Below are 57,671 nucleotides of genomic sequence, written 5' to 3'. Positions count from 1 at the left end.
GCTGCCAAGGTACGTTGCCGCGCGTCAACGTCGCCACGGCCATGCCGGCAATGATCGCCGGTTCCGAGAGCAACTCCCGGCTGGCCGGCTTTGCCCTGCCACGCGAACCATGGAAATGCGCAACGGAACTTTCCATGGAGACGGCCTGGGGGCCTGTCGCCTGTTCATCGATTTCGATGCGTCCGAGACAGGGAAGCAGAAAGGCGATCTCGCCGTGAATGACGTGGCTGCGATTGAGTTTCGTTGCGATCTGGACCGTCAGCCGCAGCTTGCGCCACGCGGCTTCCATCGCCTCGGTTTCCGGCGCTGCCCGCAAAAAATTGCCGCCGAGGCTGATGAAAGCCTTTGTTTCCCCACCGAGAATGGATTTGCAGCTGTCAACCGTCGAGTGGCCTTCCCACGCGGGCGGCTGGAACTGGTATAGGTCGGCGAGCTTGTCCAGCGGCACGAGGCCGGGTTTTTCCGTAATGCCGACTGTACGCTGGCCCTGCACATTCGAATGGCCCCTGACGGCACAGATATTTGCACCCGGCTTGCCGATATTGCCGCGCAGCAGCGCGAGGTTGGCAACCATGTGAACGTTCTCCACGCCCATCACATGCTGGGTGAGGCCCATGCCATAGACCATCATCACCGCGTCGGAATCCGCATATATGGCGGCGGCTTCCATCATCTCCTCGCGGGTCAGGCCTGAAACGCGCTCCAGCTCCTCCCATTCATGGCGGCGGGCTGCAGCGGCGAAATCGTCAAAACCCGCCGTGTGCTCGGCAAGAAAATCATGATCGAGCACATGCTTCTTGTCAGCCGAGGCAATGGCGGCGGCAAATGCGACCGCCGCCGCATTGGCCGGATCGCGCGGCTGCCCATCCGAGCCGGAAACCTTGCTTGCGCCACTCGCATGCAGCACGTCGTCTGCCTCGACAAGCGCCTTGCAGATACCGAAAAGGGCGGCGATATCGCCGCCATTCTTCACCTGGTAATACTTCGTCGAGATCGGCGTCGCGGGGGTCGCCAGCATCTGGCCGGGCGACTGCGGGTTGACGAAGCGCTCCAGCCCCGGCTCCCGCAGCATGTTGAATGTCAGTATCTTCACGCCGCGGTCGACCGCATCCTGCAGATCGTGCAGCAGTCGCGGCGAGGATGTTCCGACATTCTGCGCCATATAGAAAATGCAGTCGCAATTCTGGAAATCCGAAAGGATCGCCGTTCCCACGGAAGCGCCGATGCTTTCGGGCAGGCCGACGGACGAGCTTTCATGGCACATGTTGGACGAGTCCGGCAGATTGTTACTGCCATAGATGCGGGCAAAGAGCTGGTACATGTAAGATGCTTCCAGCGAGGCGCGGCCTGAGGTGTAAAACTCCGCCTGCTGCGGCGCGATAGCGCGCAGCTCCCGGCCGATCTCCTCGAATGCGGCCTGCCAGCTGACCGGCAGATATCTATCCGTGGCCGCGTCCCAACGCATCGGCTGGGTCAGCCTGCCCTGCTCTTCCAGATCGTGGTCACGCCAGCCCTCCAGTTCGGCAAGGGTGTGTCTGGCGAAAAACGCACTGTCGGCGCGTCGGTTCGTTATTTCCCACGCGGTGGCTTTCGCGCCATTTTCGCAAAATTCCAGGGGATGGGTCTTGGCCGGTTTCGCCCAAGCGCAGCTGACGCACATGTATCCCTGCGGCTTGTTCTGGTGTTTCAGCAATGTCGGACCGGACAGCGGAACATGTTCCCTTAACAGCACCTCTCCCACCGACTTGGCCGATCCCCAGCCGCCGGCCGGACCGGGCTTAAAACCGATATCGGGAGCTGCCTTGCGTCGTGATGTCATGATCGATGAACTCCCGAATTGCTGAGTAACCGAACCTCTGAAAGCGCGGCGGGTTTCCATTCTCTAAAAAAAATTCCGCCCTGCCTTGCCGCCGGGAGCGAGAAGGTCCCGGTGCCGCGGGGAACTTTCGCGCGGACGCCCGGTTAGGCACCCGCTCGACAAAGGGCGCTTCTGACAACCCAGCAGATAATGAAGGTGAGCGACATGAAGGCACTGACCTGGCACGGCAAACACGACATTCGCTGCGAAAGCGTTCCCGATCCGAAAATCGAGCATGGGCGCGATGCGATCATCAAGGTCACGGCCTGCGCGATCTGCGGCTCAGACCTCCACCTCTATAATGGCATCATGCCGGACATGCACAGCGGCGACATCATGGGCCACGAAACCATGGGCGAGGTGGTTGAGGTCGGTAAGGACAATACCGCGCTCAAGGTCGGAGACCGCGTTGTCGTCCCCTTCACCATCGCCTGCGGCGAGTGCTTCTTCTGCAAGCGTGGCTATTATTCCGGCTGCGAACGCAGCAATCCCGATCCGCACAAGGTGCGGAAGATGTGGGGCAATTCGCCCGCCGGCCTGTTCGGTTACACCCATCTTCTCGGTGGCTTCAGCGGCGGCCAGGCGGAATATATGCGAGTGCCTTACGCCGATGTCGGGCCGATAAAGGTTCCGGACGGTCTCACCGACGAGCAGGTCCTCTTCCTGTCCGATATCTTTCCGACCGGCTATATGGCCGCGGACTTCTGCAACATCCAGCCGGGCGATACGATTGCCATCTGGGGCTGCGGTCCGGTGGGTCAGATGGCGATCCGTTCCGCCTTTCTCCTCGGTGCGGAACGGGTCATCGCCATCGACGCCGTGCAGGAGAGGCTCGATCTCGCGGCGAAAGCCGGCGCGATGACGCTCAATTACCTCGACGAGGACATTTACGACCGCATCATGGAACTGACCCATGGTCGCGGCGCGGATGCCTGTATCGATGCGGTAGGAACGGAGCCCGATCCCGCGGCAGGATGGGATTCGAGGATCGACCGCATCAAGGTCGCCACCTTCATGGGGACCGACCGGCCGCATGTACTTCGTCAGGCAATCTATTGCTGCCGCAATTTCGGTACGGTGTCGCTGGTCGGCGTCTATGGCGGTCTTCTTGACAAAATTCCCATGGGTTCCGCCATCAATCGCGGCCTGACGTTCAAGATGGCGCAGACGCCCGTTCAGGCCTACCTACCCAACCTCATGGGCCGCATCGAAAGACGCGAAATCGACCCGTCCTTCGTCATTACCCATCGCGCCACCCTCGATGAAGGACCCGACCTCTACAACACCTTCAGCCACCGCGACGATGGCTGCATCAAAGTCGTCCTGAAGCCGTAGGAGGTGATCATGAGCAGGGAAGAATCCACCAAGGGCCTTGCAGTCGTCACCGGCGCTTCGTCCGGCATCGGTTATGAGCTCGCCCGGTGCGCCGCGCAGGATGGTTACGACCTCATCATCGTGGCCGATGAAAATGACATCGATGCCGCGGCCACCCGGCTGCGCGCGGCCGGCACGCAGGTAGAGGCGGTGCGGGCCGATCTTTCGACACAGGCGGGCGTGGAGGAGCTTCTCACCCGCATCACCGCCTCGTCGCGGCCAGTCGATCTTCTGTTCGCCAACGCAGGACAGGGCCTGGGCGATGGCTTTCTCGATCAGAGAATGGAGGACATCCAGCGGGTCATCGCTACCAATATCAGCGGCACGATTGCGCTGGTTCATGCCCTTGCAGGCGGAATGCGCGAGCGTGGCAATGGACGTATCCTGTTTACGGGTTCCATCGCCGGTTTCATGCCGGGCACGTTTCAGGCGGTCTATAACGCCACCAAAGCGTTCATCAATTCCTTTTCCTTCGCGCTGCGCGAAGAGCTTGATGGCACGGGTGTCACGGTAACCTGCCTGATGCCGGGCGCGACGGACACGGAGTTCTTCGAGCGTGCGGACATGCTCGACACCCCCGTTGGCAAACAGAAGAAGGACGATCCCGGTTTCGTGGCCAAGACCGGCTATGAGGCGATGAAGAATGGTGAGGGCGATGTCGTGTCCGGCTGGAAAAACAAGCTGATGTCGGCGATGGCCAATGTAACGCCGGCGGAAACGCTCGCCAGACAACACCGCAAGATGGCAGAGCCGGATGGGAAATAGCCTCGCAGCACTTCCGGCGCCACTAAGCCACATCCGGCCCGACCGGACGTCACCTCAATCATCCGCGCCGCGCTTGTGGTGCGGGCTTTCCTGATTTTCACCGCGCAGCATGTGGCGATCATCCTTATCCGTTAATTCCGCATTGCCACCGCGAAGTTTCTCCGCCCCTCGGCGGGCCTCCCGTTCTTCCTTCGACCGCTTGAGCTCCGCCTCGGCGTTGAAATCATCATCGGCATTAGCGGTGTTCTCGCGTTTTTCGATGATGCGGAGCTGTTGTTCATGCGTTTTTGGACCGGCCATCGTTGCGCCTCCTGTTATCTGTTCGTGCGTCCGCGCCGTCGTTCAAGACAAAGCCCCCTTCCCGTGCGATCACGAACCACGGAGGGCGACAGAAGTTCCGGAACGAAAAGGCATGGGGGAAGTTCGGGAGCGACGGGTGGCGGCCTCGACTGCCGCAGCAGCCCGTCCGACGCCAAGAGGAGGCGATAATGGCACATGCAGACAGGAAACACTTCGGAAAAGGCACGCAGGGGAAAGGTACCGGCGCAGGCGCAATGACCGAGCTGGACAAGGGAAGCATTGAGGAAAACCAGATCCTTTCCAACCGCGACAAGAAGCAGCATTCGAAAGAGCGCGGCCAGGACGGTGCCGCCATCAAGACCGATCAGGAACAGGACCACGCCGCCAACAGGCGTCCCTGGGATAAACGCTGACGGGGGCGGTCAGACTTTGGGATCCACCCCCTCTGCCTTTCACCCGCCGGTCTCGCTATGGGGTGCTGCCACAGGCTTGGATTCGGGCGACCGCCTGAACCGCAGGAAGATGGACAGGACGATCAGGACAGCGGTGGAAAGGAATTCCGACTGCCAGTTCTGGAAGGACTCGAACCAGAATTCAACGCTTCCCAGATGTGCCATCAATGTCGTCGCCGGTTCGCCATGCAGGCGTGCCTCCACTGCCGCGGCATCGGCGCTGTATCTCAGATGCAGCAGGAAGCTCGCTACAAAAAGAACAAACAGCGCCAAGCCGAGCGAATAGGAATAGACGACGCGAATGATGCCGCCGGCCCTGACCGCCCATGGTGCATCAGGGTCGTTTTTCTTGCGTGAAGGGTCCTCGTCTTGCGCTGTCGGCTCATCGGGATCCTTGGATTCTGCGGACCCGCGCTGGAACAGGAATGCCGTCAACACCACATAGGCCGACATCTGCAAAAATTCGCTTTCCCAGTTTTCGAACAGCGCCGAAAGGAAATGCCCGCTCGTGGCGTAGGACAAAAGCGTGAGCGGTTTATCATGATGTTGCACGAGTTCATCATTGTGAACGACCCAGCCTGTGGCGAACATGCCGCCGATCGTCAGCAGTGATGCAAGGACAAGGACGATGGTCAATCCGTTGTCGCGGACAAGCTTCATAATCAGACCTCGCTCTGGACAAGACCTCCGGGTGAGAAGTGCCGCCAAATATGGCGGCACTTTCGTCTGCCGGTGCTGCGGCGCACTGGCCGCGGGCGCGGCGCTCCCTCAAACGATGAGGGCACGCCGCCGGTTGCGTTATCCGTTAGCGACAGGGACTGATGCCTTCCCAAGCTTGACCGACGGTTCGCGCGCCCAAACGCGCAACTTGCCGAGTTCGGAAACAAAGGCTGCCAACCCGTCTTCTCCCGGCAGAGGCAAGACGCCTTCATCCATGGCATCGGCAATTCCGGCCTTTTCCAGCAATGGCAGGGCCGACTGGTCATAACCGATAAACTTGCAGTGCTGGAACGCATCCGCGACAAAATCCCGGGCCGTTGCTTCCTTGACGAGATCGTCGATGGCCTCTGCCGATGTCAACAAGGCCACCGCATCAAAGAGAACCGAAGGACCGCCATCGATCATGTAATGCGCTTTAATGAGAGTGCCGTCCGAAGCCACGGCGCCCCCGACTTTAGGCGCGATCAACTCGAAGACGGCCTTCTCGGCCGTAACAGCCTCGGTCAGCCCCTGCAGCAATTTTGCGTCGACGCCATCCGTAATGAGAATGCCGAGCTTGCGCCCTTCGAAACGTTGCGGCCCTCGATTGACGATGCTGAGGGCGGGTGAAGGCTCCAGGTCCTGTCGGGTCGGCACTGCCGCCTCCGCCGGTTTAGGCATCGACTGGAAACCAAGCTTCTGGGCAACTGTCGACGCAAGCGTTTCATCGATGTTGAGGAGGTGTGACACCATCCGTTCACGTATGGCGACCGTCTCCACCCTGCTCAGCTCGAAAGTGAGGGCGGAGGCGATATGGCGCTGTTCGGGAGGAGTCTGGCTGAGATAGAATTGCCTCGCCTGACTATAGTGATCTGCGAAGCTCTCCGGCCGCAATCTCGCCTTGGCGCCCTGCTCTTCGCCTGCAAAATGTGTAAAGCCGCGCGCTGGCGATTCTCGCGGGCCTTCGCCAAAGGAGTTGGGCTGATAATTGGCGCGCCCCGTTGGATTGCGCATCGCCATGTGGCCGTCCTGCTGGAAATGCGCGAAGGGACATTTGGGCGCATTGATGGGCAGGTGCGTGAAGTTCGGCCCGCCGAGACGCTTCAATTGTGTATCGAGATAGGAGAAATTTCTTCCCTGCAGCAGCGGGTCGTTACTGAAATCGATCCCCGGCGGCACGTTCTGCGTCATGAACGCCACCTGTTCGGTTTCGGCAAAGAAGTTGTCCGGCATGCGGTCGAGAACCAGCCTGCCGACCGGCTGCGGCGGCAATATCTCCTCGGGAATGATTTTGGTGGGATCGAGGACATCGAAATCGAAGCTGTCGGCAAAATCCTGGTCGAAAAGCTGGACCTGCAACTCCCATTCCGGAAAATTGCCGGACTGGATGGCCGCCCAGAGATCGCGACGGTGGAAATCGGGATCGGCACCATTGATCTTCACCGCCTCGTTCCACGCCACGGATTGGAGACCCAGCTTCGGCTTCCAGTGAAACTTCACGAAAGTCGACTGGTTTTTCGCGTTGATGAAACGGAAGGTGTGCACGCCGAACCCTTCCATGAACCGGAACGACCGCGGAATGGTGCGGTCGGACATGATCCACATGACCATGTTCATGCTTTCGGGCGTGAGGCTGATGAAATCCCAGAACGTATCATGAGCCGTTTGCGCCTGCGGAAAGTCGCGGTCTGGCTCCTGTTTTGCGGCATGGATGAGGTCGGGAAATTTGATGGCGTCCTGGATGAAGAATACCGGGATATTGTTGCCGACGAGATCCCAGTTGCCTTCCTGCGTATAAAGCTTGACGGCGAAGCCGCGCACGTCGCGCGCAAGATCGAAAGAGCCTTTATTGCCGGCCACGGTCGAAAAACGCACGAAAGCCGGGGTTTTTTCGCCCGCACGCTGGAAAAGATCCGCTTTCGTGTAGGCGGCTAGGGAATCGTAGGTCTCGAAATAGCCATGGGCCCCATAACCGCGGGCATGAACGACACGTTCTGGAATTCGCTCGTGATCGAAATGAAAGAGCTTTTCCCTGAAATGGAAATCGTCCATGACAAGCGGGCCACGAGGACCGACACGAAGCGTATTCTGGTCATCCGCGACGGGCCCGCCCTGCGCGGTCGTCAAGACGGGTGCGTCGCCTTCGGCGGTCTGGTGCAACTCGCCGCCCTCGCCGCGGGAAAGTTTCTGGTCGTGGATCGTAACAACGTCGCTTTTTCCCGCCGATGCGGTGGTGTCCGGTTTTTTGGCCATGGTAACTCCTGAAAGCTTTTCGCAAGGGCGTGGCAGGACGCCACGCCCGGTGGGCGGTGAGGAATGCTCCTGTCAAAGCGCCGAGCGGCGATATCGGTTCCGCTCCTGCTCAACATCTTCAGCGGCGTAGGGCCTCGACGTTTCGTCAAAACGCGTCCAGCCCTCCTGACCATAGGCCGAACGCCGTTCGAAGGGATCGACCCAGTTCGAGCGTCGGAGGATAGCCTCCGCCTCAGGCACAAAATCGTCTTCAACCCGCGCAGTGACGAGAGTTCCGCCTCTGCGCACGCCCTCCGCATAGACATTGGCGTCCTCTTCCGAAACGCCTGAGCGGGTCATGGCTCCGATCAATCCGCCAGTGGCTCCTCCGGCAACAGCACCGCCTGCCGCACCGACGGCGGTGGCGGCCAGCCAGCCAGCGGCGACGACGGGCCCGACACCGGGTATAGCCATCATGCCGAGGCCCGTCAGCAGGCCGCCGGCGCCGCCGACAATGGCCCCGATGCCGGCACCGGTGCCGGCACCTTCAGCGGCTTTGCTGTCCTCGCCGTGGCGTCTGTCGGCGTTACTGGCCACAATGCTGATGTCGCTTGAGGGGATGCCCGCGCGCTCGAGTTCGCTGACGGCGTTACTTGCATCATCATAATCATCAAAAAGTGCAGTTACGGTTCTCATCATGTTTCTCCCAAAAGTCCGTGCGCTTAGTCCTGCCCTCACCTGGCGACAACGTTGCCCTGGTAATCGAGTGCTATGGCCACGGTTTTTCCGTCTTTCATTCCCGATGCCATCCACACGCCCTTGTCATTCTTGGTGAGGCCTGTGATCCCGGTGTAACCGGACTCCTCCATCCGCTTCTTCGCCTGCGCCTCCGTGAAGCTGTTGGCGCCTTCCACCGGAGCCGTCGGATTTTTCGTACCCGGCGTCACAACCGCCGGCGTATCACCACCGGGATTGGCTGTCGGAGCCTGCTGGGCAAAGGCCGAAACAGCCCCGGCTCCAACAAACAACGCCATGAAAAAAGTCTTCTTCATTTAAGTCTTCCTCCCTTTTCACCATCAGCCATACTTCCCGTCGGAAACGGTGCCTTTCCCGCCCGGGAAAGGCGCCTTCCGAACAAAGCGGGAGGCGGAGAGTTCCAAAAAATAATGAGGGGGGGGTGCCGCTTGAACCGTCGCCTCCGCGCGGCGACCGAGGCGGTGCCTGTTCACCAGCCGGAACAAGACCCGCACTACTGATCGCTGCCGGGATACGGGGAATTCCTGAGAAGAGCCGCCAGGTGCGCGGTATTGCGCACCAGCATGCTGACCATGGTTTTGACGGCATCGGGCGTCTTCTCCAGATCGACGAAATTCGTCGACCCCATCGCTTCCCCGACCCAATAGGCAACCGCATTGGCAGGGATGGTGAAACCGACGTCATTCAGCGCCTGAAAGAGCTCCGCCGAGACATGATGGGCGCCGTCTTCATTTCCGACAACCGCGACAGCCGCAATCCGGCCATAAGAAACCATCCGACCCTCATCATCGGTTTCCTCCAGGAATGCATCCATGCGCTCAAGCGCTCTCTTGCAAACGCTCGAAGGTTGGCCAAGCCAGATCGGTGTTCCCATGAGCAGGATATCGGCCTTCAGTATTTTTTCCCGAATGGCCGGCCAGGCATCGCCGTCGCCCTCATCTGAACTGACGCCCGGCTTGATATCGTGATCGGCGAGCCTGATCGTCTCGGCCTTGATATCCTGGCGGGCGAATTCCCGTAATATGAGGTCCAGCAGTTTCTCGGTGGAGGATGGTTCGGACGTGGCCGACGGTTTGAGCGTCGCGTTCAGAGCAAGAACGGTGAGTGGCATGGTAACTCCTTCTGCCATACGGTCTTTCCAGGATTTGGAAACTGTTGTGAACAATGATCGGCCATCGATCAGGGCCGGTGACTAACGCCGGGAAAGCAGACGATCCATGGCGTGATGGGGCGGCGGCTTGTTGCTTTCCCGCCCGTTTTCTTTTTCGAGACGGGTCCGGATCTCCTCGATCTCGTCCTCCGTCAGATGCTCGATGCCGATGAAGTCGGCGCGCGCCTGCTCTACAGCCCGCAGCAACTCGTCCAGTTTCGCCTCCATCGCGGCGGAATCCCTGTTCTGGGAATTCTGTACGAGAAAAATCATCAGGAAGGTGACGATCGTCGTGCCGGTGTTGATGACGAGTTGCCAGACCTCCGAAAAGTCAAACAGGGGTCCGCTGATGCCCCAGATGAGGACGGTGGCGAGCGCCACGACAAAGGCGCTGGGCGAACCTGAGAAAGATGCGATACGGCTCGCAAAGCGAGTGAAGAACTTGTTCATGACACGCTGAACCCTGCGGCTCGACACGAAAGCAAAGCCCGGTGAGGACCGTGGCTTTCCAGTGAAGCTAACAATCGAGGGCAGCGATTGTTCCGTCATGCAGAAACGCACACGGAAAGGAATTCCGTGCCGCGCTTTATCTTCGCCCAATGTTTCAAGCCCGGGTGCGATGTTCGCGTTTTGCCGGAACCCGATCTGCCTTCGCACATTTACAGGTGCAGACCAAAAACAGTGGGAGGATCCAATGGATTGGAATCGTGTTGAAGGCAACTGGAAGCAGATGAAGGGCAAGGTCAAGGAGCAGTGGGGCAAACTCACCGACGACGACCTTGACGTCATCAACGGCAAGCGCGAACAGCTGGAAGGCAAGATTCAGGAGCGCTACGGTTACGAGAAGGACCGCACCCGAAAAGACATTGACGACTGGTATGGTCGCCAGACCTGGTAACGGCAACCCCGCTTCGGCGGGGTTTTTCTTTATGCTCCGTCGCGAATAGGCGCGATATGAGCGCGCGGCTCCGAGGCGTCGCGGGCGGACTGTCACGAAAGCGTTATGGAAAGACATTAGAACCGCCGCCGGCTGGTCCAAAAATGCACGGCTGTGCAACGACTGGCCTGCGCCTACCAGCCCCTCGGGCAGCGCTCGACAGTTCCACTCGCGCCGACAATATCGGAGACATAGATGAAACGCCGCACCTTTATGATGTCCGCCGCAGGCGCCGCCGCCGGTCTCGCCCTTGCACCGCGCATGAGCTTCGCCGCTGCAGGCACGATCGACTGGTACACCAGTTCGGATACAAACATCCTCGATTTCTGGTCCAACACGATCAAGCCCGCCTTTGAAGCCGCCAATCCTGGCCTGAAGCTCAATCTGGTCGACGCCGGCGACGGCGCCGGCATTATCGCCATCGGCGAGCGCGCCGTTGCCGCGAAGCAGACCGGTACCGATCCGCAGGCCGATTATTTCGAAACGGCCGATCCACTGCTGCCTGCCGGCGCCATCGAAGCCGGTATCTATGTGAACATGGCGAAGGCCGGCCTTTCCAACTATTCGCGTGTCAACCCGCTCGCTATCCAGAGCGAGTACAGCCTGCCCTATCGCGGCAGCCAGGTCCTACTCGCCTATGACACGAGCAAGCTGAAGCCGGCGGATGCGCCGAAGACATGGGATCAGCTCGTCAGCTGGATCAAGGCCAATCCGGGTCAATTCGTTTACAACCGCCCCGACAAAGGAGGTTCGGGCGGCAATTTCGTTCGTCGCGCCATCCATCAGGCGAACGGCCTTGATCCCAAGGCATTCACTGTCGACAATTACACGCCGGAAGCAGGCGACAAGGCGCTCGGCAAGGCATGGGAACTGCTCAAGGACATCGCACCGTCGCTTTACGACAAGGGCGCCTACTCGTCCGGCAACACCCAGTCGTTGCAGCTTCTTTCCCAGGGCGTCGTCACCATGACCCCGGTCTGGTCCGACCAGGTGCTTCAGGCCATCGACCAGGGCGTTCTGCCGAAGGAAACCGGTCTGGTGCAGCTTCAGGATCTCGCGCTGTGCGGCAATTTTTCGCGTGCCGTCGTACTGGCGAACGGCGCCAATCGCGATGCGGCCCTGAAGCTCGCGAATTTCGTGCTGTCGGAAGAAATCCAAGGGGCAATCCTCACCGAACTTGGCGGCTTCCCCGGCGTTTCCTGGGACTTTGTGCCGGCAGAACTGCGCAAGCGTTTCGCCGACATCATCCCCCAGACCATTCCAACCTTCCCGGCCGGTAAATGGGAAACCGCCATCAATGATGGCTGGTATCGCAACGTCGCTCCCAACGTTGACCGCAAGTCGTGACCGAAGTCGCAGAAGGAGTGGCTCGCCCGCTCATGGACAATACGTCAGGCAGGAGGCCAAGCGGCCTCCTGCTCGTTGCCATACCCGTATTCCTGATGATCTGGCTCGTTATATGGCCAGCGATCAACGCCATCGGCCGCACTGTCTGGCGCATCGACGCCAATGGTGAAACGCGTTTCGACCTTTCCAGCTACGACTTTTTCTTCTCGGACCGCTACAGTCTCGACAATCTTGCCGTGACGTTGTGGACGACGATGGTCTGCGCGATCCTCCTGCTGGTCATCTGCCTGCCGATCGCGCTTTACCTGCGCTTTTCGCAGGGCCGCCTCTCGGCCTACGTGCAGGCGCTGGCCATATTCCCGATGTTCGTGCCCTCCATCATCCTCGCCTTCGCCTTCATCCGCGTTCTCGGTCCGAACGGCATGGTTGACATATTGCTCAACGCCGTCGACCTGCCGAAAATCCGCACGCCCTATCTCACGCCCTGGGGACCCGTCATCGGTCTTGTCTGGGACAATATTCCGCTGACCGTGCTTATCCTGCTCGCGGGGCTTGGAAGCGTTGCCAACCAGTCGGTAGAGGCGGCGCGGGATGTCGGCGCAAACGCGCTGCAGGTTTTCTGTCACATCATCCTGCCACGCATTACCAATTCCATTCTCGTGGCGCTTTCCTTTTCGGTGCTCGGCATTTTTTCCTCCTTCACCCTTCCATATCTTCTCGGACCGGCCTCTCCCGAAATGCTTGGCCCTTTCATGCAGCGCACGCTGCGCGAAGTGCAGGATCCCATCGGCGCCATGACACAGGCCGTCATCGCTTTCGGTTTCTGCATTGCTTTCGGCCTGTTTTATGTGCGTTCGGTCGCGCGCAACCAGGGGAAATGACATGACGACGATGACGCGGGCTCGGGCCCGCATGGACTGGCCCGGCATTTTTTTTGCTACGCTTCTCACCATCGCCATCGTCGGGCCGCTGCTTGTTGTGGGCACATGGGCATTCACCGAGGTCTGGCGTTTCCCCAATGTCATCCCACAACAGTTCGGTTTCCGGTTCTGGGGCCAGACACTGGGCCGCGCTGACGTGTGGAACGCTTTGATGCTGAGCCTGCGGCTGACGACGGTTGTGACGCTGCTTTCGGCGGTGATCTGCCTTCCTGCCGCATACGCCTTCGCGCGTATGAGCTTTCCCGGCCGTAACCTCCTGTTCTTCTCCTTCCTCGCCGGCCACGCCTTCCCGAAATTCGGGCTTCTGGTGGCAATTGCCGCCATTTTCCTGCAGCTCAACCTCATCGGTACCTTCTGGGGCGTCGTTCTCATCCAGCTGGTCGGCACGCTGATGTTCATGATCTGGATTCCCGTGGCGGCATTCCAGGCCGTCGATCGGCGCATGGAAGAAGCCGCCCGGGATGTCGGCGCCAGCCCGCTCAGGGTCTTCTGGTCAATTACCCTGCCACAGGCGGGACCGACTATTGCCGCCGCCGTTATGCTGAGCTTCGTTGGTACTTTTTATGAGACCGAAGGTGCATGGCTGATCGGGGCGCCCGGCATTCGCACGATGCCGGTTTTGATGATCAGCTACATCAACAACCAGATGGTCATCCAGTATGGTGCAGTTCTGTCCGTCCTGCTCTGGGTGCCGTCCTTCATTGCCCTCATGTTCGCCCGCCGCGTCATCGGAGGCGGCGCATTTGCCCGCGGTTTCGGCGGTTAGGAAATCTACATGTCCGTACTCCACATTCGCCAGGTCACGAAAAGCTTTTCCGGTGGTACCAAGGCAGTCGACAGTTTCTCGCTCGATGTCGCTGATGGCGAACTCGTCTGCCTTCTCGGCCCCTCCGGTTCGGGAAAATCGACGCTGCTGCGCATGGTTGGCGGGTTCGAGCAACCGACAGGCGGGCAAATCACCATAGATGGCGAAGACGTCACCCGCCTGCCTCCGGAGCGGCGGCCGACCGGCATGGTATTCCAGAGCCACGCGCTCTGGAGCCACATGAATGTGTTCAAAAACCTTGCTTTCGGCCTCAAACTGCGCCGCATGCCGGCTGCCGTGATCAGGGAGAAAGTGGAGGCCGTGCTCGAACTCGTCGGTCTCTCCGGTTATGGCGAGCGAGCCACGAGCCAGCTTTCGGGCGGCCAGCAGCAGCGTGTGGCGCTTGCCCGCTCGCTGGTTCTGGAGCCGAAAATCCTGCTTCTCGACGAGCCCTTCGCTAGTCTCGACCAGCATCTGCGCGAAAGGCTGCGGGAAGAGGTTCGGGATATCCAGCAGCGTCTCGGCATCACCACGCTGTTTGTCACCCACGGCCAGGACGAAGCGCTTTCCATGGCAGACCGCATCGTCGTGATGGCGAATGGCAAGACCGAACAGATCGACCGGCCGAATGTGATCTACCGGGAGCCGCAGACCCCTTTCGTCGCCGGCTTCATCGGCACCATGAACCTGATTGAGGGCACGGTTTCAAATGGGAACTTCATGCGCGCTGGTTTCACCTTTCCGCTTCCCATCTCTGATGGCCCGGCCATTCTCGCCGTTCGCCCGGAAGCCATCGATCTGGCGACCTCCGAAACACCGGAGGGGAGTGTGCACCGGGTGACGGATTATGGCACCCATGGCCTTGTCGACCTTGATCTGACCGATGGTACCAGGATCAAATCCATGGTCTCCCATCCGGATATGTTCCGGGCGGGACAGGGGGTACGGATTTCGCCCCGTTCCATCACGGCCTATCGCGACAACCGCCCGATCTACCGGAGCTGACATGACCCATCCGATACTCATCGACCGCAACGGCCACAAAACCTGGCTCAAATGGCACCGCGGCCGCCGCCGTGCTTCCGATCCGGTCTTTACGGGGGAGCGCATCATCGAAGCGATGCGGCTCGGTGCAAGCATCGAAGTCGATCTCGTCATTCATGCCGATCACGGTTGCGCCGTTTTGCATGACCGGACGCTGGAGCGGGAAACCACTGGCACCGGCCGGGTACGCGATACATCCGCCGCAACCCTGCGACAGCTTCACCTGCGCGATAATGACGGCCAGCCAATCGCTTCGAAAGTGATGCTGCTCGAAGACCTTTGCGCCCTGCTTGCGGACGACACCGTTCATCCCGACGCCCTGCTACAGCTCGATTTCAAGGAAAACCGGCAGGCGCTTGCCCCACAGGTGGTCGCCGGCTTCGGGATAAGCGTTTCACCCATAGCAAAGTCGGTGATCCTGTCAGGCGGCGATTTCGACGCTATTACCGCGCTGGCTGGCTCGGCCCCCGGCCTTCGCACTGGCTATGACCCCTGCCATCGCGGCACCCTTGCAGAGTTGCAGGCAAGCGGAAACTATCTGGACTTCATCGAAGACGCCCTTGCCACAGCACCCGATGCGGACATGATCTACCTCGCGTACGAGATCGTGCTTGCAGCTGCGGATGCTGGTGTCGATATCATCGCCCCGATTCATGCCGCGGGCCGCCGTGTGGATGCCTGGACGATCAACAGCGTCACGCCGCAATCCACTGATGCAGTCGAGCGGCTCTTGAGGCTGAAGGTGGACCAGATCACCACCGATGACCCGGAAGGGCTCGTAGAGGTTTTCAGCAAATGACAGTCAATTACAGCGCCATCCTCGAGCACATGGTCGCCACCGCCCGCGAAGCCGGCGCATTGACGCTCGACCATTTCCGGCGCTTTCGCGACATCGAGATCGGCGTCAAGGGGCCGGGAGACTTTGTTTCCGACGCCGATAGGGATTCCGAGACGCTGATCCGAAAGCGTCTGCTCGGCAAATTTCCGTGGGGACTGACCGGCGAGGAATTTGCGCCTGTGGAAGGAGCCGATCAGGATCATCGCTGGCTGGTCGATCCAATCGACGGCACCACCAATTTCCTCTTCGGCCAACATTACACGATCACCATCGCGCTAAGGCGGGGGAACGAGACAGTATGCGGTCTGGTCTACAATCCCGTCTCCGGCGAGATGTTTAAGACGATCAAGGGGGAAGGCGCTTACCTCAACGGCGAGCGCCTGCAGGTCAATGCCAGCACCGATGTTACCTTGATGTGCGTCGGCACCGGCCTGCCGACGCCCAATCTCCAGCTTTATCCAGGCGCCTATCAGCGCCTCGACACGATCCGCGCCCCCATCGGCGCGGTCCGTGTGGTCGGTAGCGCCGCCAATTCATGCGCTTACGTGGCCTGCGGCCGGCTGACCGGTTATTATGAGGAAACCGGTTTCGTCGACACCGCAGCCGGCATCCTGCTGGTGCAGGAGGCGGGCGGAATCGTGACTGACTGGTGGGGTCGCGGTCCGGAATTCTACGAAAAGACGGGCACGCTGATCGTCGCCAATCCCGCGACCCATGCTTACCTGATGGAGCACCTGCGAGGCGTTCCGCTCAAGAACCCGGCATAAAAGCTTCTTCTTCGAAGCACTGACACCGCAGCACCCGCCTCAGGCCACCTGCACCAGATGGCCGGGCGATACCGTCCTGTAGTTTCGCGCAGGTGTTTCATATCCCATAGCCCGTATCGGGCTCTTCAGCTCGTCATTGGATATGCCACGCCATATCCCCCGCCTTGACGGATCGGGCACGGGCACAGCCGCCATCAGCTTTTTTGTGTAGGGATGCTGCGGATTGTCGAAAACAGCCGCCCGCGGGCCTATCTCGACGATCTCCCCCAAATACATCACCGCGACACGATGGCTGACACGCTCCACCACTGCCATGTCATGCGAGATGAACAGAAAGGCGAGGTTGAGGCTCTGTTGCAGGTCGAGCAGCAGATTGCACACCTGCGCCTTGATCGAGACATCGAGCGCCGACACACTCTCATCGGCGACGATAACCTTCGGATCGAGGGCGAGCGCACGGGCAATGGCGATGCGCTGGCGCTGGCCGCCCGAAAATTCATGGGGGTAGCGATTGGCCATGTCGGCTGAAAGCCCGACCTTTTCGAGAAGATCGGCGGTCTTTTCCTTCGCCTGTTTCGTGGTGCCCAATTTATGCTTGATGAAGGGTTCGGAAATTGCCGTACCCACCGTCATGCGCGGATTGAGCGAGGAGAACGGGTCCTGAAAGATCATCTGCACGGATTTGCGCATGTTGCGGAGCCCGACCGTATCGAGACGCATCACATCATAACCATCGAGTGACACATCGCCGGACGACGGCTCAACAAGCCGCATGATCGAGCGGCCGGTGGTGGATTTGCCGCAGCCGGATTCGCCCACAAGCGACAGCGTTTCACCCTGAAAGAGATCAAAAGAGACGTTTTCAACGGCGTGAACCGCACCCGTCTGGCGCGCCAGCAGGCCGGACCGGATGGGAAAACGCGTCACGAGGTTCTTCACCGACAGGACCGGCGTCTGACCGCTCGCAACGGTCTCGGCCACCTCCTGAGGCTCAGTCGAAAGACCGGTCTTCATGTCGAGCACGGGAAAACGCGTCGGCCATTGCCGGTCACGCATCGAGCCGAGCTTCGGCACCGCCGAAAGCAGCGCCCGTGTATAGGGATGCTTGCCGCGTTTGAATATCTCCTCGGTCGGCCCGGTCTCGACCTCGTCGCCGCGATACATCACGATCGTCCGATCGGCGATTTCGGCCACGACGCCCATGTCATGCGTGATGAAGAGCACAGACATGCCCTCCTCTTCCTGCAGCAGTTTTATCAGGTCGAGGATCTGGCCCTGAATGGTCACGTCGAGCGCCGTCGTCGGCTCGTCAGCGATCAGCAGTTTCGGTCGTGAGGCGAGCGCCATGGCGATCATCACGCGCTGGCGCATGCCGCCGGAAAACTGGTGCGGATACGCGTCGAAACGGCCCGCTGCGTTGGGAATTCGGACCTTTTCCAGAAGCCGCACCGTCTCGGCCCGCGCCTCGTGTTTCGAAAGCCCCTTATGGCGAATGAGAACTTCCGAAATCTGACGGCCGATGGTGAAGATCGGATTGAGCGACGTCATCGGCTCCTGAAAGATCATCGAGATATCGTTGCCGCGTACACCGCGCATTTCCTTTTCGGAAAGCGAAAGCAGATCGCGGCCGTTAAGCAGCACCTCGCCTTCGATCCGGCTGGAGGCCGGGGCAAGCAGGCGCATCAGCGACAGCGACGTCACGGATTTGCCGGAACCGGATTCCCCGACAATGGCGACGGTTTCACCGGGCGCGACATCAAAGGAGACATCACGCACGACACTCCTCCATGCGCCATCGACAAGGAAGGAGGTGGTGAGGTTGCGGACGGAGAGGACTGGTTTTGTCTCCATGGTTTCACCGTCCTACCGCATAGGCCTGCATCAACCGCGGTGTTGCGGCGGCGCGCAGCAGGCCGTCCGCATCGCGGCGCGCCGCGGTGAGCCGCCCCACCGACCAGGCATCGGCAACGGTAACCCGGTGGCCACGACGGCGAAGCTCGGCAAGCGTCGCCTCACCCACCGTGCCCTCCACCATGATTTCACCCGGTGAACTGGTGCGCGGATAAAACGAACCCGGAAAATGCGAGGTATGGAACAAGGGCATGTCGATCGACGCCTGCAGGTTCTTGCCGTGGTGGGCATAACGCAGGAAGAAGGGCAGCTGCCACTGGTCCTGCTGGTCGCCACCCGGCGTACCGAAGACCATGGAAGGCCGGCCCTGATGCAGCGCAAGCGAGGGCGTCAATGTGGTGCGCGGGCGTTTACCCGGCGCAAGCGAGGTCGGCAGGCCTTCCTTCAGCCAGAACATCTGGGCGCGGGAATTGAGCGCGAAACCGAGGCCGGGCACTATGGGGGATGACTGCAGCCAGCCGCCCGATGGCGTGGTGGAAACCATGTTGCCCCAGCGGTCGATGACATCGATATGCACGGTGTCACCGCGCTTTTCGGTCAGATGCGACATGGTCGGCTCGTAGACGGTGCCCTTGCCGCTCATCTCCGCCAGCATCGCCAAGGTGGCGTCCACCTGCTTTTCGTAACCCGGCACGATGCCTGGGCGCAGCTCCAGCGAGGCCTCGCTGCCAATCAGCGCGCGACGTCCGGCATTATAGCCTTCCGACAGGAGATATTCCGTCGGAATCTGCCCGAATTCCGGATCGCCGTAATAGACTTCGCGGTCAGCAAAGGCGAGCTTCATGGCTTCGACGATGGTGTGGATGAAATCAGGACCGGACGGGTCCATGGCTGCAATATCGAAGCCCTTCAGAAGTGCAAGCGATTGCAGCAGAACCGGACCCTGCCCCCAGGCGGGCGTCTTGGCAATCGTCCAGTCGTGGTAATCGAGCGTCTGCGGCGCTTCAACGGTAGCACTCCACCCGGCCATATCCTGCGCCGTCAGCACACCCTTGTGCCTTGTGCCGCTGGCATCCATTACCTCTTCGGTGCTGACGTAACTGTCGATGGCTTCCGCAACGAAACCCCGGTAGAAGGCATTGCGCGCGGCCTCGATCTGGTTTTCGCGGCCAGAACGTGCTTCGGCTTCAGTGATGATCCGCTGATAGGTCGCCGCCAAAACAGGATTACGAAAATTGGCGTGAGGCTCCGGTGCGGCCCCGCCCGGCAGCCATGTTTCGTAGGAAGTCGGCCATTCCTTCTCGAAGAAATGGGCTAGCCCCTTGATGGTGGCAGAGACACGCGGCAGCGTCGGATGCCCATGTTCGGCATAATAGATGGCCGGTTCCAGCACCTCACGAACGGTCATCGTGCCATAGTCGCGCAGCATCAGCATCCAGCCATCGAAGGCGCCGGGAATCACGGTGGCGAGCAGCCCATCGCCCGGGATGAGTTTCAGACCTTCCGAAGTATAATGTTCAATCGTCGCACCGCTCGGAGCCGGGCCCTGGGCACAGATGACCTCCACCTTGTCCTTCTGCTTCGAATAAAACACGGCGGGCATATCACCGCCCGGACCGCACAGATGCGGCTCGACGATCTGCAGCACGAAGCCGGTGGCGACGGCGGCGTCGAAAGCATTGCCGCCCTTCTCGAGGATCGCCATGCCAACCGCCGAGGCGATCCAGTGGGTTGAGGTGACGACGCCGAAGGTGCCGAGGATTTCAGGGCGTGTGGTGAAATCAGTCATTCCGATATTCCTTGTAAAAAATCATGCTTCGCGCGGATCGAGCGCATCGCGCAGGCCATCGCCCAGAAGATTGAAACCGATGACGACGAGGAAGATGGCAATGCCGGGCCACATCGTCATCCATGGCGCCTGGCTCAAGAAGTTCTTCGCGGTGTTCAGCATCGAACCCCAGGAAGGTGCGGGCGCCTGCTGGCCAAGGCCGAGGAAGGAAAGGCTCGCCTCCGCGATGATGGCGGTCGCCACCGTCAGCGTCGCCTGCACGATGATGGGGGCAAAGACATTCGGCAGGATGTAGCGGGTCATGATGTCGATGTGGTTGAGGCCGATAGACCTTGCACCCTCGACATAGTCCTCCATCTTGACGGCCAGCACCTGCCCGCGCGTCAGCCGCACGAAGATCGGCATGGCGGAAAGGCCGATGGCGATCATCGCATTGGTAAGGCTCGGGCCGAGGAAGGCGGCAAGCGCAATCGCCATGATCAGGAACGGCATGGCCAGCAGCGCTTCGGTAATGCGGGAGATAACCATATCCACCCAGCCGCCAAAATAACCGGAGATCAATCCGAAGGGGACGCCGATCATCACGGCGATCATGACGGAGACGACGCCGGCCATCAGCGAAGCGCGAGCGCCATAAATCATGCGCGAGAGAATATCGCGGCCGAGATCATCCGTGCCGAGCCAGTGGGCAGCCGACGGCGCCTTGCGGATGGCCGACCAGCTGGTCGCGACGGGGTCGGCAATCGGCAATATCGGCGCGGCAATCGCCAGCACGGCGAAAAACACGACGATGATCAAGCCGGCGAGCGCCGACTTGTTGCGCTTCATCTTTTTCCAGGCGCGGCTTTCCTGCCGTGTCGCCGGTATCGAAAGGCTTTGATCCAAAACGGTCATGATATCAGGGCCTTAGATTGTCGCCCTGAGGCGGGGGTTGAGCAGGACATAGGCAATGTCGGCCAGGAGGTTCATGAGGATGAAGCCGACGGCGGTACAGAGCACGATGCCCTGCACGACGGCATAGTCACGCGTGAAGACCGCATCGACCGTCATCTTGCCGAAACCGGGAATGGTGAAAATCTGCTCCGTCAGAACCGCACCGGCCAGCAGTTCGCCGAAGAGCAGCGCCAAGAGCGTGATAACGGGCAGAAGCGCGTTGCGGAAACTGTGAGACAGGATGATTTCGCGCGGGGAAAGCCCCTTGGCGCGGGCGGTGCGGATGTAATCGGAGCTCAACACCGCCACCATCGCCGAACGTGTATGGCGCATCAGCGTCGCCGCCAGTGCATTGCCCAGCACGAAGGCGGGCATGATCATGGTTTCGATGGAGCGGACAGGGTCTACGAAGATCGATTCGTAACCCGATGCCGGCAGCCAGCCGAGTTTCACCGACACCAGCAGAATGAGCATGATGCCGAGCCAGAAATTCGGGATGGACAGGCCGGAAAGCGCCACGATATTGGCCGTGTAGTCAATCCACGTATTCTTCTTGACGGCTGCCAGAATGCCGATGGGAATGCCGATGATCATGGCGAAGAACATCGCCATGACAGCCAGCTGAATGGTCACCGGCAGCTTCTGGCCAATCAGTTCCAGAACCGGCTGGTTCGTGCGTAGCGAAATGCCGAAATCGCCGGTTACCACGCCGCCCAGCCAGTTGACGTACTGGAGTGGAACCGGGTCGTTAAGACGGTATTTCTCGCGCAGAAACTCAATTGTCGCGGGATCGCGCTCCTCGCCAGCCATCGCCAGGATGGGATCGCCCGGCAAGAGTTTCTGCAGGGAGAAAACGAAGATGGAAATGATCAGAAGCGTCGGGATCGCGACCAGCAGTCGCTTGCCGATATAAACAGGCATGGCATTGCCCCCGTTTTGGTCCGGTCTTGGCGGCCGCACGGCAAGCCGCGCGGCCTATACGAAGTGGTCAGTCCTTGGAAACGCCGAGAAGGCGGATCATGCCGTCAGGCGACGGCGCCCAGCCCTTCACCTTTTTGGAGATGGCATAGGCATAAGGCTGGTGGCCGAGATAGATGATCGGCATGTCATCGTTGAGGATGACGCTTGCGGCATCGTATTTTTCCTTGCGGACTGCGTCGTCGGTCGAAGCGCGGGCCTCGTTCAGCAGCTTGTCCACTTCAGGATTGCAATATTTCACATCGTTGATGCCGCCCTTGCAGGTGACGAACTGGTGCAGGTTGCCATCGGGATCGATACGTCCCGACCAGTCGGAGCGGCTGAGCTGATAATTGCCGGCGGTCTGTTCGGAAAGAAGCGTCGCGAATTCCGTGGCCTTCAGGGTGACGTTGAAGCCGGCCTCCGCCACCATGGACTGGATGACCTGCATCATCTGCGTCTGCGTTGTGTTGTTGGCGTGCTGAAGCTCGACGTCCAGCGTCTCGTAACCCGCCTCCTTCATCAACTGCTTGGCCTTGTCGATATCACGCGGCGGAACCGGCAGGTTCTGGTTGAACCAGGGGCTTGTGGGCGGATATGCCTGATTGCCGGCCTTGGAGGTGCCTTCAAAAACAATCTGGCCGATCGCTTCGCGATCGATCGCGTAGGAAAAGGCCTGACGCAGACGCTTGTCCTTGCCGAGCGGATTGTCAGCGCGTGCCCCATTGTTGATGTTGACATACATGGCCATGTAGCCCGGTCCGATGACATCGGCATAGTTCAATTTGGGATCATTCTTGACGGATTCCGCATCGGAAGCCGAAATGCGCTCGGCGATATCGAGATCGCCGGCACGAAGGTTCGCAAGCTTCACGGTCGTATCGGGGATCGGCAGATACACGACCTTGTCGACGAGGATTTTGTCCTTGTCCCAATAGTCAGCAAATTTTTCGAGTACGATGCGATCCTGCTGGATGCGCTCGACAAATTTGAACGGTCCGGCGCAGACTGGCTTGGAACCGAAATTAGCGCCCAATTCCTTCGCCGCTTTCGGTGCGACGATCATGCCGGCGCGGTCGGAAAGCTGTGCCAGCAGGGTAACGTCGGGCGTCTTCAGGGTGAATTTGACTTCCAGCGGCCCGGTCGCCTCGACTTTCTCGACAGACGACAACTCGCTCTTGCGGCGAGATTCCGGCAGCGTCATGTTGCGCTCGATGGTGGCGACAACCGCCGCCGCATCAAGTGTTTCGCCATCGTGGAACTTGACGCCATCGCGGATTTTCATGGTCAGAACCTTGCCGCCTTCGGACCAGGCCCATTCGGTGGCAAGCTGCGGCACGATCTTCATGTCCTGCGAGATATCCACCAGCTTGTCGCACATGGCGGTGTAAACGATGCGGCCGACGAAGGTGCGCGATTGCGCGGGGTCGAGCACATCGGCATCGTCATTGAGGCCGATGCGCAATTCGGACGATAGCGCCGGCGAGGCCAAAAATACGCTTGCCAAAAGCGCCGCAGTCAATGTCTGGATTTTCTTCATGTTCGTTCCTCTGGTCAGGTTATTTTGACTTTTTGTCATTGGCCGCCCCGTGAGGGGCGACAGTTTTCATCCGTGGCCTCAAGAGGCCTCAGTCATAGAACTAACAGCTTCGGCCGCATCGCCCTTCCCGACGCCTTCCTCCAGAAAGCCGAGAGACGTGGCGCGGATCAGCCTTTCCTGATGCATGAGAAGATGCTGACGCATGGCTTCACCGGCTCTGGCGGGATCACGGTCGGCGATGGCGTCGACAATGGCCATATGCTGTTCGAAAGACGCCCTGCCGTTTGCGCCGCTGCGCCGGGCAAGCTCCCGTATCGACTGCCAGGCATCATCCTGACGCACGCGGTTGATGACATCGAAGATGGACAGGAAAAGCTTGTTGCCAGCGCTCTGGGCAATCTGGCGATGAAGCGAGCCATCCCATAATTCCTTGGCGTCGGCATCCGTGCTCTGACCGGTCTTTTCGACAAGGGCGCGCATACGCTCCACCTCGTCCGGCTTGGCGCGCATGGCCGCGAGCTGCGCCAGCTGCGGCTCGATGCGCAGGCGCACTTCCATGATTTCCATGAAATCCGTCCCGGCGACCAGTTCCGTGACCTGAGCGGACCAATCATCCGGTTTTTCACCCACAAAGGTTCCGGCCCCCTGCCGCCGCCATACGAGGCCTTCGGCTTCCAGAACCTCAAGGGCGCGACGAACCGCACGACGGCCGACATTGAAGGTTTCCGCGAAGGCCCGCTCCGTGGGCAGGCGACGGTCTTTCGCAAGATCCTGCGTCTGAACGTACTCCCGCAACTTCGCAAGCGCGTAGTTGGAGTTGTCGTTGGGGTTCACCGTCACGTCGCACCATTTACCGAACCAATCTTACATTGGTTCATTTGGTGAGAAATTTTCGCCGTCGTCAAGCTTATTTTTAAGCGGCAATAACTGACGCTCAAAATATGGGCATGTGGCGTTTTTGAAGGTGAACGGCGGGCGCTGGGCGATTGGGCGCTATAGACGCACCCGCCCCTCCTGAAGATCGATGGAGAGCCTGATGCGCCCCGACAGGCGCTCGCCGGGGCCAACCGTCATCAGACCCTGCCCTTCTCGCTGCGCCTGGGGCAGGCCAAGCGCTCCGGCGGCCATGGAAACGGGTTCAAGACAGAGATAACGTTCCATGCGGTGTACGGCGAGATGGCCGAAAACCGCATCGGCTTCGAGCCGTAGTGAAAACCTGTCGAAGTCGACCTGCGCGCTCGACCAATCGGTGAAATGCAATGTGTATCCCGTTGCAGCGGGAATGGCGGGTTTCGGGCGAGGTGCCGGCGGCTGGCCGGTTGGCACGTTCTGCGCGTCCAGCGGATATTGCAGTTTGGCGTCCGTCCGCGCATCGCAACCAAGCCCGGCCGCCAGATAGGGATGCCAGCCCAGCGACACCGGCGCAGGCACATTAGCGCGATTTGTTATCGACAATTCCACAGTGATGCTGTCGTCTTGCAGCAGGAAAGACTGCTCGGCGCGGAAGGAAAACGGCCACTCTTCGTCAGCCTCGTAGTCCAGTGCCAATGCGACCCGATCCGAAGACAGGTCCGAAATCACCCACGGCCGGCGGTGAGCCGGGCCATGCATGGCGTCAGGCGCAAGCGCCGGATGCGGCAGCAGGTCATGGCGGATAGCTGTATGGACGAAGGACCCGCGATAGAGCCGGTTGTGATAGGGAAACAGCGGGTATGCGCCAGCCCTCGGCCAATTGAACGGCTCGAAATCCTGCTCCGTTATCGGCACCAGAATATCACCGTAGTCCGCGTGCCACAGATGGGTCATCCTGCCACCCCAGGCGGGGCGCAGGCGGGCATAGAGCCGCCCGCAGGCAATCGTAACCGTTTCAGGCGAAGGCATAGGAGCCGTCAGGCCGTTTCGGCACCCGTCTTTGCCAATGAACATAGCCATCTTCCTGCATGGCTTTTTCATCCATCTCGACACCCCAGCCCGGGCGGTCGGGCCTCAGCTCCAGATATCCGTCCTTCGGCAGATAGGGGTCGACGACATAGCGGGTTTCGTCCTCGCGTTTTTCGAGATCGGTGCCGCCATAGACGTAGCATTGCCCTTTCGGCAGCCGGTATTCGAGAATCCGGAAATTCTGCTGGGCAGCGGAAAAATGCACGTTGACGGCGGTGGCGAGCGGTCCCATCGGATTGTGCGGCGCGATGCTGACGAAATGGGCTTCCGCGAGCGTGGCGATGCGGCGCATCTCCGAAATGCCGCCGACGACGCAGATATCGGGCTGGATGATATCCGCACCCTTTACCTGAAGAAGACGCAGGAACTCATTGCGATTATAAAGGCTTTCACCCGTCGCCAGCGTGCAGTTCAGCCCGTGTTTCAGCTCTCCCCACATCTCGATGTTTTCCGGGCGCAAAGGCTCTTCGAAGAACAGCGGATCGTAAGGGGCAAGCGCATTGCCAAGCTGGCGGGCGGCCGCTGGCTCGAAAATTTTGGCATGGGCGTCAAAGGCGATGTCGTAGTCGGGCCGCACCGTTTCGCGAAGCGAACGGAAATACTCGGCGGAACTGCGCACCACCTCGCCCCAGCGATGGGCGTGGATATCGAGGCGCCACGGGCTGAGCTTGAAGGCCGTGAAGCCCCAATCCTCGTTGAGACGGTCGAATTCCTCCTTAGCCGCCGGCGCATCCGGAGCGGTGTAGACACCGGCATAGACCTTGATACGGTCGCGCACTTCGCCGCCCAGCAGCTTGTAGACCGGCACGCCCGCCGCCTTGGCCGCGAGGTCCCAGAGGCAATGATCGAGCGCCGATATCGCCGACAGACCGAGCGCTCCAGGCGGAAAGCGGTTCTGCTGGAGCAGGAGATTATAGAGATACTCCACCCGTGTCGGATCCTGACCGGCGAGGAATCCGTAGAGGTAATCCAGCACCGGCGGCAGGGCGAGATCGGGACCGTGATTGTAACATTCACCCCAGCCGGTCAAACCGTCATCGGTATCGAGAGCGACGATGACACGGGGGCGGTCCTTGTCGCGGGTGACGAATACCCGCATGCGATCGATTTTCATGCTTCAGTCTTCCTCATGAATTGCAGCGTGCGAGGCCCGGCATCATCGCGCGACGGCCCCGTTCTTGACTTCGGATGGTTCGACGTAGCGGAATCTGCGGGTACGGTCCCGGTCGCGTGGGTCCGGGCGCGGAATTGCGGAAAGAAGCGCCTGCGTATAGGGATGATCCGGCGCGTTGCAGACCTTTTCGGCGTCTCCCACTTCCACCAGCTTGCCGCGATACATCACGCCTACGCGGTCGCACATATAGCGGATGACGCCGATATCGTGACTGATGAAGATATAGGCGAGCCCCAGCTCGTCCTGCAGCCGCATCAAAAGATCCAGCACCTGGAACCGCACCGAAACATCGAGCGCCGAGGTCGCCTCATCCGCCACGATGATACGCGGCTTCAGAGTTATGGCGCGGGCGATGCCGATGCGCTGGCGCTGGCCGCCGGAAAAGGCGTGCGGGTAACGCTCACGTCCGGCCGGATCGAGACCCACCTGCTCCATCAGGGCGCAGACACGCTCATCCAACTCCCTGCCCTTGGCAATGCCGTTGACCAGCAACGGCTCGCCGATGACCTGTGCCACGGTCATGCGCGGATTGAGCGAGCCGAACGGGTCCTGGAAAACCATGCGCAGCTCACGCCGTGCGGCTTTCAGCTCGGGACCTTCTATCCTGGCCAGATCGACCACGCTGCCATCTGCCCGGCGATAGAGCATCGCGCCGCCGGTCGGATCGTAAAGGCGCATGATGGAGCGGCCCATCGTGGTCTTGCCGGAACCGCTTTCGCCGACGATGCCGAGCGTCTCTCCCGGCAATAGCTTGATCGACACGCCATCCAGCGCCTTCATCTCGCCGAAATGCATGGAAAGGTCATTCACTTCGAGCACTGGCGCGGCCGTGAGATCGAGCGGAGGTCTCGCAAGCCGGATTTCAGCCTTTTGCTCCAGCTTCAGCACGGAGCCGATCAACATGCGGGTATAGGGGTCCTGCGGATTGTGGAATATCTCATCCACGGTTCCATATTCCTTGGCGACCCCATGGTGCATGACCAGCACGTCGTCGGCAATCTGCGCCACCACACCCATATCGTGGGTGATGAACAGCACCGCCATGCCATGCGCCTTTTGCAGCCGCGATATCAGGTCGAGGATCTCGGCCTGTGTCGTCACATCGAGCGCCGTCGTCGGTTCGTCGGCGATCAGAAGCTGCGGTTTGCAGGCCAGCGCCATGGCGATCATCGCACGCTGGCGCATGCCTCCCGAATATTGGAAGGCGTAGCGATCCAGCGCCTTTTCGGGGTTGGGGATTTCCACCTGCCGCAACAGTTCGATGGCCTCGGCGCGCGCCTCACCCTTGCTCATCTTGAGGTGCAGCCGCAGGACCTCGGTGATCTGGTCACCAACGGTATGCACGGGTGAAAGCGACGACATCGGCTCCTGAAAGATCATCGCGATATCAGCGCCGCGCACCGAGCGGATGGCACGGCTGCGCGGATCGAGCTTTGCCAGATCCAGAGAGGTGCCGTCGGCGCGGTTGAGGATGATCGACCCGGACGCGATGCGGCCGGGGCTGTCGATGATCTGCAGGATGGAGCGGGCGGTGACGGATTTGCCGGATCCGCTTTCGCCGACGACGCAGAGGGTCTTGCCGGGATCGATGGAGAAAGACAGGTCGTTGACGGCCCGGAAAACGCCGTTTCTGACCGGAAATTCAGTGACCAGATTGCGGACTTCGAGCAGCGGTTTGGCTGGCTTCATGGAAAGAATGTCGCTCATCCGGGGCCTCACTTGTTATAGGGGTCGGCTGCGTCGCGCAGGCCGTCGCCGAGCAGATTGAGAGCCATGACGGCAATAACGACAGCCACACCGGGCAGGAACAGCCAGGGTGCGGTTGCAATCGAGCGGATATTCTGCGCCTCGCGAAGCAAAACGCCCCAGGAAATCGTCGGCGGCTGCAGACCTAGACCGAGGAAGGACAGCGATGTTTCAGCAAGGATCATCGCCGGAACCGCAAGCGTGACCGAAGCGATGATATGGCTCGAAAAGCTCGGCAGCATATGGCGGAAGATGATGCGCCCTTCCGGCACGCCATCCAGCCGGGCCGCGGCCACGAACTCTTCGGTCCTGAGCGACAGGAACCGGCCGCGCACGACACGGGCGAGCTGCGCCCAACCGGTCAGGGACAGGATGATGGTGATCATCATATATTGCAGCGTGGCTGGCCAGCCCTGCGGCAGGGCGGCGGCCAGCGCCAGCCAGATGGGAATGGTGGGGAGCGACAGCACGAAGTCGATCACACGCTGCATGACGAAATCGATGCGGCCGCCGTAATAACCGGATATGCCACCGAGAACGACGCCGAGCAGCAGCGAGAAGAACACGCCGACAAGACCGATCGACAGGGAGATCTGCGCGCCCTGCACCACGCGACTGAAGACATCGCGGCCGAGACGATCCGCGCCGAAGAGGAAGAGCGGCCGCGTTTTGTCGGTGGATGCCAGCAGATGGAGGTCCGTGGTGAACAGGCCGAACACGGAATATTCGTAACCGCGACCAAAAAGCTGAACCGGAATTTTCTTCGCCGTATCCTCGACGAAGACCGCCGCAAGCGTCTCCGGATCGCGGGTCAGCTTCAGCGGATAATAGTGCAGCCCGAGCGAGAAACCCTCGGTCGTATCGATGAAGTGGACGCGCTGCGGCGGATGGAAGGTGGCGCGGGCATTCTGCAGCACCGGATCGTTGATGGCGAAGAAGCCGGGTACCAGCGCGACGATATACATGGCGATGGTGATGAACAGGGCGGCCATGGCCAGCTTGTGGCGTTTGAACGCCCACCAGATGAGCTGCCACTGCGAAGCGACGGCGGCGCGGTCCTGCCGGGCATTGGTGGTCATGGTGATATCGCTCATGGTGCCCTCCTATTCGAGCCGGATGCGCGGATCGACCAGCGCAAGCAGGATGTCGCTGATCAGCGAACCGATCAGCGTCAGCGCGCAGATCAGCAGCACGAAAGCGCCGGCGAGATACATGTCCTGCGCCATCAGCGACTGCAAAAGCAGCGGCGCGGCCGTCGGCAGATTGAGCACGATGGCGACGACCACGGAGCCCGAAATTAGATTGGGCAGCAGCCATGCGATGGTGGAGATGAACGGATTGAGCGCAATTCTGAGCGGGTATTTCGTCAGCAGCTTGAACTCCGACAGTCCCTTCGCCCGCGCGGTGGTGACATAGGGCTTGGGCAATTCATCCAGCATATTGGCGCGCATGACGCGGATGAGGCTTGCGGTGGAAGACACGGCAAGGATGGCGACCGGCAGCCAGATATGGGCCATCAGGTCCATCATCTTGGCGATGCTCCACGAGGCGGTCTCATATTCCGCGGAAAACAGCCCGCCGACATCGGCCCCGAACTCTACCGCCGCGACATACATCAGCACCAGCGCCAGCAGGAACGAGGGTATGGAAAGGCCGAAAAAAGAAAAGGCAGTGAAGAGATAGTCTCCTATCGAATATTTGCGCACGGCGGAGAAGACGCCGATGGGAAGCGCGATGGCCCAGGTTGCAAGAAGGCTTGCGATGGCCAGAACCAGCGTCAGCGCCATGCGCTCCCAGATGAGGCCTGAAACCGGCTGCTGCCATTCGAACGAAATGCCGAAATCGCCGCGGCTGACGATGCCCCATATCCATTTCAGATATTGCACGATCATCGGGTCATCGAGGCCGAAACGTTCGCGCAGCTGCGCCGCCGTATTGTGGTCGATGACCTCGTTGGAGGCGGCCAGTGTGGCGATATAGGTCGTCACATAGTCGCCGGGCGGCAGCTGGATCAGGACAAAGGCAAGGAAACTGACGGCAAACAGGGACGGTATCATCCACAGCAGGCGTTTTACGATGAAAAGCAGCATGTCGTTCTCGCAATCACATTGTGCCGCACGCACCGCCTTCCACTCAGGAGACGGGCTGTGGGTGGTCGAAACAACCTGAGAGGCGTCGCCGCGTTACGGCAGCGACGCCCATGTGGCGTTATCAGCTTGTGAAGGTGAACTGTTGCGGCAGCGCGGGGCCGGGATTGGGCCAGGTCCAGCTGTCGGGTTCCGTTTCCGGCACGTTGCGCAGATTGTTGCGGATGATGCCGAAACCGCCCACCGCAAGGCAGAGGCCGATCGTTTCGAACTCTTCCGCCGCAATGTCGAAGATCTGCTTCATCTTCTCGCCGCGCTTGGCAAGGTCGGCCGTGGAGCGCGCCTCATCGAAAAGCTTGAAGCGCTTTTTCTGGCTTTCCGGCGGCTCCTCGCCCTTCTGGCCGTTGGATGTATACCAGAGCGCCCACGGAATGGCGTAACGCGACCCCTGCGGATGGAAGGCGAAGAAATCGCGCGGGTCGAGCATCGGATCGAGACCGCCGGGACCGGGCCAGACGGCGGCATCATGGGCGTTGTCATCGCCGCGTGTATAATAAAGCGCGCGTTCGATGGTATTGACCTTGATGTCGACGCCGATCTGCGCCCATTGCGCCTTCACCAGCTCTAGCGCATCGACCAGATCGGGATAGAGCGTCGGGATAACATCGATGGAGAAGAAGATCGGCTGGCCGTCGGGACGAAGCCGCATGCCGTTGCCGTTCTTCTTGTCGTAACCGGCCTTGTCGAGAAGCGCGTTCGCCTTGTCGGCGTCATATTCGGTGAATTGCCGCGCCAGCTTTTCGTTGTACCAGGGATGTGTCGGGCGTGGCCCGGCCTGATACCCTTCGCTTTGGCCGAAATAAACGATGTCGATGATTTCCTGCCGGTTGAGCGCAATGGACAATGCCTGACGAAAAGACTTATCTGCAAACATCTTGCGCATTGCCGGGTCTTTGTGGGTGATGTTCAGGTAAATCTGGCACTGCTGCGCGGCAGACGGCACCAAAGTCAGCAGGCGGTAGTCACCCTTTTTCATGTTCTGCGACAGGGTCGGCTTGTTGGCGAGAACGCTGATATGGCGCTCCTGAATGTCGATCTTGCCGGAAATGACGTTCAGCATCAGCGATTCGACATCCTGCGAAATGCCGAAATTGATTTCATCGATATAGGGTAACTGGTTACCTTCGGTATCGACCTGCCAGAAGTATGGGTTGCGGGTCATGACCACCCGTGTCGCACCGCCGGAGTAAGGCTCCTTCACCACCCATGGATCAAGCGTCGGCTTGTCGACATTCGACCAGCGGGAGGGAATTTCGATATCCCCGCATTTGGCGCGGAACAGTTCGGTCCAGCTGGAGACGCCCGCCGCCTTCACATCAGCATCGAGCGCCGTGTTGTATTTCGGCAGGAACTTGCTGCAATAGTGTTTGGGAAACAGCGTCGGATGCTGGCCAAGTGGCGTGGCGAGGTTTTCGAGATAAAGCGCATTCGGCGCGGCGAATTTGAACTTTACCGTGAAATCGTCGACTTTTTCGACATCGACCGCCTTGCCGGCCACGGAGAGCTGCGCCGGCGTGGCACTGTAAAGCTCCTTGTTCTTGATGCAGTCCTCGATGGCGAACACCACGTCATCTGCGGTGAAGGGGTGGCCGTCCGACCATTTTGCGCCCTCCAGCAAATGGAAGGTGAATTGCGAGGCATCGTCGTTGACCTCCCATTTCACCGCAAGGTTCGGAAGAACCTCGGTGAAATCCATGTTCCAGCGAACAAGGCCCTGATTGCCGACCATGCGCAGGATGCCGTTATGGTCCGACGAACCGCGCAGGCCACGGCGCAATGTGCCGCCATAGGTGCCGATTTTCTCGTGCGGCGTCACCACCATCGGATTTTTCGGCAGGCGTTCGGCCAAGGGCGGCAATTTGCCGTCCTTTACCAGCGCCTCCAGTTCCGGCGCCTGCTTGCCGGCAGCAGCCCGCGCCGAGGCTCCCATGACGGAAAGTGCGGCCACGCCGCCAACACCCGCCATAAAGGTTCGGCGCGTTACGCCCAGTGAAAATGCTTCGCCATCGCGCATCGACAATCCTCCCAAAAAATCACCGGCAGCGAGACGGCTTTCACCGAACCGCGACGGCCCTCCCGGCCAGCCAGCAAGCCGATCCTCCATCGGCAGGGGCAGACCATATGGGCGTTTTCAGATGATTACAAGTATTGACAGATTTTTACATCTTTTTTATCTGTAGGCCGGCTTTCAGGATCAGGCTTGAAGAAAAAATCGGTAGGACAGCCCCTCGCGCTCAAAAACCCCGGTATTTCTGTTGCGATTGAAATGCAGGAAACCCATTAACTTCAGCGATTTGCAACGAAAGGGCTGCTGATGGACAATCACACTGCATCTGCCGCCGCTCGAGGCGAAACTCGGCTGAGCGACATCATCTACGAAAAAATCGTCGGCATGATTTCGGACGGGCGGTTTCCTGTGAACGAGCGGCTGCCATCGGAACAGAATCTGGCGTCGCTGTTCGGTGCATCGCGGCCGGTCGTGCGGGAAGCGCTGGAGCGGCTTCGGAACGACGAGCTTATCGTTTCGCAAAAGGGATCCGGCTCCTATGTACGCCAGCAGCCGGATTCTTCCGTGTTGCAACAGGTGCCGGTCGGCTCGCTGGCCGACGTGCAGCGTTTTTTTGAGTTCAGGGCCGGATTGGAGGCTTCCGCGGCTGAGCTTGCGGCGCGCAACTGGCAGGCCGCTGACAGGGTGCGGATCGAGCAGGCGATTGCCGCGCTGGAACAATGTCTCGAGCGCAACGATCTCGGTGCTGAGGAAGATTTCGCCCTGCACGAAGCCATCGCGAAGGCGAGCCACAACCAGTTCCACATCACGGTGCGGATCTGGTTCAAGCCGCATTTCGCAATCGGCCAGTCGGTGACACGCAGCCTCAGCCTCAAGCGGACGCCGCAGCATGTGCGCGAAGTCCAGAACGAGCACACGGCAATCGTGGAAGCGATTTTTGCGCGACGGGAGCAGGCTGCGCATGACGCGATGAAAGACCACATATTGAAGGCGCGCGCCCGCATGTTTCAGGGCGTTGGCAGTTAGGCCGCATCCTGCACTGTCGAAAATAGAATCATAAAGGGCGGATGAGGGAGAGGAACCAGTGAGCCAGCCGCATATCATAGAACCGAAGCTCCGTTCCTTGATCGATACCCCGTTGAAGGTCGGTGAATCGCCTGCCTGGGACGAGCGGACCGGCGATCTGTGGTTCGTCGATATTCTCGCGCCCGCCATTTTCCGCCTGCATCCCGGCGGAAAACTCGACAGATACGACATGCCCGCCCAGGTCGGCTGTCTCGGCCTTTGCGACAATGGCTTGATCGTGGCGGGCCTCAGGACCGGCGTGCATCTTCTTAATCCCGCGAGCGGCAAGCTCGATCTTCTGTGCGATCCGGACGGCGGGCGGCCCGACAGCCGCCTCAACGACGGAAAAATCGGCCCGGACGGCCATTTCTGGGTGGGGACCCGCGATGAGGCCGCGATACAGACGGGCAATGCACGGCTCTATCGCGTTGCCCCGGATGGTGGCATCGAACGCATCATCGATGGCGACATGTTCACTTCGAACGGACTTGCCTGGAGCCCGGACGGCAGACGCATGTACCATTCCGACAGCAGCGGCCTCATGCTTCAGGCGTTCGATTTCGACGCTGTGACCGGCAGGATCGGTCCGGCCGAACGTCTGCACGATTTCGCGCCGGATGAAGGCAGGCCGGACGGTGCGGCGACCGATTGCGAAGGCTGCTACTGGAGCGCCGGCGTTCAGGCGGGACGTCTCAACCGCTTTTCACCGGACGGCGAATTGTTCGAGGTCTACAGGCTGCCGTTCAAGGGGCCGACCATGCCCTGTTTCGGCGGTCCCGATCTCAAGACGATCTACCTTACAAGTCTCGTCACCGAGACGGACGGAATAATCACAGCAGGTACGGTTGTTGCATTCGATGCCCCGGTAGCCGGCACGCCCGTTCACAAATTCTCCATCTGAAGATGACTTTTGATCTTAAGGAACACAGTTGATGACGACATTCGATTTTCGCCAGGCCCTGAAGGGCATCTCCGGCGTTCCGGTAACGGCTTACGATGCAAGCGGCGAAGTGGAGACCGGTGTTACCGCCGAGATTTACGCACGCGTTGCAAAGGCTGGAATCCATAATATCGTCGCGGCAGGCAATACCGGCGAATTCTACGCCTTGACGCCTGCAGAAATTCTGAAGGTCTATGAGGCCGCGATAGAAGGTGTCGGCGGGAAAGCCCCGGTCACGGCGGCTATTGGACGCTCTCAGCGCGAAGCGCTCTCCTTGGCGCGTCAGGCAAAAGAAATGGGCGCATCCGCCGTCATGTCGCATCAGCCAGTCGATCCTTTCGCGGCCCCGCAATCGCAAATCGACTACTTTACCGGCCTCGCTGAAGGCAGCGAACTGCCGCTGGTCGCTTATGTCCGGGCGGACGGCTTTTCGGTCGATGACATGGTACGGCTTGCGAGCCACCCGAATGTCGCCGGCATCAAGTTCGCGACGACCGACATCATGCTTCTGTCCCGCGCGATTGCCGCTTCCGATCCGGACGGCGCTCTATATGTCTGCGGACTGGCTGAAAGCTGGGCGCCCGCTTTTTCGGCGGCCGGTGCGCGCGGCTTCACCTCCGGCCTCGTTAACGTGGCGCCGCAATTTTCGCTGCAAGTTCATGAGGCACTGACCTCAGGCGATTTTACGGCTGCACGAAAGATTGTTCAAAAGATCGAATTGTTCGAGCGGCTGCGCACACGATATCGCAACGGTGCCAATGTGACCGTTGTGAAGGAAGCCATGGACATACTCGGGTTCAAAGTTGGCCCGGTGCGAGCACCGGGACTGGCGCGTCTGGATATAGAGGACCGTGCGACCCTTGAGGGACTGCTTGCCAGCTGGTCTTGATGGCGCCGCACCGTCCAGCTGCAAATGACGCAAATGACGGGGCGCGGTTCATCTGACGTGATCCGAACCGCGCCGCCTCGCCTTGATTGATCATGTGCCGGCCAAGAGCCGGCACATGAGTTTTTGCCAGAACGCCTAGCCGAATAGCGCCAGACTGCTTTTTACCGTGACCCACACGCCCCAGAGAAGCGGAATACCAACCGCAGCCCAGGCAAGAGCGGCCTTGGCGTCCAGTCCACCGCGACCGATCCCGAAGGAGCCTGTCGGCCCGGCATTCGCGGCCGCGGTTTTCGCCTGAAGCGCCGCCACCTCCGAATCCGACATGAACCATTTGTCCGAGAGCGGCCGCACGAAGGCGTTGGCCACGAGGCCGATCGCCAGCATGCCTGCCAGAATATACATGGTGCTTGTGTAGAGTGCGGGTCCGGGTGCCACGCCCGCCGCGATCTGTGCCTCGCGGATGTAATTGACGACGACGGGACCGGCGATGCCGGCAGTCGCCCATGCCGTCAGGAGACGGCCGTGGATTGCGCCGACGAACTGCGTGCCAAAGATGTCCGCAAGATAGGCCGGGATGGTGGCGAAACCGCCGCCATACATGGACAGGATGATACCGAAGGCGAGAACGAAAAGCGCCTTGTTGCCCATCGTCGCAAGCGTCGGCGCCAGCGCGTAAAGAATGATGCCGAGAATGAAGAAGCAGAAATAAGTGTTCTTGCGGCCGATCTTGTCGGACATGGAGGCCCAGAAGAAACGGCCGCCAATGTTAAAGAGCGAAAGAAGGCCGGTGAAGCCGGCAGCAATCGCCGCAATCTGCGCCTTCTGGCCGGCATCGAGATCAGCAAAACCGACACCCGGAAGGCCGATCAGAGAACCCGCAAAAATTTCCTGCAGCATCGGAGAGGCCATGCCGATGACACCGATGCCGGCCGAAACATTCAGGCAGAGCACCGCCCAGATCAGCCAGAACTGTTTCGTCTTATGCGCGTCGCGCAGATGGACGTGTCGCGTGGTGATCATCGCGCTTTTGGCCGCCGGCGCCGTCCAGCCTTCCGGGCGCCAGCCTGCAGGCGGAATGCGATATCCGAAGGCGCCGGCCATCATGAAGACGAAGTATATCAACGCCATGACGACGAAGGTCTGCCAGACGCCGACAGAGGTTTCAGTCTTGAAGGTATTCATCAGCAGGTTAGCGAGTGGCGCACCGATCATCGCGCCACCGCCGAAACCCATGATGGCCATGCCCGTGGCCATGCCGCGACGATCCGGGAACCATTTGATCAGGGTCGAGACCGGCGAAATATAACCGAGGCCAAGGCCAACGCCGCCAATGACGCCGGCACCCAGCCACATCAGCCACAATTGGTGGGTCATGACGCCAACGGCTGCCACCAGAATGCCGCCGCACCAGCAGCAGGCGGAAACGAAGCCCGCCTTGCGCGGTCCCACCCGTTCCAGCCAGCCGCCCCAGATAGCCGCCGAGCAGCCGAGAAGCACGAAGAAAAGCGTATAGATCCATCCAAGATCAGCCACACGCCAATTGCATTCGGTGGTAAACAGTGCGCCGACCAGCGTGAGGCTGGAGCAGCTCGGATCCGTCGCTGGCAACGCTTTCGACAGCGGCAGCCAAAATACGCTAAAGCCATAGGCCATGCCTATGCACAAATGAATGGCAAGCGCTGCCGGCGGCACCAGCCAGCGATTGAAACCCGGTCTTGCGATTATTCGTTCGCGGTCCAAAAACCCGGCTTGCGCCGCCTCTCCCGCCGTTGCGCCTGCTACTGCCATTGACACTACCTCCCTCGTGAATGTCTGGACATCTTTCATTCGCCCCGCCAGGCGAATAGCGATGCCGCCGAACGTCCTCCCATGCGGCGACAAGCTTCATTCATTTCCGCACGGGTCAGACGCGCGTTGTTTCGGGCACGCTCGGTTCCGAAAGGGATTCTCCCGCAATCGGTCCCTTGCCGCCCGGTGCGCCCTTCGCGTCTTCGCCCAGCCCGACGGCATCTGCCGCTGGCGCGTCTGGCCTTCTGATCTCTCTGGATGCGGCAATCACGAGTGGCAGAAAATCACCGGCACCGGCGTCCACCATCTCAAAGAAGCGCCGCCGCATGCGCGGTTCCCAGAACTTGTTGATATGGGTGGCAACACCATCGATACGGATATCTTCCGGCTGTGACAGAAAAAACGTCGCAATCTGGTTCGCCATCCTCACCAGCTTTTCGTCCGTGTGATTGAGTAACATGATCCACTCCCGCGCCAGTTCACGTCCCGACGCCACATGATGAGAAGGCCGGGACAAGCCCGGCCCCCGATTATTCCGCAGCTTCCAGCTTGCCCGCGATGCGGCGGGACTGACGCGAAAGCGCATCATATTCTTCCTGCCATTCCGTCGGCCCGTTGGAGGGAGAGACCTGAACCGCCGTTACCTTGTATTCCGGGCAGTTGGTCGCCCAGTCGGAAAAGTCTGTCGTGATGACGTTCGCCTGCGTGCCGGGGTGATGGAAGGTCGTATAGACCACGCCCGGCGCCACACGATCCGTAATCAGCGCTCTCAGCGTCGTGTCGCCCGACCGGCTGACGAGCTTGATCCAGTCGCCGTCCTTTACACCACGCTGTTCGGCATCGTGCGGATGAATTTCCAGACGATCCTCCTCGTGCCAGACGACGTTTTCGGTGCGCCGTGTCTGCGCCCCGACATTGTATTGCGACAGGATACGACCGGTGGTGAGCAGCAGCGGGAAACGCGGACCGGTGCGTTCGTCCGTCGCCACATATTCCGTGCGGATGAACTTGCCCTTGCCGCGCACGAAGCCGTCCACATGCATGATCGGCGAACCCTCTGGGAATTTTTCGTTGCAGGGCCACTGCACCGAGCCCTTCTCTTCGAGGTAAGCATAGGAAACGCTGGCAAAACTTGGCGTCGTTGCCGCTATTTCGTCCATGATCTCGGAGGGATGGGTGTAGTCCCACGAAAGACCCATGGCCTGTGCCAGCTTCTGGGTTACTTCCCAGTCGGCATAACCGTTCTTCGGTGACATGACCTTGCGCACGCGGTTGATGCGACGCTCGGCATTGGTGAAGGTGCCGTCTTTTTCGAGGAAAGTGGAACCCGGCAGGAACACATGCGCGTAATTCGCCGTCTCGTTCAGGAAGAGATCGTGCACCACGACACATTCCATGGCGGCAAGGCCGGCGGAAACGTGCTTGGTATCGGGGTCCGACTGGAGAATGTCCTCGCCCTGAATATAGATGCCCTTGAAACTGCCATCGACAGCGGCATCCAGCATGTTGGGGATGCGCAGCCCCGGTTCGTTGTTGAGCTTCACGCCCCAGAGTTTCTCGAACACATCGCGTGTCGCATCATCGGAGATATGGCGATAGCCCGGTAGCTCGTGCGGGAAAGACCCCATATCGCAGGATCCCTGCACATTGTTCTGACCGCGCAGCGGATTGACGCCCACCCCGGGACGGCCGATGTTGCCGGTCGCCATGGCAAGATTGGCAATCGCCATGACGGTCGTTGAACCCTGGCTGTGTTCGGTAACGCCAAGACCGTAATAGATCGCGCCATTGCCACCCTTGGCATAAAGCCGGGCCGCGCCGCGCAGATCTTCCGCGGGAACACCGGTGAAACGTTCCGTCTCTTCCGGGCTGTGCTGCGGCTCGGCAACGAAGGCAGCCCAGTCCTCGAATTCCGACCAGTCGCAGCGCTCGCGAATGAATGCCTCGTTGAACAGCCCTTCGGTGACGATCACATGCGCCAGTGCCGTGAGCACCGCAACGTTGGTTCCCGGCAGCAGCGGCAGGTGGAAAGCGGCCTCCACATGTGGCGTGCGCACAAGATCGATACGGCGCGGATCGATGACGATCAGCTTTGCGCCCTGACGTAGCTGCTTCTTCAGTCGCGAACCGAAAACCGGATGGCCGTCGGTCGGATTGGCGCCGATGACAAGCACGACATCGGAATGCTCCACGCTGTCGAAATTCTGCGTGCCGGCAGATGTGCCGAAGGCCTGGCCAAGACCATAACCCGTGGGCGAATGGCAGACGCGGGCGCAGGTATCAACGTTATTGTTGCCAAAACCGGCGCGAATGAGTTTCTGGACGAGGAATGTTTCCTCATTCGTGCAGCGGGACGAGGTGATGCCGCCAATGGACTCTTTCCCATAGGTGCCCTGGATACGCCGGAACTCGGACGCAACGTGGGAGAAGGCTTCCTCCCAGGTGACTTCCCGCCACGGATCGCTGATCTTTTCGCGAATCATCGGATTGAGGATACGATCTCTGTGGGTCGCATATCCGTAAGCGAAGCGGCCCTTGACGCAGGAATGGCCACGGTTTGCCTGTCCATCCTTCCACGGCACCATGCGCACCAGCTCTTCACCACGCATTTCCGCCTTGAAGGAGCAACCGACGCCGCAATAGGCGCAGGTGGTCACCATCGAATGTTCCGGCTGGCCAATCTCGATCACCGATTTTTCGGTGAGCGTCGCGGTCGGACAGGCCTGCACGCAGGCACCGCAGGACACGCAGTCGGAATCGAGGAATGCCTCGTGCGCGCCGGGCGATACCCTGCTTTCAAAACCGCGGCCTTCGATCGTGAGCGCGAAGGTGCCCTGCACTTCCTCGCAGGCGCGCACGCAACGGGAACAGACGATGCATTTGGAAGGATCATAGGTGAAATAGGGATTGCTTTCGTCCTTCGGCATCCAGCGAGCATTACGATCGCCCTCCCCGGTGCGGGCCTTGACGTGATTGTCGCCCTCGTAACCATAACGCACATCGCGAAGGCCCACCGCTCCCGCCATATCCTGCAATTCACAATCGCCATTGGCGGCGCAGGTCAGGCAGTCGAGCGGGTGATCGGAGATATAAAGCTCCATCACGCCCTTGCGGATCTGCTTCAGCCGCTCCGTCTGCGTATGCACGACGAGACCGGCGGCAACAGGCGTGGTGCAGGAGGCGGGCGTGCCGTTGCGGCCCTCCACCTCGATAAGACAGAGCCGGCACGAGCCGAAGGCATCCACCATGTCGGTGGCGCAGAGTTTCGGCACATCGATGCCCGCTTCGCGCGAGGCGCGCATGATCGAGGTTCCAGCGGGAACAGTCACCTGGCGACCGTCGATTGTGAGCGTTACCATGTCCGTAGCGTTGGACTTGGGGGTGCCGTAGTCGAATTCAGTTACAAGGGCCATGGTCTTACTCCGCCGCTTCAACACGTGGGATGGGGGCAAAATCAGCAGGGAAATGCCGGAGCGCGCTCATGACGGGATAGGGCGTGAAACCGCCCAGCGCACAGAGCGAACCGAATTTCATGGTTTCGCAGAGGTCTTCCAGCAACGCCGTGTTTTTCTCCCGCTCGATTCCGAGCGCGATCTTGTCCACCGTCTCGACACCGCGTGTCGAGCCGATGCGACAGGGCGTGCACTTGCCGCAACTTTCGACGGCGCAGAATTCCAGCGCAAACCGGGCCTGATGCAGCATGTCTGCCGTATCATCGAACACCACGATGCCCGCATGGCCTATCAGGCCACCAGCCGCCGTAAACGCCTCGTAGTCAAAGACCGTGTCGAACAGCGACACCGGGAAATAAGCACCGAGAGGGCCACCCACCTGCACCGCCTTGACGGGACGGCCGGTGATCGTGCCGCCGCCGATATCGTTCACAAGCTGCCCGAGCGTCAGACCGAAGGCGGTTTCGTAAAGCCCACCATGCTTGAGGTTGCCAGCAAGCTGGATCGGGATGGTGCCGTGCGAGCGGCCGACGCCGAAATCGCGATAGAAAGCTGCGCCACGATCCATGATGACCGGAATGGAAGCGAGCGAAATCACGTTGTTCACGACGGTCGGCTTGCCGAACAGGCCCTGCAGGGCGGGTAGCGGCGGCTTGGCGCGCACCGTTCCGCGTTTGCCTTCGAGGCTATTGAGAAGCGAGGTCTCCTCGCCACAGACATAGGCGCCGGCGCCCATGCGCACTTCCATGTCGAAAGCGCGGCCTGACCCGAGGACGGAGGACCCAAGAACACCCTCACGCCTTGCGATTTCGATCGCCTTTTCCATGGCCCTGATGGCGTAGGGATATTCCGAGCGGGTATAGATGAAGCCCTTGGTCGCGCCGACGGCGAGGCCGGCAATCGCCATGCCTTCGATCAGCACGAAGGGGTCGCCTTCCATGATCATCCGGTCGGCGAAAGTGCCGCTGTCGCCCTCATCCGCATTGCAGACGATGTATTTCTGGTCCGCCACCGCATCGGCAACGGTCTTCCATTTGATGCCGGTGGGGAAACCAGCGCCGCCGCGTCCGCGCAGGCCGCTCTGGGTCACCTCCGCGACGATATCCAACGGGGCCATCGCAACAGCTTTTTCAAGACCCTTCATGCCCTGATAGGTGCGGTAATCCTCCAGCGACAATGGATCGGTGACGCCACATCGAGCAAATGTCAGACGCGTCTGGCTTTTCAGGAACGGAATGTCCTTTGTCAGCCCGAGACAGAGGCGATGGGCCCCACCGGTCAGAAAATCTGCGTCAAAAAGTGAGGCGACGTCGCTTGCCTTGACGGGGCCATAGGCGATACGGCCATGCTCGGTGCGCACTTCAACCAGCACTTCAAGCCAGAGCATGCCGCGCGAGCCGTTGCGCACAATCTCGACCTCAAGGTTTCGGCCAGCGGCCTCACGGGCGATGGCATCGGCAACGCGGTTTGCGCCAACGGCAAGAGCGGCGGAATCGCCGGGAACAAAAACGGTGACACTCATCGGCGTGCCTCCGCCAGAATCTCGACAAGACAGTCCTCATCAAGACGGGCATGGACTTCGCCATCCAGCATCAGGGCCGGTGCCTGAGCGCAGAGCCCGAGACAGAAGACCGGCTCAAGCGTGACGGAACCGTCAGGCGCGGTTTCGTGCCAGTCGAGGCCGAGGCGGCTCTTGATGGTTTGCGCAAGAGGCTCGCCACCCATCGACTGGCAAGCCTCGGCGCGACAGAGCTTTAAGACATGGCGACCATGCGGATGATCCCGGAAATCGGGGTAGAAGGTGACGACGCCATGAACCTCGGCGCGCGATATGTTCAGCGCGGATGCGATGATCTGCTTGGCGCTTTCCGGGATATAGCCGAATTCTTCCTGCATTGCGTGCAGGATGGGCAGCAAAGGCCCCTCCAGATGGAGAAATTCATCAATGATGGCGGAAACACGCGCCGCCTCATCTACGGCAACCGCTCGAATATTCATAAGCCAGTCCTCCCAAACCGACAGGGGCAGGGATAACGAGCGGGATATAGTCAATCCTTTCGCAGCCCTGCGGTGCTTGAAAGAATGTCGAGATCGGCGGGATCAGGTCAATAATCAGTTTCCGTCATTTGATAGGAAATTCCTATCAAATGCCTTCTCGGTGGCCCTTTGGCGAGCCTCGTGAAGCAGCGCGGAGACAAGCGGAGTGTGTGGTTCCCGGTGGGTGGCAATCAGGCCCACGAGGTGTTCGGGGTCCGGATCGGTAATCGGGATTATCCTGATCTGCTTAGGAAAACCGAACGATTCCGCGAGGTTGCGCGGCATTATTGAAGCCCATTGTCCGGTGCGGATATGAGAAAAAAGCACGATCATCGAGTTGGATTCGAGCGTCGGCTTGGCCTCGACGCCAGCTTCGGCCATGTGCCGGTTGATGATGCGCCTGTTCTGCATGTCCGGAGTTAATAGACAAAGCCTAAGACTGGAAACCTGTTGCCAGGTAACGCTTTCCTGATCAGCGAGCGGCGTTCCGGCAGCTGCGATCAGGTGATAACGCTCGGAATAGAGCGGCACGGTGGTCACGCGTCCGAGCGGCTCATTGTCGAGGTAACTGATTCCCGCGTCGATCTCGAGGTTTTCAATCTGGCTCAAAACCTGCAGCGAGGTGCGGGACGTGACTGAAAAGGTCACATCGGGATGGCGCGCCTGGAAGGATTCGGTCAATCGCGGCACCATGGCAAGCGCGGTCGGAATGACGGCCAGACGTATATGTCCGGCCAGGCCCTTACGGGCCGCGCGCATTTCCTCACGCATGGTGCGTGTATCGCCAACGATACGACGCGCCCATTCAAGCACACGCTGGCCTTCCGGCGTCAGCCCCTGATACCGCGCTGAACGCACCACGAGAACGACGCCCAACTGATCCTCCAACTGCCGGATTGCCGCCGACAGGCTGGGCTGGGAGACACCACATTCCTCCGCCGCCCGGCCGAAATGTTCAGCCCGCGCCAATGCAATGAAAAATTCCAGCTTGTCGATCATACGCTCTCCCCCGCGGCGCGCCCGCTTGACCGGTGTGCGCGGGAGAACACTAGAACGTGGCGCGAGCGCCCGCAAATGGCCGCGGGCATTTTCCTGCAAACTAGGCGCAGGCGACGAGGGCCGGCCCCTTCACCCGCGGATAGTCGTAAGCATTGACCTTCGAGGTATTGTAACCGGCGCCAACAAGAGCTTCGGCAAGCTTGATCGCTGCCGTCACGCCATCGATGACCGGAACACCTGTGGCGTCGCGCAGCCGATCGCAGAGCGAGGACATGCCCGCGCAGCCGAGAATGATCGCTTCTGCCGCATCCTCCCGCTTGGCGACCTCGATTTCGCGACGAAGCAGGGCTTCCGCGACCTCCGGGTCTTCTTCAAGGCCAAGAACCGGCAGGTTGATTGCCCGGACCTTCCGGCAATGCCGTTGCGCGCCGTAATCCTCCACCAGATCTTCGATGATCGCGATGGAACGCGGCAGCGTCGTGATGATCGAGAAGCGGCGGCTGATCGTCATCGCCACCTGCACGGCGGCCTGGCAGATGCCGATGACGGGTCCCCGCGCCACTTCGCGTGCGGCGTGAAGTCCGGGATCGTCGAAACAGGCGATCACATAGGCATCCACGCCCTGCGCCTCACCCTTGCGGATTTCCGCGAGCAGCCCGGGAAGGGCCATGGCCTCATCCGCCTGCCCTTCGATGCTGACGGGGGTATCGTCAGGATTTGCCGCGGAGACGTGGGTCTCCTTCTGCTTGACCCTTAGCGCGCTATCGAGAGCCTGCGCGGTCATGGAGGCGGTGGAATTGGGATTGATCAAACGAATATGCATCGCACGCATCCTGAAAAGCTGTCACTTGCCGTCAGGCGCGGTGAAATCGGTGATTGGTGGCGCCTTCAAAACAAACTGGCGGTCCGAGGTAATGTAGTTGTCGGCGTGAAGCCGGGCGATCGGCTGGTAGCGATCGGCATCGACATAACGTCCCTCCTCATCGAGGCATTCGTTATGGACATGCATATGAACCACTTCGCCCAGCACCAGCGTGCGGCGGGGGTAATCGATCAGTCGCTCCACCCGGCACTCGAAGGCGCAGGGCGATTGCGCCGCATAACTCGCATCGATCTTGCTGCAGGGCATGGCCGTAAGCTTGGCCATCGACATCTCGTCAACTTCATTGTCGAAGCCGAGACCGCAGATCAGCATCTGCTCCGAAAGCGACATATCGACCATATTGACCACGAACTCGCCAGTGCGGCGGATATTCACCATCGTATCCTTTTCCTCGCCGCTCACCTTCGGCTGGATGCCGAGGACCACGATGGGCGGATCATGTGAAAAGACGTTGAAGAAGCTCATCGGCGCTGCATTGTTATGGCCCGCTTCCGAGCGGGTCGTCACGAGTGCGATCGGCCGCGGACCGATAAAATTCGTCAGAAGGCGGTAGCGGCTCTGGGGCTCAAGCGCGCTGAAATCGAATTCCATGATCGGCATCCTAATTTAGTCTACAATTATCTCTCATATTGTTGACAATGTTGCAACCAAAATCCCGTTGATACGGTTGACTTTTTCATTCACATCACGCTTCTCTAGGACGATTGGGGAGTATGTCGAATGAGCGAGCAGGCCGGCCCGTCCACGCAGCAGATTGTCGAGAAAGTATGGCTTTCGATCGCCGAACGCCGGCTGCGTCCGGGTGTGCAGCTGAAAGAAGAGCAACTGGCGACAATCTTTGGCGTCAGCCGTGCCAGAATCCGCCAGGCCTTGTCCGTTCTCGAACGTGACGGACTGGTGACCATCGTTCCCAATCGCGGTGCTTTCGTCTCCAAACCGTCGGTCGAGGAAGCCCGCGACGTCTTCTTCGTGCGCCGTACCGTCGAGCAATGCGTTGTCGAAAGACTTTGCAAATCCGCCACCAAGACCGATCTCAAAAAGCTACGCGACCACGTGGCCAAAGAGCGCGTGGCCAATGCCAAAAACGTCACGACCGACATCATCAAGCTTTCCGGCGGGTTCCACCTTCTGCTTGCGGAAACGCTCGGTTCTGATTTCCTCTTTACCACCATGCGCGACCTCATTTCCCGCTCGTCGCTGATAACAGCCGTTTACCGTAACACGGATCGCTTCAACTGCGGCCCGGACGAACATGCGGAAATCGTCGATGCGATCGCCAACAATGATCCGTCGCGCGCCATCCACCTGATGACCCACCACCTTGAGCATGTGGAAGCGGAGCTCGATCTCAGCGAAATCCGCGACCTTTCCCACGACCTGCGCGCCGCGCTCGGCTGATTTTTCGGCTCAGGCGCGATGTCGCTCGCCCGCCCATTGCGTGTCATCTTCGACCAGATGACAGGCAACCCGCGTGCCGTTGGCAAGGCTCTTCACCTTAGGCACTTCTGCCGAACATTGCGCCGTTGCGAGCGGACAACGCGGGTGAAACGCGCAACCCGAAGGCGGCTTCAGAGGGCTTGGCACTTCACCGGCAACAATCTCCCGGTCCCGCTGCGGCGCCTTGATATTGGGGATCGTCTGGAGAAGCAGCCGTGTATAGGGATGGCGCGGATTGGCGAAAAGCTCTTCCGTATCCCCCTCCTCCACAATCCGGCCGAGATACATCACCGCGATACGGTCTGACATGTGACGAACAACGCTCATGTCGTGGCTGATGAAGAGATAGGTGAGGCCGAGTTCATCCTGCAGGCGGCGCATGAGGTTCAGCACCTGCGCCTGCACCGAAACGTCGAGCGCCGATGTCGGCTCGTCGCAGACGAGGAATTCCGGTTCGCTTGCCAATGCACGGGCAATGGAGATGCGCTGGCGTTGACCGCCGGAAAATTCATGCGGAAACTTTTCGCCGTCAGAGGCCGACAGCCCCACAGTCTTCAGAAGCTCCTCCACCCTATCCATCGTCTCAGCCTTGGTCGCGCGCAGCTTCAATTCGCGGATCGGTTCGGCGATGATGTTCTTCACCCGCCAGCGCGGATTGAGCGAGGCATAGGGATCCTGAAAGATCATCTGCGCCGACAGGGGTTTGCCCCTGCCGCCCGCCGCGAATTGAAACTCGCCGGCACTTGGCCGGAAAAGCCCTGTCACCAGGCGGGCAACAGTCGATTTGCCGCAGCCGCTTTCACCGACGATACTGAGACAGCCGCCGGCCGGAACGGTAAAATCGATATCGTTGACGGCCTGCACGAACTGCCGGGGTTTGCGCTCGATGATGCGATTGAGCAGCGGGGCCGAAACGTCGAAGGTTTTCGTCAGGCCCTTCACCGTCAAGGCCGGCTTGTTCTGTGCGGCTTTTCGAGATGCGGATTGTGTCATGCTGTGCCTCCTGCATTCAGCCAGCACGCACTGGCGCCGTTGCCGACGGTTTCGAGTTCAGGCCTTTCCCGCCGACAGCGCGGCCCGGCGAATCCACAGCGTGGATTAAACGCGCATCCGGGCGGGATCGCGTCGAGACGCGGCATCGCGCCGTCGATCTGGTTCAGCCGCTCCACCCGTGCGCCAAGTGACGGGATGGAGGCCATCAGGCCCTGCGTATAGGGGTGGCGCGGTTCGTGCAGCACTTGCTCGACCGGGCCCACCTCGATCAGCCGGCCGGCATAAAGCACCGCCACACGGTCGGCAGCCTCGGCAATGACGCCCATGTCGTGGGTGACGAGCATGACCGCCGTCTGCTTTTCCTTGCACAGCCGCCGCAGCAGGGAAATGATCTGGGCCTGGATCGAGACATCGAGCGCCGTCGTCGGCTCATCGGCAATGATGAGTTTCGGAGAGGCGGCGAGCGCCAGCGCAATGACGACACGCTGGCGCATGCCGCCAGAAAATTGGTGCGGATAATGGTCGACACGATCCGCAGGTGATGGAATGCCGACATCCTTCAACAGTTGAACGGCCCGTGCGCGTGCATCCGCTTTCGACAGCGGCAGGTGCTGGCGGATCGTCTCGACAAGCTGCGCGCCGACCGTGAACAGCGGATTGAGCGAGGTCAGCGGGTCCTGAAAGATCGCACCGATCTCACGACCGCGAATGCTTTCCATCGCCCGGTCATCGAGCTGATCGATACGGCGCGACCCGAGCCATATTTCGCCATCGGCAATGTGGCCGGGTTTCTCGAGCAGGCCCTGTATGGCAAGGCCAGTCATGGATTTGCCGGCACCGGATTCACCGACAACACCCAGAATTTCACCGGGCCGGATCGAAAGGCTGATATCGGAAAGCGCAGTAACGGTGCCTCGACGGCCGGGAAACTCGACCTTGAGATTGCGGACATCGATAACCGATTGGTTTATGTCAACCATGCTGGGCGACCTCCACCGGATAGCTCGGAGGGAAGATTTCGGAGACGGGCGGATTTGCCCAGCTCCGTTCGGGATATTTTGCAATCAGGCGATCGAACTGCGCCTGCGCCTGTTCACGGGCACGCCGCATGTCGATACGGGCGACCTGCCTTTCACGCATGGAAAGACGGCCGTCGACAAAAACGGCCCGCGTGACCTTGCCCGAACCGCCGGTCACCAGCGTGGTGATCGGATCGATGCTCGGCGCCATGACGGTATCGTCGAGGTCAAAGACGGCAATGTCTGCCCTTGCGCCCGGGGAAAGATGGCCAAGGTCAGATCGTCCAAGAGCCCGCGCGCCGCCAAGTGTGGCCGCATCGAAGAGATCGGCACAGCGGATCTGGTCCGGAGCACCGTCATTGATGCGGCAGGTGATCAGCCCTACGAGCAAATTCATCAGCATGTCCGCCGGGGCCGTATCCGTTCCCATCGCGATATTGATGCCGCGTTTGCGGCAGGAGGAGAAGGATGAGAGCGTGCTGCCACCACGGCTCGAAACCAGCGGACAGTGGACGATGGAGACGCCGTTTTCCGCATAGAGCACCAGATCTTCTTCCGTCGCATTGGTGGCGTGCGGGGCGATCAGCCTTTCGCTGAGCAGCCCGGCCTTGGCGAGCCAGACTGGCGCGGTCGAACCGTGGAGCTTGCGAACCGTATCGACCTCCATGACGCCCTGCGCCATATGGAGACGGAACTTGCAGCCGAGTTCGCGGGCCGCTGCGTCGGTGCGCTCAATCAGCGCCAGGGTGGAGGTTTCCACGCGGTCAGGCGCCAGCATGCCGCGCACCAGATCGCCGTGCCTTCCACTCTGCTTTTCGATGAAGGCGATCGCGTCGGCGAGGCCCTGAAAACCACGCTCCTCATCAAAAACAGGCACCATGCGGCCCGGTTCTTCCAGCACCATGCCGCCTGAACGGAAGGCGGGGCTGAGATAAACGCGCAAACCAAGTTCTCCGGCGGCATCGGCGGCCGCCTCGAATTCCGCCACGGTCTCCCCCCATTCGCGATAGAACAGCGAAGCGATGGGGGCTGCCGTGGTGATGCCATTGAGGAGCAACTGCCCGAAGGCGAAACGCTTCTGGAAGGCAAGCTCTTCCGGGGAATACATTTCGTAGGGACCAGCCTCGACATAGGAGCGCGGCCAGACACGACCCTTCGCCCAGCCCGGATGATGATCAATGCCGAGGATCGTCGTATCGAGATCGGAAAGCGCATCGAGATCGATCAGGCCGGGGCTGACGAGCGCATTGCCAAAATCGATACGCCGGGCGACCTCTCCGGGAAATTCATGCCCGACAAAGACGATTTCGCCGTTTTCGAAGACAACCTCGCCGTTTTTCAGAAGGCGGTGCGATCCGTCCTTGTGCCCGACAACCCAGCTGGCTGTGAGCAACGTCCGCCCTTGCGGCCTTTCGCCAAGTTGCAACGCATTGAGAACATCGCTCATCACGGCGCCTCCACGATGGCTTTGCCGTTTCTCGCCGTGACACGACCGCCTTTGACCACCAGCGGCCGCGGCGCGATATCGACAACAGCATGCGCCAGCGTTTCGCCGGTCAGCAGCGTGAAGTCGGCAGCACAGCCGATCTCCATGCCGTAATCCTCAAGACCCATGACATCGGCGCCACCCTTGGAAACGACATGGAGCACATGCGCAAGTTCGATATCCGAGCGCAGACCGTTTTTCATGCCGATGATCTTGGCGCGATCCAGCATGTCCGGCTGCCCCCACGGACCCCATGTGTCGCGGATGCCATCACAGCCGCCGCCAACGCGCACACCCGCCTCCTTGAGGCGCATGATCGACGGCACGCTTGCCGATGGCGCACCCGTGGTCAGGATGGCGACATCAAGCCGCGCAATCTCGTCGATCAGCCTGCCGACGCGCAGATAGTCGTTCATGCCAAGGGCAAAGGCGTGGCTGATAGCGACGTTGCCCTGCATGCCGTTCGCCCGGATGCGCTCGAAGATGAGCTCCATCGTGAAGGCGCCGAGGTCGGCGGCTTCGTGCAGATGAATATCGATCGGCACGCCGTGTTTTGTCGCCAGTTGAAAAAGAATGTCCAGCTGGCCCTTCGGATCGCGGTCAATTCCGCAGGGATCGATGCCGCCAAGCACCTCGCAGCCTTGCTTCAACGCCTCATCGAGAAGCTCCATCGCGCCGGGCATGACCATGACGCCGGATTGCGGGAAGGCGACGACCTCGATGTCGATGATGCCATTAAGCTTTTCCCGTGTTTCCCATATGCCCTCAACCAGTTTCAGGCCATGGGTGGGGTCGATATCGACATGGCTGCGAATATGGGTGCCGCCATTGGCCGCAAGGCCGATCGCATGGCGCATGGACTGGCGATGCGGATCGATGCCGATCTGAACGCGGTTCTCCCGCTCGAAATCGATCCGCTCGCGCAGGATGGCAGCACGATTGTTGACGTGCCAGGGCATGCCCCACGTCGTCTTGTCCAGATGCGTATGGGCATCGATAAGACCGGGAACGGCAATTGCTCCCTTGCCATCCTCAACCGGCATGCCGGGTTCGGCGTCAAATGTCCCGAAACCTGAAATCTTGCCGTTCCTGATCAAAATATCGCAGGCTTCGCCCGCCATGGGCCGTACGTTGCGCAGAAGAAGATCGTGCATGGAGCTCACCTCAGTTTCGGATTGAGCGCATCGCGCAGCCAGTCACCCAGAAGGTTGACGGTGACGACGAGCAGGCAGAGTTGGAAGACAGGGAACAGCACGATCCACCAGGAGCCGGAGAACAGAAACTGGTTGCCGATACGGATCAGCGTGCCGAGCGACGGCTGGCTTGGTGGCATGCCAATGCCAAGGAAGGACAGCGTCGCTTCCGTCAGGATCGCCATGCCGAAATTCAGCGTGGCGGCAACCATGATCGGCGTTAACGTATTGGGCAGGATATGCGCCGCCATGATGCGGCGGGCGGGCACGCCGATCAGCTTAGCGGCCTGAACATAGTCCTTGCCGGTTTCTACAATCGCCTGTGCACGGACCGTTCGCGCATATTGCACCCAGGCGGAAAGCGCGATGGCGAGAATGAGCACGGCGGATGCACCGACCTCACGCAGATTGTCGGGCAGCATTTGCCGCACGACTGTCGACACGAGGATGGCAACCAGAATGGTCGGGATGGACAGCGTGATGTCACCGATGCGCATCAGGAGGCCATCGGCAAAACCGCCGAAGTACCCCGCCACCAGACCTGCCGTCATGCCGATGACGAGCGAAAGCAGCACGGAGGCGACACCGATGACGATGGAGATGCGTGTGCCGTAAAGAATGGCCGAGAGCATGTCGCGTCCCTGCGTATCCGTTCCGAGCAGAAACGGCCATTCGCCGCCCTCCTGCCAGATCGGCGGCAGCTCGGCCTTCCACATGTCGAGCGATGCACCGTCATATGGGTTCTGGGGTGCAATCCATGGCGCGAAGACAGCGGCGAGGATGAGGATTGTCAGAATGAGCGCGCTGATCTTGGCCGATTTGCTGCGGCTGAAGGACCAGTAGAGATCGCTGTCGCGCATGCGGCTGAAAAGTGACCGGCGGGCGGGTTTTTCCGTTTGCGAAAGGTCTGTCATGAAACCGGCTCCCCTCGGTTAGCGCGCGGTGCGCAGACGCGGATCGATGACCGCATAGGCGATATCGACGAACGTGTTGAGGACAACGAAGATGAAGGAGATGATGCAGAGATAGGCCGCCATGACGGGAATATCGAGGAAGGTGACCGCCTGAATGAACAGCATGCCCATGCCCGGCCACTGAAACACCGTTTCCGTGATGAGCGCGAAGGCGATGAGCGAACCCACATTCATCGTCGTCAGTGTCACCACCGGCATCAGACAGTTGCGCAGCGCATGACGGAAGTAGATCCGCCAGCGCGGAATGCCACGTGCCCGTGCGAACTTCACGAAATCGGACCGCAGAACTTCAAGCATTTCAGCCCGCACCAGACGCATGACGAGGGTGATCTGATAAAGCGAAAGCGCGATAGCCGGAAGAATGAGCGCAGCACGCCCGGACGAGGTCAAAAGCCCGGTTGACCACCAGCCGAGCTGAACGACATCGCCACGGCCAAATGCCGGTGCCCAGCCGAGGGAAACGGAAAAGACAAGAATGAGAAGAATGCCGACAACGAAGCTTGGCAGGGACACCCCGACGATCGACAGGAACTGCAGACCTTCCGTGTACCACTTCCCGCGCCGGATCGCCGTCAGAACACCCAGAGGCAGGCCGACGACCAGAGAGATCACGGTGGCAACCAGCACCAGCTCAAGGGTCGCGGGGAACCTTTCCGCGATCAGCGGCAGTACCTGCTGGCCGTTGCGGTAGGAAACGCCGAAATTGCCCTCCGCCGCGTCTTTGACGAACCGCAGATATTGGGTCGGCAGGCTGTCATTGAGGCCGAGCCTCTCACGCAGGGCTGCACGATCCTCCTGCGACGTCTGTTCGCCGACCATCAGCTCGACGGGATCGCCCGCCAGCCGAAAGATGAGAAAGGCGATAAGCGCAACGGAAAGCATGACCAGCACGGCATTTCCCAAACGCTTGATGATGAATACCAGCATTGTTACCTCTCGGACGCGAGCCTGAGCCGCGTAGGCTTTCAGGTTCGATCATTCTCTTCCAGAGATGGGGCAAAGGTTGCGCGGGCAAGAACCACGAACACAGTGCAACTTTGTCGACAATTTTTGACACGGTTTCGTCGGCTTCACATCCAGTCAAATGAACTGGTGCGTGCTCGAATGTCCGCTGAAACAGTCAAGGCGCTCGGTCCAGTGACCGGCGCCTCGCTTGCTGTCCGTCTTACTTGTCGAGCTGGGTCAGCCAATGGCGTGGCTTGTTGTCAGCGCGGAAGTCGACGCTTTTGACCTTGGCCAGCATAGCCCACGCAATCGGCTGCTGATGCAGCGGAACGAGCATGGTCTCGTCCTTGGCGATTTTCAGCGCAGCTTCTTCGAGCGCCAGGCGTTTCGTATTGTCCTGCTCCTGCGCCGCCTGCGCAACAAGCTTGTCGATCTCGGGATTGGACCAGCCGCCATAGTTGGAGACGCCCATCGCGCCCTTGCGGGTCGAGAGGATCTGCGACAGCATCGAGAAGGCGTCAAGAGTCGGCTCGTTTGCCCAGCTGAGGTTGAAGACGTCAGCCTTGCCGCCATTGCGCTTGGGCGATTGCACGGAACGTGGCGCAATATCGATGGTAGGCTGGAAACCGCCGCGCTTCAACATGTTGGCAACGCCCGAGCAGATATCCTCTTCGTTGACGCTCTCGTCATTCATGCAGGTATAGGTGAAGGCAAGGTTCTTCATGCCCGCATCGGCAAGCAGCTTCTGCGCCTTGGCCGGATCGGCCGGCTCGAACGTGTCGAGCGATTTGGCATAACCGGCGATCTCAGGTGCGATCAGCGAGCCGGATGGTCTTGCAAGACCACGCATGACTTTTTTGTTGATCAGGTCACGATCGATGGAGGCTTCGAAGGCCTGACGAACGCGCAGATCATTAAAGGGGTTCGGCTGACCGTTTTCCAGTTTTTCGCGGCGGTTGAAGCCAATGAAAAGCGTGCGAAGCTCGGTGCGCTTCTTGACCGTGATATTGGGCGAGGATTCCAGACGCGGCAAATCCTGGATCGGCGCGGAGTCGATCAGGTCGATTTCACCTGACAGCAGTGCCGCGACGCGTGTTGCCGCAGATGCGATCGGCACGAATTCGATGCGGTCGAGATTGTGCTTCTTCTGGTCCCACCAGCCTTCATTGGCAACGAGAACAGTCTTGCTGTCGGGAACGCGGCTTTCGAGCCTGAACGGGCCTGTGCCATTGGTGTGCATGGTGGTGTAGCCATCGACCTTCGACGCGAAGTCGGTAGGCTTCTCGCTATTGTTATCTTTCAACCACTTGGCGTTAAAAATGAAGATATTGGTTATGTCGTTCAGAAAGAGAGAAGTCGGTGCGTTGACATCGAGGTCCACCGTGTAGTCGTCAACTTTTTTGACGCCAGCGTAAATCGGGATATTGCCCCGCAGCGGCGACGTCGCGTCCGACGCGCGCGTGAAGGATGCGACGACATCATCGGCGGTGAAGTCTGCACCGTCATGAAATTTCACGCCCTTGCGAAGGGTAAAGCGCCAGGTCTTTCCATCAATCAGCTTCCACTCGGTGGCGAGTGCCGGCTCGATCTGGAAGTCCGGTCCGTAGCGGACGAGACCCTCGTAGATATGATTGAGAAAAGCGAGGTTGGATGTGGACGGGACCGAATAGGGATCGAGCGAATAGAGATCGGCGCGACCGCCCCAGCGAAGGGTCTCCGCGCTGGCGGGAACGGCAATGGCGGCAGCAGCCATGGCCGCCAGGATAAAACTTCTGATACGGGACATTTGATCCCCCCTTTTTATTGATCGTTGGAAACCGGCACGGGTCCGGTCAGGCAGAAGGAGTATTGTTTCGCTGAGGCTTATTGTCAATAATATTGTTGACAATTATCGTACTCAAAATCGCAAGTTTTTGAATACGAGTTTAAGCGAGGAGGAGAGAATATGACAGGCTTTCTGCTGCGGCACGGAACGATCGTTACGGTCGACAAGGAGCGGCGCATTATTGAGAGCGGGGCACTGGCGATAGAAGGCGACAGAATTGTCGACATCGGCACTGTGGATGAACTTGACCCCCGCCACAGTGATAAGGCGGTTATCGACTGCAGGGGAAAGCTTCTCATTCCTGGCCTGATCGATGCCCATGGCCACGCGGGCCACGCCCTTCTTCGCAGCATCGCAGCGGACACCAATGCGATGTGGATGAAAATCATCACACCGACCTATTACCACTACGTCACCCGCGACTACTGGTATGCCGACGGGCTGATTTCCGGCATTGAACGGCTGCGCGCCGGGGTGACGACCGGGGCCAGCATCATCACTTCGATGCCACGCGCGGATGACCCCGTCTTCGCCATCAACCACGCCCGCGCCTATAGCGAACTCGGCCTTCGCGAAATCATCTGCGTCGGGCCGTCAGGCCTCCCATGGCCTCATCCGGTCACACGGTGGGAGAGCGGTCTACCGGAACGTCGCGACGTTAGCTTCGACGAGATGATGGATGGCAGCGAAGCGGTGATCGAAGCATTGCACGGCAGCGCCGATGGCCGCATCAGCGTTTTCCTGACGCCTTTCACCATCGCACCGTCGGTCGAACCCTCCAATGCATCTACGCCGGACCAGGCAGTGAAACTGACAGAGGGTGACAGAATGCAGGCCCGCCGGATACGCGAGATGGCGCGCAAGACCGGTGTCAGGCTTCATTCCGACGCCTTTGCCGGGCAAATCCGAATGGCGTTTCAGGACAAGGAAAATGCCCTGCTTGGCCCTGACATTCACCTTCAGCATTGCTGGGGTATCTCCCACGACGAAATAGGCATACTGGCCGAGACCGGCACACGCGTGACCCATGCGCCGCCGGGCCGCGCAACTCCCATCATGGAAATGATGTCAAAAGGGATTCGTGTCGCCATCACCACTGATGGCGCAGCTCCAAGCCGCCATTTCGACATGTTGCAGACGGCTCGCCTCGCGCAATTTACGCAACATCTCCTGCACAATCACGACCGCTACCTGCTTCCGCCGGGCAAGATCTTAGAGATGATCACGATCGATGCCGCCCACGCTATCGGCATGGAGGACGAGATCGGTTCGCTCGAGATCGGCAAGAAGGCTGACGTCGTCATCATCGACATGCGGAAGCCGCATCTCATGCCCATGTGGATGCCGGTCCACCGTCTGGTACATCAGGTTCTTGGCAGCGATGTCGATACCGTCTTCGTGGACGGTAGATTGCTGATGGAAAATGGCCGGGTACTGACATCAGATGTAGACGCCGCCATTTCCTTCGGTCAACAGGAAGCCATGGCACTGGCAGAACGGGCGGGTCTGAAAGCACACATGCACGATCCGGGCTGGGGCTGCCTGCTGCGCACGTTCGACGAACCCGTGCTCCCTCCCCGTCCGCCGGCGGATGCGAGATTCCGCGCCGCTGACCAAGGGCCTGTTCAGGATCACCAATCGACGCGGGATCACTAATCGACTGGGGTCGGCAAGGTCCCCTGGCACTTCTTGCCAAGATCACGACAAAGACTCCCCGGCCAGGAGAGGACCGGGGAGCAAACCTGACATCATGTCAGGAACTTTGACTGGAGCTAGCACTCACCCGTTCAAGAAACGGGGTGGATCTGAGTTGTCTAACCCGGTTATGCTTTTTGTCAGGCTCTGTTAAAACGAGCGCTCGAGACGAACGAAACCGGTCCAGCTGTCGCCACCACCGTTTACGCCCTTCTTGCCATCGACGTCCTGATAGGTAACCGCAACCTTGGTGGAGAGACCAGAGGTGATCTTGTAACCAGCAGCGACGCCAGCGCGCCATGCATCGCGGCTGCCAACGAAGTCGTTGTTAGCGCCGATGTCGATCGTGCCGAAATACTGGAAGCCGGGGGTGATGGTCAGCTTGTCAGTTGCCTTGATGGCGTATTCAGCAGCAACAGTCCACTCGGACTCTTCGTAGTAGTAGTTGGCGCCGGAAGCCCAAGCACCGGAGATGCCGAGCGTGCCGGGACCGATGTCAGCAGTGATGATTGCACGGATTGCACCGTTTTCCTGGTTCGTGTCGTAACCGCCAAGCAGGTTGGCCTTAACGCCGCCGATCTTTGCGCCGATGATGGCGCTGATGCCAACATCGTTCGTGTTGGTCTGGAACTTGCCGCCCTTCGTAACGCCGAGTTCGGAAGTGCCCTTACGCGAACCTTCGAGCTCTTCAACAGCGGCACCGACGTAGAATGAGCCGGCGTCGTAGGTGTAACGGATAGCGTTCAGACGGGTGCGGTTGGAGCTGAGCTGGTCATACTCACCGGAGAGACCGTCGTCCCACCAGTTGTAGTAGAAACCGACTTTCAGGCCGCTGAGTTCGATGAAAGCCTGATCAAGAACGAAGTTGCGGTCAGTATCGTTGTCGGCCTGACCGCGCAGACCGATGTAGCCACGCAGGGCGCCGAGTTCGGTGTCGGTGCGGGTGTCAATGTTGAACTGGGCGCGGGTGAAAGAGTCCCAGTCAGATGTGCCGGACTGGTTGCGACCGAAGTCCGTCTGGAAACGAACGTAACCGTCGAACTTCAGGCAGGTTTCGGTGCCGGGGATATAAAAGAAGCCGGTGCCAAAAGCATCGCAGACGCGAACATATTCCATGGGCTCGGGCTCGGCGGCGACGATGGCGTCAGCGGCCTGTGCGCCGGATACTGCTGCGAGAGCCGCAGCGGAGCCGATCAAAAGGCTCTTGATGTTCATTTGTAATCTCCAGTCAAAAATTTTTCAACGAATGCGCAAATTTGTGGGCTGGTCTTTTCCCTGCCGCCCGCTTCCCTGCGCCGATCAGCAAATGACAGAAATCGCGGGGGAGTCGCAATTCAAATCTCCGGATTTAAAATACAACACGATGACGCAATCACATTACGTAGTAAAATTACAACAAATATAAAGTTAAAATATAAAAATACACTTATATACACTGGGAAAGTAAGCTTTATTGGATATTTAATTTACAATAATATTCTAATATGGCGAAATTATCAACAATATTGCTGCAGCAGGAGCCCAACAGCTCACCTTGAATAACAACGGTGATGTGACAATGGCAGAGGCTGGTGCAGTGACTGCGCGAGGCGGCGATACCCGACCTGGAACTCGCGCGTGGTGCTTCAATTCCGTTCGGATGACGCAGCGGGCGGTGGATCGGCGATTACAGCGGTTGGCTGGAAGAACCGGTTGCAAAT

The 57,671-nt window shown here is 59.9% G+C and carries 52 protein-coding genes (2 of these 52 cut by a window edge); 15 read left to right on the top strand and 37 right to left on the bottom strand.

Annotation, left to right across the window (positions count from 1 at the left end):
- Positions 1-1,819: the 5' portion of an FdhF/YdeP family oxidoreductase gene (locus tag FHW77_RS22865; RefSeq protein ID WP_064264228.1), read on the bottom strand. It extends 584 nt beyond the left edge of the window; the window shows 1,819 of its 2,403 coding nt (coding positions 1-1,819); it begins with the start codon at positions 1,817-1,819; its stop codon lies beyond the left edge, outside the window.
- A gap of 204 nt (positions 1,820-2,023) precedes the next feature.
- Between FHW77_RS22865 and FHW77_RS22860 the strand changes: the two genes are divergently transcribed.
- Positions 2,024-3,193, top strand: a complete 1,170-nt coding sequence (locus FHW77_RS22860; RefSeq protein ID WP_182590746.1) for a zinc-dependent alcohol dehydrogenase — start codon at positions 2,024-2,026, stop codon at positions 3,191-3,193.
- A gap of 9 nt (positions 3,194-3,202) precedes the next feature.
- Complete coding sequence (locus FHW77_RS22855) at positions 3,203-3,997, top strand: SDR family NAD(P)-dependent oxidoreductase (protein WP_112416656.1); 795 nt, start codon at positions 3,203-3,205, stop codon at positions 3,995-3,997.
- A gap of 54 nt (positions 3,998-4,051) precedes the next feature.
- Here FHW77_RS22855 and FHW77_RS22850 read toward each other — a convergent pair whose 3' ends face one another.
- Positions 4,052-4,297 carry a hypothetical protein gene (locus tag FHW77_RS22850; RefSeq protein ID WP_182590745.1) on the bottom strand — a complete coding sequence of 82 codons (246 nt, stop codon included), beginning with the start codon at positions 4,295-4,297 and terminating at the stop codon, positions 4,052-4,054.
- Positions 4,298-4,485: 188 nt separating this feature from the next.
- Here FHW77_RS22850 and FHW77_RS22845 point away from each other — a divergent pair, with 188 nt between their 5' ends.
- Positions 4,486-4,710, top strand: coding sequence for a hypothetical protein (locus FHW77_RS22845; protein WP_004444525.1), 225 nt, complete (start codon positions 4,486-4,488; stop codon positions 4,708-4,710).
- 39 nt (positions 4,711-4,749) lie between these two features.
- On the opposite strand, the gene FHW77_RS22840 is transcribed toward FHW77_RS22845, so the two are convergent.
- From FHW77_RS22840 to FHW77_RS22815, 6 genes are all read right to left on the bottom strand, one after another.
- Positions 4,750-5,409 (bottom strand): DUF6766 family protein, encoded by a 660-nt coding sequence (locus FHW77_RS22840; RefSeq protein ID WP_182590744.1) that lies wholly within the window; start codon positions 5,407-5,409, stop codon positions 4,750-4,752.
- 138 nt (positions 5,410-5,547) lie between these two features.
- On the bottom strand, positions 5,548-7,701 hold the full coding sequence (gene katE, locus FHW77_RS22835; RefSeq protein WP_072493731.1) for a catalase: 2,154 nt from the start codon (positions 7,699-7,701) through the stop codon (positions 5,548-5,550).
- 72 nt (positions 7,702-7,773) lie between these two features.
- Positions 7,774-8,376, bottom strand: a complete 603-nt coding sequence (locus FHW77_RS22830; protein WP_006700454.1) for a general stress protein — start codon at positions 8,374-8,376, stop codon at positions 7,774-7,776.
- Positions 8,377-8,414: 38 nt separating this feature from the next.
- A complete protein-coding gene (locus FHW77_RS22825) occupies positions 8,415-8,732 on the bottom strand; it encodes a PepSY domain-containing protein (RefSeq protein ID WP_182590743.1) in 318 nt (105 codons plus the stop codon).
- A gap of 197 nt (positions 8,733-8,929) precedes the next feature.
- On the bottom strand, positions 8,930-9,547 hold the full coding sequence (locus FHW77_RS22820) for a flavodoxin family protein (RefSeq protein ID WP_182590761.1): 618 nt from the start codon (positions 9,545-9,547) through the stop codon (positions 8,930-8,932).
- Positions 9,548-9,628: 81 nt separating this feature from the next.
- Positions 9,629-10,036, bottom strand: a complete 408-nt coding sequence (locus tag FHW77_RS22815) for a low affinity iron permease family protein (protein WP_034497847.1) — start codon at positions 10,034-10,036, stop codon at positions 9,629-9,631.
- Between the two features lie 244 nt (positions 10,037-10,280).
- Between FHW77_RS22815 and FHW77_RS22810 the strand changes: the two genes are divergently transcribed.
- The 7 genes from FHW77_RS22810 to FHW77_RS22780 all read left to right on the top strand — a co-directional run bounded on the left by FHW77_RS22810 (position 10,281) and on the right by FHW77_RS22780 (position 16,265).
- Positions 10,281-10,484 carry a CsbD family protein gene (locus tag FHW77_RS22810; protein WP_004444538.1) on the top strand — a complete coding sequence of 68 codons (204 nt, stop codon included), beginning with the start codon at positions 10,281-10,283 and terminating at the stop codon, positions 10,482-10,484.
- Positions 10,485-10,718: 234 nt separating this feature from the next.
- Complete coding sequence (locus tag FHW77_RS22805) at positions 10,719-11,870, top strand: extracellular solute-binding protein (protein ID WP_034497849.1); 1,152 nt, start codon at positions 10,719-10,721, stop codon at positions 11,868-11,870.
- A gap of 32 nt (positions 11,871-11,902) precedes the next feature.
- Positions 11,903-12,751, top strand: coding sequence for an ABC transporter permease (locus FHW77_RS22800; protein WP_210274067.1), 849 nt, complete (start codon positions 11,903-11,905; stop codon positions 12,749-12,751).
- A gap of 1 nt (position 12,752) precedes the next feature.
- The gene (locus tag FHW77_RS22795) at positions 12,753-13,577 is read left to right on the top strand and encodes an ABC transporter permease (protein WP_004444541.1); all 825 of its coding nucleotides are present in this window, start codon (positions 12,753-12,755) and stop codon (positions 13,575-13,577) included.
- 9 nt (positions 13,578-13,586) lie between these two features.
- Complete coding sequence (locus tag FHW77_RS22790; RefSeq protein ID WP_182590742.1) at positions 13,587-14,621, top strand: ABC transporter ATP-binding protein; 1,035 nt, start codon at positions 13,587-13,589, stop codon at positions 14,619-14,621.
- 1 nt (position 14,622) lies between these two features.
- Complete coding sequence (locus tag FHW77_RS22785) at positions 14,623-15,459, top strand: glycerophosphodiester phosphodiesterase (RefSeq protein ID WP_182590741.1); 837 nt, start codon at positions 14,623-14,625, stop codon at positions 15,457-15,459.
- Positions 15,456-16,265: an inositol monophosphatase family protein gene (locus tag FHW77_RS22780; RefSeq protein ID WP_182590740.1), complete on the top strand. Its 810-nt coding sequence runs from the start codon at positions 15,456-15,458 to the stop codon at positions 16,263-16,265. The genes FHW77_RS22785 and FHW77_RS22780 overlap by 4 nt, the downstream gene beginning before the upstream one ends.
- A 39-nt stretch (positions 16,266-16,304) precedes the next feature.
- On the opposite strand, the gene FHW77_RS22775 is transcribed toward FHW77_RS22780, so the two are convergent.
- The 12 genes from FHW77_RS22775 to FHW77_RS22720 all read right to left on the bottom strand — a co-directional run bounded on the left by FHW77_RS22775 (position 16,305) and on the right by FHW77_RS22720 (position 32,357).
- Entirely contained in the window at positions 16,305-18,116 is a 1,812-nt protein-coding gene (locus FHW77_RS22775; RefSeq protein WP_182590739.1) for an ABC transporter ATP-binding protein, read from the bottom strand.
- A gap of 4 nt (positions 18,117-18,120) precedes the next feature.
- A complete protein-coding gene (locus tag FHW77_RS22770; RefSeq protein ID WP_064264208.1) occupies positions 18,121-19,905 on the bottom strand; it encodes a gamma-glutamyltransferase family protein in 1,785 nt (594 codons plus the stop codon).
- A 21-nt stretch (positions 19,906-19,926) separates the two neighbouring features.
- Positions 19,927-20,799, bottom strand: coding sequence for an ABC transporter permease (locus FHW77_RS22765; RefSeq protein WP_182590738.1), 873 nt, complete (start codon positions 20,797-20,799; stop codon positions 19,927-19,929).
- A 12-nt stretch (positions 20,800-20,811) separates the two neighbouring features.
- On the bottom strand, positions 20,812-21,759 hold the full coding sequence (locus tag FHW77_RS22760) for an ABC transporter permease (RefSeq protein WP_006700442.1): 948 nt from the start codon (positions 21,757-21,759) through the stop codon (positions 20,812-20,814).
- Positions 21,760-21,826: 67 nt separating this feature from the next.
- Positions 21,827-23,335 carry an ABC transporter substrate-binding protein gene (locus tag FHW77_RS22755; protein WP_004444551.1) on the bottom strand — a complete coding sequence of 503 codons (1,509 nt, stop codon included), beginning with the start codon at positions 23,333-23,335 and terminating at the stop codon, positions 21,827-21,829.
- A 78-nt stretch (positions 23,336-23,413) separates the two neighbouring features.
- Positions 23,414-24,175 (bottom strand): FadR/GntR family transcriptional regulator, encoded by a 762-nt coding sequence (locus tag FHW77_RS22750; RefSeq protein WP_112637263.1) that lies wholly within the window; start codon positions 24,173-24,175, stop codon positions 23,414-23,416.
- A 153-nt stretch (positions 24,176-24,328) separates the two neighbouring features.
- Entirely contained in the window at positions 24,329-25,216 is an 888-nt protein-coding gene (locus FHW77_RS22745; protein WP_182590737.1) for an aldose epimerase family protein, read from the bottom strand.
- Positions 25,203-26,390, bottom strand: a complete 1,188-nt coding sequence (locus tag FHW77_RS22740; RefSeq protein WP_112637261.1) for a galactarate dehydratase — start codon at positions 26,388-26,390, stop codon at positions 25,203-25,205. The genes FHW77_RS22745 and FHW77_RS22740 overlap by 14 nt, the downstream gene beginning before the upstream one ends.
- Before the next feature lie 42 nt (positions 26,391-26,432).
- Positions 26,433-28,157, bottom strand: coding sequence for an ABC transporter ATP-binding protein (locus FHW77_RS22735; RefSeq protein ID WP_182590736.1), 1,725 nt, complete (start codon positions 28,155-28,157; stop codon positions 26,433-26,435).
- Between the two features lie 8 nt (positions 28,158-28,165).
- Positions 28,166-29,290 carry an ABC transporter permease gene (locus tag FHW77_RS22730; protein ID WP_182590735.1) on the bottom strand — a complete coding sequence of 375 codons (1,125 nt, stop codon included), beginning with the start codon at positions 29,288-29,290 and terminating at the stop codon, positions 28,166-28,168.
- A gap of 9 nt (positions 29,291-29,299) precedes the next feature.
- The gene (locus tag FHW77_RS22725; RefSeq protein ID WP_003521681.1) at positions 29,300-30,286 is read right to left on the bottom strand and encodes an ABC transporter permease; all 987 of its coding nucleotides are present in this window, start codon (positions 30,284-30,286) and stop codon (positions 29,300-29,302) included.
- A gap of 121 nt (positions 30,287-30,407) precedes the next feature.
- Complete coding sequence (locus tag FHW77_RS22720; protein WP_182590734.1) at positions 30,408-32,357, bottom strand: ABC transporter substrate-binding protein; 1,950 nt, start codon at positions 32,355-32,357, stop codon at positions 30,408-30,410.
- Positions 32,358-32,657: 300 nt separating this feature from the next.
- On the opposite strand from FHW77_RS22720, the gene FHW77_RS22715 reads away from it, so the two are divergent.
- From FHW77_RS22715 to FHW77_RS22705, 3 genes are read left to right on the top strand one after another with little or no spacing between them, the layout of a single operon-like run.
- Positions 32,658-33,377 (top strand): FadR/GntR family transcriptional regulator, encoded by a 720-nt coding sequence (locus FHW77_RS22715; RefSeq protein WP_003521683.1) that lies wholly within the window; start codon positions 32,658-32,660, stop codon positions 33,375-33,377.
- A gap of 58 nt (positions 33,378-33,435) precedes the next feature.
- Complete coding sequence (locus FHW77_RS22710) at positions 33,436-34,317, top strand: SMP-30/gluconolactonase/LRE family protein (RefSeq protein WP_182590733.1); 882 nt, start codon at positions 33,436-33,438, stop codon at positions 34,315-34,317.
- Positions 34,318-34,348: 31 nt separating this feature from the next.
- Positions 34,349-35,245, top strand: a complete 897-nt coding sequence (locus tag FHW77_RS22705; RefSeq protein WP_182590732.1) for a dihydrodipicolinate synthase family protein — start codon at positions 34,349-34,351, stop codon at positions 35,243-35,245.
- A gap of 135 nt (positions 35,246-35,380) precedes the next feature.
- On the opposite strand, the gene FHW77_RS22700 is transcribed toward FHW77_RS22705, so the two are convergent.
- From FHW77_RS22700 to FHW77_RS22665, 8 genes are all read right to left on the bottom strand, one after another.
- Positions 35,381-37,033: an OFA family MFS transporter gene (locus tag FHW77_RS22700; RefSeq protein ID WP_004444565.1), complete on the bottom strand. Its 1,653-nt coding sequence runs from the start codon at positions 37,031-37,033 to the stop codon at positions 35,381-35,383.
- A 115-nt stretch (positions 37,034-37,148) separates the two neighbouring features.
- Entirely contained in the window at positions 37,149-37,493 is a 345-nt protein-coding gene (locus tag FHW77_RS22695; protein ID WP_004444566.1) for a formate dehydrogenase subunit delta, read from the bottom strand.
- Positions 37,494-37,563: 70 nt separating this feature from the next.
- Entirely contained in the window at positions 37,564-40,446 is a 2,883-nt protein-coding gene (gene fdhF / locus FHW77_RS22690) for a formate dehydrogenase subunit alpha (protein ID WP_182590731.1), read from the bottom strand.
- Positions 40,447-40,450: 4 nt separating this feature from the next.
- Entirely contained in the window at positions 40,451-42,007 is a 1,557-nt protein-coding gene (locus FHW77_RS22685) for a formate dehydrogenase beta subunit (RefSeq protein WP_182590730.1), read from the bottom strand.
- On the bottom strand, positions 42,004-42,483 hold the full coding sequence (locus tag FHW77_RS22680; RefSeq protein WP_037092937.1) for a formate dehydrogenase subunit gamma: 480 nt from the start codon (positions 42,481-42,483) through the stop codon (positions 42,004-42,006). Before FHW77_RS22680 ends, FHW77_RS22685 begins: the two co-directional genes overlap by 4 nt.
- 114 nt (positions 42,484-42,597) lie before the next feature.
- Entirely contained in the window at positions 42,598-43,521 is a 924-nt protein-coding gene (locus FHW77_RS22675) for a LysR family transcriptional regulator (RefSeq protein WP_182590729.1), read from the bottom strand.
- A 100-nt stretch (positions 43,522-43,621) separates the two neighbouring features.
- Complete coding sequence (locus FHW77_RS22670) at positions 43,622-44,344, bottom strand: aspartate/glutamate racemase family protein (RefSeq protein WP_112552812.1); 723 nt, start codon at positions 44,342-44,344, stop codon at positions 43,622-43,624.
- 21 nt (positions 44,345-44,365) lie between these two features.
- Positions 44,366-44,995 carry a flavin reductase family protein gene (locus FHW77_RS22665; RefSeq protein ID WP_022563864.1) on the bottom strand — a complete coding sequence of 210 codons (630 nt, stop codon included), beginning with the start codon at positions 44,993-44,995 and terminating at the stop codon, positions 44,366-44,368.
- A 129-nt stretch (positions 44,996-45,124) separates the two neighbouring features.
- Between FHW77_RS22665 and FHW77_RS22660 the strand changes: the two genes are divergently transcribed.
- Positions 45,125-45,802 (top strand): GntR family transcriptional regulator, encoded by a 678-nt coding sequence (locus FHW77_RS22660; RefSeq protein ID WP_006700316.1) that lies wholly within the window; start codon positions 45,125-45,127, stop codon positions 45,800-45,802.
- A gap of 9 nt (positions 45,803-45,811) precedes the next feature.
- Here the strand turns inward: FHW77_RS22660 and FHW77_RS22655 are convergent, their stop codons facing one another.
- The 7 genes from FHW77_RS22655 to FHW77_RS22625 all read right to left on the bottom strand — a co-directional run bounded on the left by FHW77_RS22655 (position 45,812) and on the right by FHW77_RS22625 (position 54,237).
- Positions 45,812-46,834, bottom strand: coding sequence for an ABC transporter ATP-binding protein (locus FHW77_RS22655; RefSeq protein ID WP_182590728.1), 1,023 nt, complete (start codon positions 46,832-46,834; stop codon positions 45,812-45,814).
- Positions 46,831-47,814, bottom strand: a complete 984-nt coding sequence (locus tag FHW77_RS22650; RefSeq protein WP_182590727.1) for an ABC transporter ATP-binding protein — start codon at positions 47,812-47,814, stop codon at positions 46,831-46,833. Before FHW77_RS22650 ends, FHW77_RS22655 begins: the two co-directional genes overlap by 4 nt.
- Positions 47,807-49,300 carry an amidohydrolase family protein gene (locus tag FHW77_RS22645; protein ID WP_182590726.1) on the bottom strand — a complete coding sequence of 498 codons (1,494 nt, stop codon included), beginning with the start codon at positions 49,298-49,300 and terminating at the stop codon, positions 47,807-47,809. The genes FHW77_RS22650 and FHW77_RS22645 overlap by 8 nt, the downstream gene beginning before the upstream one ends.
- Positions 49,300-50,493 carry an amidohydrolase family protein gene (locus FHW77_RS22640; protein WP_064264182.1) on the bottom strand — a complete coding sequence of 398 codons (1,194 nt, stop codon included), beginning with the start codon at positions 50,491-50,493 and terminating at the stop codon, positions 49,300-49,302. The genes FHW77_RS22645 and FHW77_RS22640 overlap by 1 nt, the downstream gene beginning before the upstream one ends.
- 5 nt (positions 50,494-50,498) lie before the next feature.
- Positions 50,499-51,446 (bottom strand): ABC transporter permease, encoded by a 948-nt coding sequence (locus FHW77_RS22635; protein ID WP_006700311.1) that lies wholly within the window; start codon positions 51,444-51,446, stop codon positions 50,499-50,501.
- A gap of 18 nt (positions 51,447-51,464) precedes the next feature.
- Positions 51,465-52,433, bottom strand: coding sequence for an ABC transporter permease (locus FHW77_RS22630; RefSeq protein WP_004444583.1), 969 nt, complete (start codon positions 52,431-52,433; stop codon positions 51,465-51,467).
- 238 nt (positions 52,434-52,671) lie between these two features.
- A complete protein-coding gene (locus tag FHW77_RS22625; protein WP_182590725.1) occupies positions 52,672-54,237 on the bottom strand; it encodes an ABC transporter substrate-binding protein in 1,566 nt (521 codons plus the stop codon).
- A gap of 159 nt (positions 54,238-54,396) precedes the next feature.
- Here FHW77_RS22625 and FHW77_RS22620 point away from each other — a divergent pair, with 159 nt between their 5' ends.
- The gene (locus FHW77_RS22620) at positions 54,397-55,932 is read left to right on the top strand and encodes an amidohydrolase family protein (protein WP_182590724.1); all 1,536 of its coding nucleotides are present in this window, start codon (positions 54,397-54,399) and stop codon (positions 55,930-55,932) included.
- Between the two features lie 189 nt (positions 55,933-56,121).
- On the opposite strand, the gene FHW77_RS22615 is transcribed toward FHW77_RS22620, so the two are convergent.
- Together FHW77_RS22615 and FHW77_RS22610 are read right to left on the bottom strand one after the other, a co-directional pair.
- Positions 56,122-57,186: a porin gene (locus FHW77_RS22615; RefSeq protein WP_044458912.1), complete on the bottom strand. Its 1,065-nt coding sequence runs from the start codon at positions 57,184-57,186 to the stop codon at positions 56,122-56,124.
- Positions 57,187-57,637: 451 nt separating this feature from the next.
- A protein-coding gene (locus tag FHW77_RS22610; RefSeq protein WP_142187717.1) for a putative bifunctional diguanylate cyclase/phosphodiesterase crosses the window boundary here: on the bottom strand, positions 57,638-57,671 show its final stretch. It continues 2,141 nt past the right edge of the window; 34 of the gene's 2,175 nt are visible here — the last part of the coding sequence; the start codon falls outside the window, past its right edge — the gene reads right to left on this strand; the stop codon is at positions 57,638-57,640.

The sequence above is a fragment of the Agrobacterium sp. RC10-4-1 genome (assembly GCF_014138475.1).
GTDB lineage: Bacteria > Pseudomonadota > Alphaproteobacteria > Rhizobiales > Rhizobiaceae > Agrobacterium > Agrobacterium pusense.
The sequence above is the reverse complement of the archived record's forward strand: the minus strand, read 5'-3'. Positions and strand labels throughout refer to the sequence as shown.

Bases quoted from the DNA above. Each gene is read 5' to 3' on its own strand.
- FHW77_RS22860 (WP_182590746.1), top strand. From the start codon at position 2,024: ATGAAGGCACTGACCTGGCACGGCAAACACGACATTCGCTGCGAAAGC.
- FHW77_RS22855 (WP_112416656.1), top strand. From the start codon at position 3,203: ATGAGCAGGGAAGAATCCACCAAGGGCCTTGCAGTCGTCACCGGCGCT.
- FHW77_RS22850 (WP_182590745.1), bottom strand. From the start codon at position 4,297: ATGGCCGGTCCAAAAACGCATGAACAACAGCTCCGCATCATCGAAAAA.
- FHW77_RS22845 (WP_004444525.1), top strand. From the start codon at position 4,486: ATGGCACATGCAGACAGGAAACACTTCGGAAAAGGCACGCAGGGGAAA.
- FHW77_RS22840 (WP_182590744.1), bottom strand. From the start codon at position 5,409: ATGAAGCTTGTCCGCGACAACGGATTGACCATCGTCCTTGTCCTTGCA.
- katE (WP_072493731.1), bottom strand. From the start codon at position 7,701: ATGGCCAAAAAACCGGACACCACCGCATCGGCGGGAAAAAGCGACGTT.
- FHW77_RS22830 (WP_006700454.1), bottom strand. From the start codon at position 8,376: ATGAGAACCGTAACTGCACTTTTTGATGATTATGATGATGCAAGTAAC.
- FHW77_RS22825 (WP_182590743.1), bottom strand. From the start codon at position 8,732: ATGAAGAAGACTTTTTTCATGGCGTTGTTTGTTGGAGCCGGGGCTGTT.
- FHW77_RS22820 (WP_182590761.1), bottom strand. From the start codon at position 9,547: ATGCCACTCACCGTTCTTGCTCTGAACGCGACGCTCAAACCGTCGGCC.
- FHW77_RS22815 (WP_034497847.1), bottom strand. From the start codon at position 10,036: ATGAACAAGTTCTTCACTCGCTTTGCGAGCCGTATCGCATCTTTCTCA.
- FHW77_RS22810 (WP_004444538.1), top strand. From the start codon at position 10,281: ATGGATTGGAATCGTGTTGAAGGCAACTGGAAGCAGATGAAGGGCAAG.
- FHW77_RS22805 (WP_034497849.1), top strand. From the start codon at position 10,719: ATGAAACGCCGCACCTTTATGATGTCCGCCGCAGGCGCCGCCGCCGGT.
- FHW77_RS22800 (WP_210274067.1), top strand. From the start codon at position 11,903: ATGGACAATACGTCAGGCAGGAGGCCAAGCGGCCTCCTGCTCGTTGCC.
- FHW77_RS22795 (WP_004444541.1), top strand. From the start codon at position 12,753: ATGACGACGATGACGCGGGCTCGGGCCCGCATGGACTGGCCCGGCATT.
- FHW77_RS22790 (WP_182590742.1), top strand. From the start codon at position 13,587: ATGTCCGTACTCCACATTCGCCAGGTCACGAAAAGCTTTTCCGGTGGT.
- FHW77_RS22785 (WP_182590741.1), top strand. From the start codon at position 14,623: ATGACCCATCCGATACTCATCGACCGCAACGGCCACAAAACCTGGCTC.
- FHW77_RS22780 (WP_182590740.1), top strand. From the start codon at position 15,456: ATGACAGTCAATTACAGCGCCATCCTCGAGCACATGGTCGCCACCGCC.
- FHW77_RS22775 (WP_182590739.1), bottom strand. From the start codon at position 18,116: ATGGAGACAAAACCAGTCCTCTCCGTCCGCAACCTCACCACCTCCTTC.
- FHW77_RS22770 (WP_064264208.1), bottom strand. From the start codon at position 19,905: ATGACTGATTTCACCACACGCCCTGAAATCCTCGGCACCTTCGGCGTC.
- FHW77_RS22765 (WP_182590738.1), bottom strand. From the start codon at position 20,799: ATGACCGTTTTGGATCAAAGCCTTTCGATACCGGCGACACGGCAGGAA.
- FHW77_RS22760 (WP_006700442.1), bottom strand. From the start codon at position 21,759: ATGCCTGTTTATATCGGCAAGCGACTGCTGGTCGCGATCCCGACGCTT.
- FHW77_RS22755 (WP_004444551.1), bottom strand. From the start codon at position 23,335: ATGAAGAAAATCCAGACATTGACTGCGGCGCTTTTGGCAAGCGTATTT.
- FHW77_RS22745 (WP_182590737.1), bottom strand. From the start codon at position 25,216: ATGCCTTCGCCTGAAACGGTTACGATTGCCTGCGGGCGGCTCTATGCC.
- FHW77_RS22740 (WP_112637261.1), bottom strand. From the start codon at position 26,390: ATGAAAATCGATCGCATGCGGGTATTCGTCACCCGCGACAAGGACCGC.
- FHW77_RS22735 (WP_182590736.1), bottom strand. From the start codon at position 28,157: ATGAGCGACATTCTTTCCATGAAGCCAGCCAAACCGCTGCTCGAAGTC.
- FHW77_RS22730 (WP_182590735.1), bottom strand. From the start codon at position 29,290: ATGAGCGATATCACCATGACCACCAATGCCCGGCAGGACCGCGCCGCC.
- FHW77_RS22725 (WP_003521681.1), bottom strand. From the start codon at position 30,286: ATGCTGCTTTTCATCGTAAAACGCCTGCTGTGGATGATACCGTCCCTG.
- FHW77_RS22720 (WP_182590734.1), bottom strand. From the start codon at position 32,357: ATGCGCGATGGCGAAGCATTTTCACTGGGCGTAACGCGCCGAACCTTT.
- FHW77_RS22715 (WP_003521683.1), top strand. From the start codon at position 32,658: ATGGACAATCACACTGCATCTGCCGCCGCTCGAGGCGAAACTCGGCTG.
- FHW77_RS22705 (WP_182590732.1), top strand. From the start codon at position 34,349: ATGACGACATTCGATTTTCGCCAGGCCCTGAAGGGCATCTCCGGCGTT.
- FHW77_RS22700 (WP_004444565.1), bottom strand. From the start codon at position 37,033: ATGGCAGTAGCAGGCGCAACGGCGGGAGAGGCGGCGCAAGCCGGGTTT.
- FHW77_RS22695 (WP_004444566.1), bottom strand. From the start codon at position 37,493: ATGTTACTCAATCACACGGACGAAAAGCTGGTGAGGATGGCGAACCAG.
- fdhF (WP_182590731.1), bottom strand. From the start codon at position 40,446: ATGGCCCTTGTAACTGAATTCGACTACGGCACCCCCAAGTCCAACGCT.
- FHW77_RS22685 (WP_182590730.1), bottom strand. From the start codon at position 42,007: ATGAGTGTCACCGTTTTTGTTCCCGGCGATTCCGCCGCTCTTGCCGTT.
- FHW77_RS22680 (WP_037092937.1), bottom strand. From the start codon at position 42,483: ATGAATATTCGAGCGGTTGCCGTAGATGAGGCGGCGCGTGTTTCCGCC.
- FHW77_RS22675 (WP_182590729.1), bottom strand. From the start codon at position 43,521: ATGATCGACAAGCTGGAATTTTTCATTGCATTGGCGCGGGCTGAACAT.
- FHW77_RS22670 (WP_112552812.1), bottom strand. From the start codon at position 44,344: ATGCATATTCGTTTGATCAATCCCAATTCCACCGCCTCCATGACCGCG.
- FHW77_RS22665 (WP_022563864.1), bottom strand. From the start codon at position 44,995: ATGGAATTCGATTTCAGCGCGCTTGAGCCCCAGAGCCGCTACCGCCTT.
- FHW77_RS22660 (WP_006700316.1), top strand. From the start codon at position 45,125: ATGAGCGAGCAGGCCGGCCCGTCCACGCAGCAGATTGTCGAGAAAGTA.
- FHW77_RS22655 (WP_182590728.1), bottom strand. From the start codon at position 46,834: ATGACACAATCCGCATCTCGAAAAGCCGCACAGAACAAGCCGGCCTTG.
- FHW77_RS22650 (WP_182590727.1), bottom strand. From the start codon at position 47,814: ATGGTTGACATAAACCAATCGGTTATCGATGTCCGCAATCTCAAGGTC.
- FHW77_RS22645 (WP_182590726.1), bottom strand. From the start codon at position 49,300: ATGAGCGATGTTCTCAATGCGTTGCAACTTGGCGAAAGGCCGCAAGGG.
- FHW77_RS22640 (WP_064264182.1), bottom strand. From the start codon at position 50,493: ATGCACGATCTTCTTCTGCGCAACGTACGGCCCATGGCGGGCGAAGCC.
- FHW77_RS22635 (WP_006700311.1), bottom strand. From the start codon at position 51,446: ATGACAGACCTTTCGCAAACGGAAAAACCCGCCCGCCGGTCACTTTTC.
- FHW77_RS22630 (WP_004444583.1), bottom strand. From the start codon at position 52,433: ATGCTGGTATTCATCATCAAGCGTTTGGGAAATGCCGTGCTGGTCATG.
- FHW77_RS22625 (WP_182590725.1), bottom strand. From the start codon at position 54,237: ATGTCCCGTATCAGAAGTTTTATCCTGGCGGCCATGGCTGCTGCCGCC.
- FHW77_RS22620 (WP_182590724.1), top strand. From the start codon at position 54,397: ATGACAGGCTTTCTGCTGCGGCACGGAACGATCGTTACGGTCGACAAG.
- FHW77_RS22615 (WP_044458912.1), bottom strand. From the start codon at position 57,186: ATGAACATCAAGAGCCTTTTGATCGGCTCCGCTGCGGCTCTCGCAGCA.